Here is a 57,671-nt window from a genome sequence, read left to right on the forward strand (position 1 = left end):
ACAGACTATCGAAGGCGCCCTGGACGAAACCACCAACATGCTCCAGCGCATCCGTGTGCTGGCCGTACAGTCCGCCAACGGCACCAACTCCGAAGCTGACAGAAAGGCTCTTCAGGAAGAGGTTACCCAGCTGTCCCAGGAAATTACCCGTATCGCCCAGCAGACCACCTTTGCAGGTGCAACCGTCCTGAACGGCCCACGTGATCCAAACAATGGCAGCGACTGGCTGAAAAACCCTACAAGCTTAATCCCCAGCCAGGGCTCTCATAATGCCGGCGCCATCGTATTCCAGGTTGGCGCTAATGCCAATGACACCCTCACCATGAACTGGTCTGTTGCCTTTACCATGTCAGGTCTGGCAAAGATGGCAAATCTTGGTGCTGGAGATAAAACGGCTACAAATGGTATTTTTAAGGCCGACGGTGCAAATGGCAACACAGTAAGATGGTCTGTTTCTACTGCAGCTACATCAACCAATACTCTGGCCAATATCGACAAGGTAATTCAGGCTGTTGACTCCAAGCGTTCCGTGCTGGGCGCTTTACAGAACAGAATGGAGAGCGCTATTCGTAATCAGGCCGGTATTTCTGAAAACGAGGCAGATGCCCGCAGCAGAATCAGAGACACAGACTTTGCCGCAGAGACCGCAGCACTGACCCAGGGCAACATTATCCAGCAGGCTTGCCAGACCGTACTGGCTCAGGCTAACCAGCGTCCTACTATTGCGCTGAGCCTGCTGGGCCGCTAAGGCGATATTAACTTTATTGCTTTAACTTAAGCGGGCCAAAGATCCTGCTTTTGTATGAGCACAGCTGAAGATATAACAGCTGCATAAATCCCATAAGCAAGGGATTTATTACTGTAGCAAGGCATAGCCCATAACAGCCGTCTGACAATAAAGTCGCGGCTCCAGACTTCAAGAGTCTGGTTATGCCCTGCTAACAGATTGAGAGAGATGAGGAAAGAGATATGGCCCTTTACGTTAATACGAACGTCAGTTCCATTAATGCCCAAAGGAAACTGAGTAACGCCACTTTAAACCTGAACACCTCCTACCAGAGACTGGCCTCTGGTATGCGTATTAACTCCGCCAAGGACGACGCAGCAGGTCTGCAGATCTCAGACAGACTTACCTCCCAGATTAATGGCCTTAACCAGGGCAACCGCAACACCAACGACGGCATCGCTCTGGCACAGACTATCGAAGGTGCCCTGGACGAAACCACTAACATGCTCCAGCGCATTCGCGTGCTGGCCGTGCAGTCCGCCAACGGCACTAACTCCGAAGCTGACAGAAAGGCTCTTCAGGAAGAAGTTACCCAGCTCTCCGCTGAAATTACCCGTATCGCCCAGCAGACCACCTTTGCAGGTGCAACAGTCCTTAACGGCCCACGTGATCCAAACAATGGTAGCGACTGGCTGAAAAACCCTACAAGCTTAATCCCCAGTCAGGGCTCTCATAATGCCGGCGCCATCGTATTCCAGGTTGGCGCTAATGCTAATGACACCCTCACCATGAACTGGTCTGTTGCCTTTACCATGTCAGGTCTGGCAAAGATGGCAAATCTTGGTGCTGGAGATAAAACGGCTACAAATGGCATTTTTAAGGCGGATAACGCAAATGGCAACACAGTAAGATGGTCTGTTTCTACTGCAGCAACATCAACCAATACTCTGGCCAATATCGACAAGGTAATTCAGGCTGTTGACTCCAAGCGTTCCGTGCTGGGCGCTTTACAGAACAGAATGGAGAGCGCTATTCGCAATCAGGCCTGTATTTCTGAAAATGAGGCAGATGCCCGCAGCAGAATCAGGGACACTGACTTTGCCGCAGAGACCGCAGCACTGACCCAGGGCAATATTATCCAGCAGGCTTCCCAGACCGTTCTGGCACAGGCTAACCAGCGTCCAACCATTGCGCTGAGCCTGCTGGGACGATAATAATTTCACTTTTTCTTTTCTGTTATCTTAAGGCGGGTTTTCCCGCCTTTTTTGCATTCTGGCCCGAGCAGCCACGATGCACAATGGAAAAGGACCAGCCTTTTTAGAGCCCATCAACAATACCCGGCATAACCTGGCAATACAGCTTCCGGGGCATCCATTTTGAAAATGCGCCTTCACATTGGCTCTGTATCACTTCATCGAGCTGCCTTCATGGCTGCCATCTTCTGGGGGCTTTGCTGTGGATGGATGTGATGATGGCAGTGGTTATTTTGTTTGGCTGAGGGGGCGGTTACTGGTGGTGCAGCGGGTTATGCGACAGGCGTAGCGGGCGTGTGTTCGGGGATGATATTCTGGTGACGTCTTGAACGGTACGCTTATTTATCCGGTTTTCCTGGATGTTTTTTGTGGTGCAAAATTTTGCCTGCAGGCCGTATATATCTACAAAAATTCAGGCATCTTTGCTAAAATCTCAGCTTTAATTGCATGGGACAAGCCCACAGTGGCGTCCTTTTCCAGCTTTAAGGCGTTTTTGTTTTTTGATGCGAGGCAGACATGTCAGCTCGTTTTAAGCCAAATCTTACCGTGGCTCTGATTATTGAGCACGAGGGCCGTTTCTTAATGGTCGAAGAGTACCAGGAGACAGGTGATCTGTGCTTTGGTACTGTGGCAGGACATGTTGAAGCCCGTGAAAGCATTGTCGAAGCTGCCCTGCGTGAGGGTCTTGAGGAGTGCGGCTGCGAAGTCGAACTCGACCACCTCGTAGGTGTCTACGATTACGTCAAGGACAATGAAACCATTCTGCGTTTCACTTTCAAGGCTCACCTTAAGGACAATGATCCTTCCAGGGTCAAAATCAGCGACCCTGATGGCGATATCGTAGACATCAAGTGGCTTACCCGCGAAGAGATTTTTGGCGCCCGTGACATGTGGCGTACCCGTCTTATCGGACCAAACTTTGAAGACTACTTCAATGGTCAGTCCGTTCCTCTTTCCTTTATTACTACTGTACGCAGCTGATACGCGCGATGACTAACTGGCTGATGCCCTCCGATTACCGCTTTGCTGCGGATATTCCCTATGACCAGCTGCAGGGACGCCACGTTGTAGTAGGCGTATCCGGCGGTGTGGACTCATCACTGTCGGCCGCCCTGCTCAAGGAAGCCGGCATGAAGGTAACCGCCCTGTTCATGAAGAACTGGGAAGAAGACGATACCGATACCTACTGCTCGGCCGCTCAGGACCGTGCTGATGCTCAGCAGGTCTGTGACACTCTGGGAATTGAGCTCAAAACCATCAACTTTGCTGCCGAATACTGGGACAGCGTTTTTGAGAACTTTCTGAGCGAATACCGCGCCGGTCGTACCCCTAATCCTGACATCCTGTGCAATAAGGAAATCAAGTTCAAGGCTTTCCTTGAGTATGCCCTTGAGGATCTCAATGCCGACTTTATTGCTACAGGCCACTACTGTCTGCGCAGCTTTGATGGTGGCATTGATGCTCCGGCTCATCTGCTCAGAGGTCTGGACAGTAACAAAGATCAGTCCTACTTCCTCCATGCCATAGGCCCGGACAGACTGCACAAGGTGCTGTTCCCTGTAGGCCATCTGCCAAAACCTCAGGTAAGAGCCATGGCCGAAGAGCGCGGTCTTGCCACTGCCCGCAAGAAGGACAGTACAGGCATCTGCTTCATAGGCGAAAAACGTTTTGGCCAGTTCCTCAAACAGTATCTGCCTGACGCCTCCACTCCAGGTCCAATTATCTCTACTGCAGGTAAGGTTATGGGTGAACACCCTGGCCTTATGTACTGCACCATTGGTCAGAGAAAGGGGCTTCATATTGGCGGCAGTGCCGACGGTACCGGTGAAGCATGGTATGTAGTCGACAAGGACATGAAGAACAATGCCCTGATCGTAGCTCAGGGCCATGAGCACAAGGCTCTGTATGCCAACGGTCTGTATGCCGGCTCTGAGACATGGATTATCGATGCCCCGGAATTGCCGCTGCACTGCACATGTAAGGTACGCTACCGTCAGCCTGATGTGCCTTGTACTGTAGAGCGCGTCAGCGCCTCTCAGGCCGGTCTGTGCACCGAAGAGGCAGGTCAGTCTGAAGCTTCACAGTCAACTGAGCGCACCATGCTCAAAGTTACCTTTGACAATCCTGTAGCTGCCATTGCCCCTGGCCAGTCAGTTGTGTTCTACAACGGTCAGGACTGCCTTGGCGGTGCCGTAATCGAAGCACCGATTAAAGATTAAAAAGGCAGGCATCAGGTCTCTGCAGTGACTTGCAGGCTGCGCCTCCTGACGGAAACGCCGTCAGGCACTGCAGCTGAAGTCAGGCCGCAGGACTGCAGCTGAAATCAGACCGCAGGACTGCAGCAGAAGTCAGGCCACAGGACCGCAGCTGAAGTCAGGCCGCAGGACCACAACTTTGCCATGGCCTGGCAATGCCCTGATTATCCTGGCTGAGCTGATACAGGCCGGAATCGATACTGTGCCGAGAGGCCTGCAGGCATAAACCCTTTTACTACAGTTGTCATTTTTACTGGATTTCCCTGGATTTCTGTCATGGCTAACAACATTTATTCTGAAACCCTTGCACTGGCCGCTTTATTCCAGTCTGCTGCCCAAATCCAGCGTGTTGCCCGTACCGGCAGCGTAGATGAGCACACTATTGCACCTTTAATGCGTGCTCTGGTCATTACCGAGCCTGATGCCATTGAGGACATCTACGATCCCAAGCGTCTTGAGTCCGGTCTGAACCAGCTGCTTACCTCCCTGTACCCAAAGGAGGCTGCCCAGCCTAAAAATGCTGAACTTATCAAAATCGCTTTCAGCATCCTGGGCCTGGTGAGCAATCTTGAAAAGCAGGACATGATTTACAGTCAGCTTGACCGTGAAGTCGACAGCCTGCGCTCCAATGTGCTGCTGATGCACCCTGAATATGAGACTGAAGAAGACAATATCCTCATGGATTACGATGTCATCAAGCTCTACTCAGGCATTTACAGCAATTTAATCAGCCCTAATTTCCCTAAGCTCATCATCTATGGTGAGGAGCACTATCTGCGTCGTACCGAGCTGCAGGAGATGATTCGCGCCCTGCTGCTCTCCGGCATCCGCGCATCAATTCTCTGGCACCAAGTAGGCGGCAAGCGCTATTCCCTGATGTTCCGCTATAAGGACATCATCGAATGTGCCCGCAACGTGCTCAACAAAAACAGATAATTACCAGGGCCCCTGTATCAGGGGCTTTTGGCTTTTTCCGCCACCGACAGCAGCCGTAGCAGATACGCTGCTCACAGCCCCAGGCGCGATGACCGCCTGGGCCGCTGGCCCGGCTGCCGGTACGGCTGCCCGGGCACTGGCCCGGGGCCTGGCATCGCCGGGTTCCTTTGGATGAAAGCTCTGGCCGTGCTGGTCGGGGCAAGAACAGGTGGCGACGATTTTTCTTTTTTCGCCTGTAAGCTGCGAACCTGTGCAGAGCAGCTTATGGGCTGAGTCTGAAAACACTGTTTCTGGTCTGTGCAGGACAGCTGTTTAAAAGCACTCACTAACTCCAACTGGTCCTGCAGTCTGATACTTTCAGGCATCTGTATGTGTCATATGACACCTGGTGGCTGTGGTGACGGCTGAACTATGGACTGCGCCGGGACAGATTATGACCATGTGGTCATATGGCATTGCCGGTGCGGACAGGGCTGGAAAATGTGCTTGTCATTTTGAGGTTTAGTTATGCAATTATCGCCTTTAACAGCGATTTCACCGCTCGATGGTCGCTATGAGTCCAAGGTTCAGGAACTGCGTTCCATTTTCTCCGAATACGGTTTAATGCGCTTTAGAGTGCAGGTTGAGCTCACCTGGCTCAAAATGCTGGCCGCCTGTCCAGAGATTAAGGAAGTGCCAGAGTTCTCAGCTGAGGCCATTGCTTTCATCGATGGCATTATTGAGAACTTCTCCGTTGAGGATGCCGAGGACATCAAGCGCCGTGAAGCTGTAACCAATCACGACGTCAAGGCCGTTGAGTACTTCTTAAAGGACAAGACCGCCTCCAATCCTGAGCTGGCCCAGGTTAAGGAGTTCATCCACTTTGCCTGCACCTCTGAGGATATCAATAACAACTCCCACGCTCTGATGCTCAAGACTGCCCGTGACGAGGTCATTCTGCCATTATGTGACAAGCTCATTGGCGAAATTTCCCGTCTGGCTCATGAGTATGCCAGCCTGCCTCTGCTGGCCCGTACCCACGGTCAGCCAGCCTCTCCTACCACCTTAGGTAAGGAAATGGCCAACGTAGCCTACCGTCTGCGCCGTCAGCGCAACCAGATTGCTGCTGTTGAAATTCTGGGCAAGATGAATGGCGCTGTAGGTAACTACAATGCCCACTACTCTGCCTATCCTGAGGTTAACTGGCCAGAGCTGTCCCAGAAGTTTGAACAGTCCCTGGGCATTACCTTCAATCCTTTCACCACTCAGATTGAGCCTCACGACTACATTGCCGAGATGTTCAACGCCCTTGAGCGTTTCAATACCATTGTGCTCGACTTTGACCGCGATATCTGGGGCTATATCTCCTACGGTACTTTCACCCAGAAGACCATTGCCGGTGAAATCGGCTCATCCACCATGCCTCACAAGGTCAACCCTATCGACTTTGAGAACTCCGAGGGCAACCTTGGTCTTGCCAATGCAATCTTCGCTCACCTGGCTGCCAAGCTGCCAGTATCACGCTTCCAGCGCGATCTGACCGACTCAACCGTACTGCGTAACCTGGGCGTAGCCTGCGGTTACTCCGTACTTGCCTGGAAGAGCACTTTAAAGGGCATTTCCAAGTTACAGGCCAATGAGGCTCACGTACGTGCCGAGCTCGACAGCAACTGGGAAGTTCTGGCTGAGCCATACCAGACCGTAATGCGCCGCTACGGCATTGCCAATCCATACGAGAAGCTCAAGGAGCTGACCCGTGGCCGTGAGGTTAATGCTCAGACCATGCTGGCCTTTATCGAAACTCTGGAAATTCCTGAGGAGGCAAAGGAGCAGCTGCGCAAGCTCACTCCAGAGACCTATATCGGTATTGCCGACAAGATTACTGCCACTCTGTAATCCTGCACTGCCAGGACAGGCTGCAGGGCAGCAGCAAAGCTGCGGCTCTGGACCTGTCTTTGCGGGGTCAGTATCTGGCAATACTGTCATAAAGGCTGTGTTCTTCGGATACTGACTTAAAAGAGCAAGAGCCCTGTAAATGCAGGGCTCTGTGCTGCTGTGCCTTACTGAGAGCAGCTTTGTGCTCCAGTGGCATCATGGCTGACCAGCTCTGCCGTCTCCGTCTGTGCTTTACAGAGTGACGGGGTCGGTGGTGTGTCCACGCCAGGGATTTTATAAAGATTCCTGGCCTGGTCGCATCTTCAAGACAACAGCACCAGCAAAACTAAGACGGCTTTTAAGCCTTCTGTGCCTGTCTTAAGTACAGGCAAATTACCATGGCAGACACCGCCTTCTTTTCCGGGTAAAGATGCTTAACTCCCTGAAAATATGGCCGCGTTCTGATCCATCAGGCAACCGTATGAGCTTACAGCTCTTTAAGTACTTGCTCTAATTGGAGCGTATCACCTGCATTCTTTACATCAGGTACCTGGCCCCATGCTGCAGCTTTTGCAACCTGGCGGGACCTGGCTTAAGGCCGGGAGTATCAGGTTAGAGGCATTCGCTGGCCTGATCTGCAGGTTAACTGCTCCCTCTTTTTGAAATTATGTCCTGCCGGAATATGCACTTTAGTGCACCGGTAAAGCCCTGAGCCCAACACTGTTAACGCAGTATGCTGCAGACAGAATGCTCACAGGCCAGCCAAAAGGACTACTGTGGAGCAGGTACAGAGCAAAGAGCGCAGAAAGCAACGAGCTCAGCTGACGGCTGAGCAGCAGATACAGGCAAAGGCATAAGCTCCTTACAGTCACCATACAGCTGTTTAAGGCCGCCAGCAGACCTGTATCATGATCTGCTTTACGTACTGAGCTCATGCCAGAGACGTGACCTTTAAGGTCTGAACGTCTTACACAATGGTTGCCCTGAACTTTCCTGGCAAGGCCTGACAGCAACGCTTTTGAACCGGCGCTGCACCTGCAGGCCCGCTGCCAGATGAAGCCGCAACTGCCTTAGCATCACGCAACTGACTTTATCAGACAATGCTGCTGACAGCGGCATTTGCAGCAGCCCGCTGTGCCGCCGGATCAGCACAACCTGTCCACTTTGACAGCTCTGCTGAAGGCTCCGGCCTGAGCACTGCCAAAGCCCGTGCCCAGCTTCATCCCGGACTTGCTCCAAAGAGTAAGGCCCGAGTCCAGCTTCATCCCGGACTTGCTCCAAAGGGTAAGTCCAGAGTACAGCGTCAATCCGGAGCTGCTCCAAATGGGAAATCACATCCCTGGAGTCAGACCTCTGGCCATGGGCACAGCCGCTGCAGCTCGTTTGCAGCTGCACTGTGCTGCCCATAAGATCAGTCTTTGGGCCAGATAAAGTGACCGGCTGAGATGCAGGCCGCATCAGGCCAATGAGCGGGCATACTCTATTGCAAAAGGATAAATGCCTGTATTCAGGCAGATCTGTCAGTGACGGCCCCTTAGACTGCACTGCATGCTGTGGCGTGCCCGGCGACCTGTGCTGTGGCGTGCCCGGCGGCCTGTGCCGCTGCACTGCAGCATGGCACTGTGTGATCCTGGCACCAGACTGATCCTGCAGCATTTTGCTGCGCAGGACAGCACAGTGCCTGACAGATGCTGTGTATGCCAGATCAGTGCAACATGCGGACTTTAAGCCCGGTGGGCATGTGTTTGTGTGACACTGCAGACTTTTGAGTTCTGCAGACATATGTCCCAGCGCTCACGGCATTGCGCCAGCACCTGGCCCGACCAGGATCTGCACGGTATTGCCAGGCCGGGCCTGCAGGCAAGCACGCCAGCCCTGCAGGGCAAAGCCCTGCAAGCCTGCCATTACTGCGGTACACATACTGGCGAGCCTGCCAGCGCTGCAGGGCACAGGCTGGCAAGCCTGCTATTGCTGTAGGGCATGCCTGCGGGCAGCTTTATTTTGTCTTGAGATGCGTGTGTACATTGTTAAGTCTTTGAAGCTTTTCGAGGCCAGTTTTGAGCCATACACGCGAACGTTATTTTGAGTGGATCCTGGTAGGACTCATTCTTATTCTTGGTGGTCTGCTTTTCTATCAGGCCCTGCCATTTTTAAACGGTACCCTGGGTGCCATTACCCTCTATATTCTGCTGCGCCGCGTCAATCTGATGCTGGCCAACCGCTTCTCCCCCGGTGCCGCTCCATGGATTATCACCATAGGTGTAACCATCTTCGTCATGCTGCCACTGTCAGCTGGCATGTGGTATCTCATTGACCTTGTACAGAACGTCAATTTTGACGTCCAGGTAATTATCAAGCGCTTTACCGATACCATACGCTATCTGGAGCGCACTACCCATCTGCAGATTGTGTCTGAAAAATCCGTGGCTTTCATAACAGCCAAGGGTACGGCCTTCATGAACATGCTCATGGCCGGTATCAACAACGCAGCCATCAATCTGTTCACCACCATTCTCATCCTGTTCTTCCTGCTTTCAGGCGGTGTCAGGATGGAACGCTCCATTGCCCGCTGTCTGCCGTTTTCTGACGCCAACAAGCACACCATCATCTCCCGTATTTCTGTTCTGGTGCGCTCCAACGCTATCGGCATTCCAGTACTGGCCATGATTCAGGGCGGTGTAGCTGCAGTAGGTTACATGTTCTGTGGCCTGAACAATCCAATTGCTTTTGGTGTGCTGACCGGCTTTGCCTCCATGATTCCTATCGTGGGCTCCATGCTGGTCTGGATTCCTCTGGCCATTGCCCAGTATTTTGAACAGGGCCTTGGACCTGCTCTTTATATTGCCGGTTACGGAATGATTGTCATTTCCCAGTGTGACAATGTACTGCGCATGTTCATGCAAAAGCGCATGGCCGATACCCACCCTCTAATCACCATTTTCGGTGTTATTGCCGGTTTGCCTCTGTTTGGCTTCATGGGCCTGATTTTCGGTCCTCTGCTTGTTGCCATGTTCCTGCTCTTCCTTGAGATGTTCATCAAGCAGTACATCATTGGCACTGATATGCGTAATACAGACACCTTGAGCGTGATGAAAGGACGCAAGGATCGCAAGATACGTAATGGCAGTGCCAGCGCCGGCGACAGCCCGCTGCAGCTGACCACCTCAGATAAGCGCAGCGACTCTGGCAATGGCTCAGGATCACGTTCCGAGCTCTCAGGCAGCGGATCACGCAAGGGCGGTAAAGGCACCGATAACCAGGCAAAGAGCTCAGGAAAAGCCAGAGGCAAAAACTCAGGCGGCAGCTCAGCTACTGACAGCGCTCCGGGCGCATCCAGGGCTGGGTCATTCACTTCAGGCAGTGCCGGTGCTGGCAGTGCCCTCGCTGCACGCGACGGTGCTGCAGACGACAGCACTAATGCCCGGTACAAGAATGACAAATCAGGCTCCAGTGAGCCTGAAAACAGGGAAAGGAGCGAGAACAAAAGCTCCACAGGACGCAGCCGTGTTGACTTCAAGACAGCCAAGGCTGAAAGCAAACAGCAGAAACGTGAGGCTGCCCGTATGAGAGCACAAGAAGAGCGCAACGCCTATAACCGCCATCTGGCTAAACTGACCCTTGATCCGGACTCTACTCCGGCAAACCTTGCTGAAAGAGCCGCCATGATCAGTGGCGAAGGCATGCCGGTAAGACCAGGCAACCGCGCCGATGCCCTCTTTGATGAGAGCCGTGAGAACATGCCAGGCCGTAACCTTGTATCTCGTGCTGTAAGCCAGGCCATTCAGTCCTTTGATCGCTTTGACGATCTGGATAACCATGGCTCCTTTACTGACATGGATCTGTTCAAGGATGACTACCTTACCGACAGAACCCGAGAAGAGATTGGCAAGAAGCACCGCAACCGCGCCGAGCGCCGTGCCGGGCGTGCAGGAGATGACAGCGACAGCAGCTCAGGCAGCCGCCGTGAGCACAGTCGTGACCGCCGCGACAGTAAGGACCGTGAAGCCTCAGGACGCAAAGACCAGACTGCACTTTTTGACGGCGACTTAATCGATCGTCTGCTCAACGACGACGATGACGACGACAGCCGTGAGTCCAGCTCCACCACAGGTGCTATTAACCGCGCAGCCGCCAGTGACAGTGCGCACGCAGCCTCCAGCGACAGTGTACGCGCAGGCGTCGGCGCAAGTGCACGCAAGCGCGATGAGCGCAGCTCAGGCAGCTCAGCTGAAGAGTCATCAGGCCGAGCTGACAGCCAGTCACAGAGCCGCGCCAGTGATCATGATGAAGGCAACACCTCCGGCGAACGCCGTGATGGCGAGCGCGCCAGCCGCCGTGAGCGCAAGGAGCGCAGCGATCGCGCCGATCGTAAAGAGCGTGCTGCTCGCAGCGAGCGTAGCAGCGACAGCAAGTCTGACAGCAGATCCGATAGCAGCAGCGGTCTGGTGATCAACCCATGGGATCGCATCAGTGAAGTACACAGCGACAGCCCTGATGCCCTGACCGGCCTCTTTGGAGACAGCTTCTCTGAGCGCCGTAGCCGCAAGAATGAGCGCCGCGCTGAGCGTAACAGCGAGCGCAGCAGCGACGGCCACAAGGACCGCAGCGAGCGTTCAGATCGCATCTCCCGCAATGAGCGCAACGACCGCGCTGAGCGCGGCGGTCGTGGTGAACGCGGTGATCGCGGAGAGCGCAGCTCACGCAAGGCTGACAAAGGCGCATCACGTAAAAATGAGCGCAGCTCCAGCCGCACCGAGCGTGGCAGCCACAATGATCGCAAGAGCTCACGCGACAGCCGCAGCAGCTCACGTAATGAGCGCAGCCGCTCAGCCCGTCCAGAGCGTCGCAGCCGTAATGACAACCTGGGCTACCAGGTCATCAGAAATGAGCGCCGCCGTGAGGAGGAAGTGCCTATTCTGCGCACTGTAGTATCCCACCAGTTTGGCAACTTTGAACCGGCTCGCCCACGCTCAGCCCTGAAGACCCAGCTGGTCTCCATGCATACTGCAAGGGGCACCATGGTGGCTGATACACCGCGCCGCAAGCCAAGCCGCCGCCGTCCATATCACTAAAAACAGACCGTCCTTAACGGGCGGTCCCCCTCAAAAAGGGCCGCCCCGCAAGGAGCGGCCCTTTTTCATGCGCCAGTCTGAACCGGTCCACTCCGTCCGCCCCGTCACCAGACTGTGCCTGCCAGCAAGGCTTACCATGACAGCTTTTACGGACATGGTGGCGGTACCAGCCTTGCCGGCCCATATGGGTATAGCGGGGCGCATGCCCATTTTCAGCAGTGACTTAACCATTATGGGGCATGGTTTCTGTCAGGAAGTCATGATGAGGGCTCCAGGATTAATTTGCAGGGATAATATATTTGTGCAGCAAATACATATATATCTACCCATACATCCACCCATTTTTTGCAGGTAAAATGCGGCCTTGCTTCGGCATAAATTATGATTTACTTGCATAGATACCAGTCAAAACGGAATGTGATAAGGTGAAGCAAGGCCTGAAAAGCACAAATTGATCAGATTTTTTGTAACTGTTTCTGTATCTTTTGTGAGCCGGTCACAAAATAATCCTGCGTCTGTAGATATAATCACCAATACGCTGCCAGAAAATCACAGTCTGTTCGGACTGTTCTGACGGCTCTTACAGCATGTCATCAGGCTGCGCGTTCATTGCATGAATCTGCTGATGCGGAGAACTGAGACTTAAGGATCTGCTGCGTGGCTCTTAAAGGCCATGGTATAAAGCTCCACGTCATGCAGCATTGGTTATATGCCTGTACAGGAGCATCTTCCAGAGTCAAATTATGGAGCAGTGCGGTGAGAGTCCCCCAAAATACTTCAACGGCAAGGCTGTTGACCAGGGTAAACTTCCCAGCCCGGACATGTCGCCAGCACGGCCACAGAGCTGAAATTCCGTAACTGCTGTGAACAGTATGCTTAATTGTGAGCTCTTACTTTAAGAGCCCCCTCTGCCCCATAGCAGCCATTACAGGCATACTGTACAGGACCACCAGGTTAAGTCATGACCGGGCACTGGCCCTTTGCCAGACATGAGGCAGGATATCGAATAACATCAGGAGGTCTGCTCCATATACATGATGAGGATGCAGCCCCACCCAGTTAACATTGCCAACTCCTTTAAGGCTCCAGCCATATTACCCGCGCACTGTGCGCCACTGCGTCAGGCTGCTGCCTGCAAATTATAAGGAGCATAAAGCCGTCGGGCCCCAAATGCCCCGACAGGCACAGGCCTGCATGGGCATCAGGTCCCATCAAGGGCACCAGGTCCCATCACGGACTTCAGGTCCCTTCAGGGGCACCAGGTCCCATAATGGACTGCAGTTTTATTCTTCATAGCCGCTGCCGCATCAGCAATGCCAGCCGGTCATGTTCTTTTGTCCCTGGCATGAGCCCCAGTTAATGCCGCTGTACACAAGCTGTAAGGCTGATACTATGTCCAGCTGCCAGGGGACCGCCTTATGCCAGATGCTGTAAGAAAACTGGCCCGAGGGACAGATATTCAAGCTTTCAGTACTTCAGGTACACTGAATGTACCTGCTGTAGAACGTCAGGAGATATTGCACCCTCTGTGCAATAAGGAACATTAAATGGTCAGTTACATAAGTGAAATCAAGCTCAAACAGGGACTGCGCAAAGTATCGGCCATTTCGGTTATCAGCCTTTTGCTGCTGTCACTCTTTGCCTTTGCTACCTTCAAGGTAGTTTCCTACGTCTACAACTCCTCCAACAGCTCGGAGCTGGAGGCCGCCATTTCCGAATATGCCATTACCATCAAGCGTAAGGCTCAGGGTGAAATGCGTGCCCTGCGTACTCTGGCCATGTTCACCACCAAGAGTGATGACATTACCAAGACCTACAGCGCTGTTGGTACCGACAACATTCCTTTTGAGGTGGTAGGTTTCTGGAATCTGGACGGCTCATGCGAGCAGGTCTCCATATCAGGTGCCCGTACTGACTCCCACTATATGAATCTCCCATCACAGGTAAAGGTAGCCATTTCCGCCGCATGGCTGGGACGCTCGGCCGTTTCGGCTCCTTACTATTCCCCTACCATTGGTTCAGATATCCTGACCTATGTCGCCCCTGTTCATGCCACCTCAGGCAATGTTATGGGCGCCCTGTCAGGCGTGGTCAGCCAGAGCTCCTTTGATAATACTCTTGAGCAGCTGTCCATGGTAAATCAGGGTCTTGATACCTTCCTGTGTACAGCCTCAGGCTATATCTTCTCCCGTGGCGTTAATGGCATCCTGCCAAGTGACACCAAGTATATTGCCGACTTCAAGGCCTTTGAGGGCCGCACCCAGGATCAGATTAAGGCAGGTCTTGCCTCCAAGAATCCTGTTCATATCGAGACCACTATCAATGACAAGAGCTTTTTAATAACTCTTACTCCTCTTGGCTTCTCAGACTGGTATATCGGCACCATCAGTTCCAATGAGTTCACTCAGAGCCCTTACTTCAAGTCCATCATGATTCTGATCGTATCTCTGGTGGTGATCTTTACTCTGTGTGCCTTTATTGCCATTTACCTTTTTATCAGCATGAAGAGCAGCTACAAGACCCAGCTGCTGATTGCTCACTACGATCCTGTAACCAGCGCCTACAACTATCAGAAGTTTCTGCTGGAGTTCAGCAATATAGACTACCGCACTAACACTAATTCCAGCTACTCGGTAGTTTCTCTGAATATCCACGACTTCAGCTATATCCAGGATGTGCTTGGAGAGACTCAGACTGACGAGCTGCTGCGCATTATTGCCCGTGAGCTGCGTGAGCGGGACAGCGTTATGATGTTCTGTCACCATGAGCTTGACCAGTTCATTCTCATGCTGCGTCTGCGTGACCAGGCTGAGGTTGATGCCGAAGTACGCCGCATCATGGAACTGTGCTGTCGTCATATCAATATTGAAGTTTCAACTATTCCTATTGTTATGTATGCAGGCGTGGCCTTTACCTATCCTGATCTCACCCCTGAGAAGATTGTTTCCCGTGCAGACTTTGCCAAGAAACAGGTCTCCAAGAGCTACACCCATGCCGTGCGCTTCTATGATGAAAATGCCTATAAGAAAGAGGCCTTCCTGCACAGCATTGAAAAGAGCATGCGCAATGCCCTCAAGAATGAGGAGTTCAAGCTCTTCTTGCAACCTAAGATCGATCTGGCCACCGGCAAGGTCTACGCAGCTGAAGCTCTGGTGCGCTGGATTTCAGACAGCGATGTAATCGTCTATCCAAACGACTTTATTCCGCTTTTTGAGCAGAACGGCTTCTGTACCGAGCTTGACCTGTACATGTTTGACAAGGCCTGTGCCCGCATCCGCTACTATCTGGACAATGGTGTAGAGCCTATCTACTACTCCATCAACCAGACCAAGCTGCTCATCTTCCAGAAGGGCTATACCGACAAGCTGCGCGCCATCATCAACAAGTACAATATTCCGCCAAAGTATCTGGTTATCGAGGTACTTGAGGATCTGGCCACCCACAACGTAAACGAGCTCAACAACCGCATCAATGAACTCAAGTCTCTGGGTCTGTCCATTGCACTTGATGACTTCGGTTCAGGCTATTCATCCCTGAACATTGTGGCCGGTCTGGACATTGATGAAATCAAGTTCGACCGTGAGTTCCTGCTGGCTGAAGATCCTGAGCAGATCAAGAAGAATCACATGATTCTGCGTGTACTGTCCAAGCTGGCCAAGGAGCTTGGTATCCGTACTGTAGTTGAGGGTGTGGAGCGTAACGAAGATGTCGAGTTCTTAAAGAGCATCGACTGCGACCTGGCTCAGGGCTACTACTACGACCGCCCAATCCCGGTTGAGGCCTTCGACAAGAAGTACATCTTCACCGACCGCGACGAAATCCCACCGGTAAAGCCTCTGCAAGCTCCTGCGGATGCCCCGGACGCCGCTGCCGGCGCATCCACCGACGCCGATGCTGAGGCACCGGCTGCCGCCGCAGCTGATGCAGCTGTAACAGCTGCTCAGCCTGAAGCTCAGGATCAGCCTCAGGAGCAAAGCTCAGGCAAGTAATATGGCACCATGCGCCTGATAAGACAAAGGCATCACCCTGTCAAGGGCGATGCCTTTGATCTTTATGGCACAGACAACTGATCCCCGTCCCAGGCTGCCAACCGAAACTAAGCCATCCTTTAGCCCCGAGCACATCAACATGCATATATGCATGCATGCATGCATATATGCTGATATTTCCCTGTTGATGAAGGTGCGGACATAAGGAGCTATTGCGACAGGCCGAATATAAGGATGAATGATGGCCTGTTGGATGAAGGTCATCAGGCTCACTCAATGGCGGGATTTAGTGATGTGTGGTTAGCTGACTGGTATACGACTTCATTGAGGTCATAACTGTCTGATGGACTATCCCTGGCCGCATACTTTGGCTCTCCCTGGGCGCATACTTTGGCTCTCCCAGGGCGCATGCTTTGGCTCTAAAGAGCACGAGCTCTGTCCCCGGAATCTGTGCGCCAAAACTGCAACTCAGTCCCCTGGGTCTGCATAGCCAGAAGCTGCTTACTCTGTAATATCAGGCTATGCAGACCTGCAGCTGAGCTTGACTGGCTTGAAGTTCTCTGTAAGTGTCTTCCAGAAATTGCCGTCCTATGGCCAGGCATTAAGGCAGAGTATTGCCATGCTTTTGCCATCCTGATGGCAGATCGCTGCCCCTGCCTCCGGCCGGCTTTTGCCCATACCGTTGGCCTGACTTTGCCCCTGCCGCAGGCAAGCTTTTGCCATCATCCAGGGCACTTATTTGCCTCCCTGCCATATGGCAAACAATGCCATTTGCCATGGCAAAATCATGCCCCAACAATTTAGCAGATCAGTTCATCCCCATATCCATGCAAACTGCCATGCAGCGGCAGATGTATTCCTCCTGGCAAAAGCTGTCCTTTGCCATGACAATACTTGCCCCTCCGCACCATGGCCATGATTTGCCGCTTTATAAAACCGGCAAAAAACTGCCTGCACCAACAGTAAAACATTGCCGCTTTACAAAAGACACATTGCCGCATAAATTGCCGCCTTTTGCCCCATTTGCCCCCAATACTTTGCCACATTGCCACCCCATACTTGCCACAATTTTGCCGCTATTTTGCCGCCTTGAGCCAACGCCTCTGACGGCACGTGAGGATGCTTTTACTAAGAAATAAGCGGCTCTGGCTGTACGCCGCCTGCTACGTACAGACGTACAACAGGACATCAGACATATGCCTGTTACCATGTGGAAGTCCCTTTAAAATAAACACTCTACTATATGTTTTATAAAGTTCTATTGTCACATTGCTTCTAATAACCATGCTGAAATTAATCATGTACCATAGCTGCCCATCATGCCTGACCAGACAGCAAAGGTGGTGATTACCAAGGAAGCGGCCATGATGATGTGACTTCAGGGTAAAGGTACTGGAGCGGACGTTTTGTCTTAACTTGCTGATGTATGGTGCGGACGTTTTGAACTAATTTTCTGATGTAGGGTGCAGCCTTTTGAAAGTCAGGCAGCAAGGGCAGACAGGGGGATGGTGCAGGCTGAAAGCCAGGGACAAGTATCAGGATGTAAAAAGGCGGGGTCCGAAGAGCCCGCCCTGGATACAAAAAGAGGAAAGGTATAAGGACAAAACTCTGCGGCCCTCTGACGCTCTGTCAAAGCTGGCCTTATGTATTGTTCCTTAAATTCTGTAGTGGTAAAGCATGCCCCTCTGCAAGCCAGTCCCAATGTAAAAAGGTGTAGAACCATGGCTTTGTGATATGGCCGCCAGCACTTACATTGCTGGTAAGGCGCCATAGCAACTGTCAGCCCCGTACTGATAATGACTGTAAGTAGAGTGGTCTGGCTGCAGGTCATTGGACTTCGATTAAGACCAGGTCATGAGCTTTACTGTAGATATGAGGCAGAATGAGCTTAGGTACTCATGCCAAGCCAGGTGTACTTATTCATGAGGATACCAGGCTTTTCTGTACAGATAAATCAAGATACTGAGGATGCTGGCTATCTGAATATGCTGTCTACATGACAGCCCTGCTCTGCGTTTGCGGTCTGCAGGACAGCTCTGCTCTGCGTTGGCGGTCTGCAGGACAGCTCTGCTCTGCGTTGGCGGTCTGCAGGACAGGCCTGGCTGCCTCTTTATGACAGAGGCCCGCAACGACATCTTCAGCTTAAGCATGCTTTAGCAGGCTGAGGCCTGCTCTTTATGAGTACTTTGAGTGCTTTGAGATCCTGACGGAACTGCATCTGGGCAATGATCAGCGCAGCATATCAATAATAAACTGCATGGGAAAATATTACTGAGGCCGGAGCCGGAGCGCAATAGCACTGCAGCGGTCATGAGGTCAGGCAAAATCCCCCTGCAGGTCCGTTCCCTGCTGTGACTCCCATATAAAAGGACTTTTTAAAATGTCCCTGCCTGGATGGATAATTTACATCTGCAAAACTGTGTCATCAATGCCGAACAGCTGCATCAAAAAAGACCAGAACTACCTGTTAACCACCTGAAATTACTGTTTTTCTGCCAGGCTTTCCCCCGAGCCTTCAGCAGCCAGGTCCCCATAAACATCATGGCATTGCGCTGCGATGCCATGGCATGGCATCGCATGACATGGCATGGCATAACATGGGCTGTCTGCAAGTCTTGATGGTAAGACTTGTTGAGCGCGAGATGCTCCTGCCTCGTCCGGTCTGACTCTTTGCAGGCGCCAGAATTATGGTTGGCAGCGACAGCAGCGGCAGCTGCAGCTGCATAACAGCGCAGCATGCCGGTTCTGATATGGTGTTATCGGGTGAGCTGGCTACACAAAAGAAAAACGGCCGCCAGTTGGTGACGACCGTATCTAACAACCAAAATGATAATCGTTATTCTGATTGCCCGGGGCGGCACCGGACCCAGCGCATCGCATCGCACTGTGGCATGGCGGTTTCAGGGCGGGCAAGAGACCGGCCCATCAGGGCATGGGCACCATGGGCACGGCCTTTATGGGGACAGCCACCATGGGATAAACCGTCATGTGCATGACCTTTACAGGCATGGCCATCATGAGCACAGCCATCATGAGCATATGGCCCATGGGCGCTGCCTTGCGGCATTTTGCTGGCCGCTGTGTCAGGCTGCCGTGTGTGCCTGATAATTACAGGTCCAGAACCAGCTTGCCGGACTTACCGGAGCAGCAGCAGGCCAGGAGGCGCTTGTTATCGCGCTCGTCATCCTCGTAGTACTGGTCGTTGTAGGCAACCTCGCCCTCAAGCACATTAACCTCACAGGTACCGCAGGCACCGGCACGGCACAGGCACTGAATCTTAGGGCCCTTGATACGCTCGATGGCCATCAGTACGGTCTCACCTTCTTTGGCTTCGACAGTGATGCCGGACTTCTCAAGTACCAGAGTAAAGGCACCGTTGGAGGACGGCTCAACCTCGAAGTACTCAATATGCAGTCTCTTCTCATCGATATTGTGCTTCTTGCACAGACTCTTTAAGGCATCGGAGATCTTTGAGTTACCGCAGGCGTAAATGGCGGTGCCTTCAGGCAGAGCGGCAAATACGGCATCGAGATCAGCACGGGTGCCACGGGCGGTTACGTGAACCTTGACTGAATCCTTGAACTGGCCGGTGGTCAGTTCCTTTTCAATGACATCATCCTCATCATCGTGCTTTAAGTACATGAGTTCGTACTTGCGGCCATCTTTGGCCAGCTCATGAATCTGGGACATGAATGGGGTAATGCCAATACCACCGCCGATGAGCAGGAAGGCGGAGGAGCCATCGAGGGCAAAGAGATTGTTTGGCGTGCTGGACTTGATAACGTCGCCGACCTTGAGCTCATCGTGCATGAAGATGGAGCCACCACGGCCTTTTACTTCCTTCTTTACGGCAACCTGCCAGGCAGAGCGATCAAAAGGAGAGGAGCACAGGGAGTAGGCATTGGAGAACTGCCTGTCACCGGAACCAAACTGCAGATAGATGTGGGCACCACCGGTGAACTCAGGGAGATCTGAACCGTCAGCAGACTTGAGGGTAAAGCGCTTTACCAGAGGGGAGAGCTGCTCAATCTCAGTAATCTTTACGTCAATGAAGTTGTTTTCCATATTTTTTGTATCCTGATTTAGACGGTTTGGTCTGTTCCTGAAACCATGCAGCCTCACCGCACCTGACTTTCAGCAATGGGCTGCCTTGTCTTGAATGCTGTCGCTCTGACAAGGCTCATCAGAGTATGGTTCTTAGAGCCACCTTCTGGCTTTGTGTATTACAACATGGTCTGCTGGCTGTACTTCCGTGCAGCTGTGCATATTTGGGCTTGCTGCGTCCCTCGGGGCAAAACACCATCAAATGAGGGTCAGTAACAGTCTTGCTTTCAATGACCGACTGGCCGGACCTTAATCATGGCCCTATTTCCCTGCCAACCGTAATAGCGGTGACAAAGCCGGAGCTGCCTGAGCTTTGAGCCGGGCAGCCTCCCTGCTGTTGTATTGCAACTTGGCAGGCTTGAGCCTGCAAATCCTGACAGTTTGCCACTGCCATGTGCCTCAGTTAAAGAGCTGGCATATGGCTTTGTGAGCGCCAGCCTTTTCCGGCAGTGATATTGATGTCTGTTTTTCTCTGACAGTGATGACGGCCATGCAGCCTGGTTATCGACTTTCTGCTGACTTGCTTATGATTTACAGTCTTACTTACTGACAGAAAATATCGTTACCTGCTGGCCCATTAATCTTTGTCATGGCTTGCCATGGGGCTGGCACACTGTTGCGTCCAGCATGGGGGCTCAATGCATTGTTAATGAGCCCTTGAGCTCCGGCATGCAGCGGCTAATGCTGCACGTTAGGAAATAAAATTTCTGCCCGCAAAGCCTGAACTTTGAGGTCTTGTTAATGCCCTTATGAGGCCGAATGAAAGTGAGCAGCTTTGTGCTCAGATGTAATTGTGCCTTTGAGGCTGTGATGGCGCAGCCTGAGTTAACTGCTCAGATCTGCAAAATGAGGAGCACAGTCTTGCAGCTGCGCCATGCTGGCAGGTCCGGTTGCGGGATGGACCTGCCTGCCTGACTGAGACTGACCGGTCAGTACCGCTGCCCGGACCGGGGAAGCCCGGTCAGCGGCCTGATGGAGCATGGCAGAAAGCCGGTATGGCGGTCATTCTGGTTTAACCGCCATAAGGAGCTGCATGAGGATTGACATGCAGCTGCCCTGTAAACAGCTGCAGACAGAGTCCACAGGCATGCCCGGCAAAACCTGCACCAGATATGTTCTCCTGACAGATGCGAGCGTGTCAGACCAGGCGCATCCGTTCTGTAACAGACACTGAGGCATGACTTCAGCTCCACTAAATTGCGTCGCTGTATGGACCTGAAAATCGCAACCTGGCTGCAGGCCCTGATGACAGTCAAGGAGCACAGCTGTCACTTCAGGCACTGCCGCCATGAGAGCCGCAGTGACTGCGTTACGATCGTATCTGACAGGAAGAACATTGCTGATGCCGGTGACAGCGCCATAAGACGCTGCCATCTGCAGGCCGGAACACAAGGTATCGGCCTCAGGCCTGTAAAGGCCTGTGCTGGCTTACATCCCTGTCCTTTTGCGGGGTGGACCATGGCTGTAAGACGGTCAGTTTGCAACTGCAGACTGAGTTCCGGAGCTCCCGGACAAGTTCCCGGTAGCCCCAGGGGCCGGCTGCGCAGGCTGCCTGCCCCGGTGCCATAAGCCGCTGCTGCTCCTGCCCTGGGCGCTGAAATCTCAAATCAGAGTCAGAATGATTCATGATATCAGCGCCCAGGACAGGGGCAACAGCATTCAGCACAGCTGAATTTTACTTACGGGCCCTTTCAGAGGATGGTCCATATTTCAGGACTGTACCTTGAGGTCGATGACGGAGCTGACTGTTCGCCCGCACTTGACTGAGCCTGCGCTCAGCTGCTGCCGGACGGCCGCGCCACCGCGACTTAAGGCCGCTCTGAGAAGTTTTTTGTCCTGCCCTGCTCGAAAGTACAACAGGGCTGGAACTCACCTGTGAGCCCCGGGACTTAGCCCGGGTCCCGGACCTTCGTGAGCAGTCCGGGACACTGCCTTATTAGGACGGCAGCGGCCATTTAGTGAGAGCTTAAGCTGCAGAGCGCTTACTTGTCGCACTTGCCCAGCTTGTCTTCAGTGTAGTACTGAGCAACGAGGGAGTGGAAGTAAGCGATACCGTGCTCGGAAACACCTGAACCGGTGCTGTCAGCCATGATACGGCCCTGGCCACGGTAGCCACGGGAATGCAGGCCCTTCTGTACGGACTCAACCAGACTCAGATCCTCTGGACGGAATACGTCGCGGTACCATACGATGAGGTCCTTCTGGTACTGAGTGAGCTCTTCGTTGGTGAAGAAGATGTCATAGTGCTGCAGAGTGGTCTCGGCATCCAGTGGGTACTCGAAGATTGCTGTCAGCATGCCTGGAACTGGAGTGGCGTTCCACATGGTGCATGGCCACAGCCAGAAGCCGGAGAAGGAAGAGCTGTCACCCTCGAAAGCGAAGGAGGAGTCAGAGGAGATAGCACGGCCCCACTGTAAGGACCAGTTTTTGTACATCTTGTGCCAGTAGTCACTTACCTGTACGGAGGAAGCGAAGTCTGGGTGGGATGGACCGCAGTGGTAGCACTCCATGTAGTTGTCAACGATGTTCTTCCAGTTGGCTGGGGTCCTGGTTACAAAACGGGCGGCCAGCTTGAGGTCATACATCTCTGGACGTGCCTTTAAAGCGGCATCCTTGAGGCCTGGAAGCTGGTCTTCAACAGTGGTCTTGCACTCAGGATCCATGTTGATGAATACGAAACCGGCGTACTCTTCGACCTTCATTGGGGTCAGGCAGGACTCATCGAGGTTGAAGTCGTATATGTTCTCGCTGTTAGGAGCGGAAGCCATGGTGCCGTCGAGCTTGAAGGTCCAGGCGTGGTAAGGACAGGCGATAACGTTCTTACAGGTGCCGGAGCCCTCGATGAGGCGGTGACCACGGTGCGGACAGACGTTGTAGAAAGCACGCAGCTGATTGTCACGACCACGGACAATTAAGATGGACTCATTTAATACTTCGCGGGTTACATACTGATTTGGCTTGGCTACCTCGCTGACATGACACATGCACAGCCAGGACTTGGCGAAGATCTCGTCAGCCTCATAGTTAAAGGCATCCTGGGAGGTGTAGAACCTGGCTGGCAGGGTATAGGCCTTCCTTGCGTCCTTGCAGAAGTCATGTGGTAAGGTGAAGCTGCAGGCTTTCATAGTTATCTCCTGATGTGTGTATAAAAGGCCGGCTGTTAACGCAAAGTGGATACCGGCCAGGGTTTTTTACATGGAGCACTTACAGGGCAGTTCCCATAATCATCCTCACGGACCGGCAGCACAAGCTGTTATGCCACTCCCTGCTGCGTCCCTGCAGCCAGGAGTATCTGCCTTTGCAGATCATTAATGACCTTAAGGCAGCGCCGTCCGGAGTCAGACCTCAACAACATTGCTGTCCTGGGTGTGCTCCTGAAAATCCCCTGTATGTTGGATCAAAGCTTCGGGGTATAAATCCTGCCGGGGCCCCTGGGGACCGCTGTCAAAGACTTCATATACAGTCTTTTAAGACTGCAGGCCTCAAAGGCGCTGACAGTCCCGGATTGATTTATTTTCTGTGATGCTCAACAGTAAGCATCGAACTGTTGTCCCGGGCATACGGTACATATCTGCAGTACCCGGGGAAACTGAGGCTGTAAGCCCGACCAGTACTGCCCGTCTCATTTAAGAGCCTCACGGCACAGTAAAGGTCGCTGTAATTCTGCTGGTGTTTTGTTCAGCTGTTAAGTCATGGACTTAATTCAGACTGTCTATGACTTCCTTCAGACTGTATATGTCTTACTTCAGGCCCTCCAGGCCTTTGCAGGGGCAGTGATTATTTGACAGTACCGGCATCCCAGGCACTATTTACTGTGCGGCGTGCCTGCCGCTGCGTCGTTCTGGCTCTTGCCCTGACAGGTTTTGACCTGTACTGCTGCTCACCTGAGCGACTTAGCTTTATCAGACCGGGCTTTATCAGACCGGGCTTTATCAGTCTGAGCTTTAAGGTGAGACTGTAAATTCCGGGCACTGAGCACCTGATGGTGCTCAGGCCGGGGCGGTCTTTGTCAGACCTCGTTACCCTTATCAGGGAGGTAGTGACAGCATTTAGTCTGTCTGCAGCTTCCTGCTGCTTTCCCTGAGCCCGGGGCTCAGGGATGTGCCTTTTGGGCTGGCAGCATCCTGCTGCCGTAGTCAGTTTTTAGATTATGGGCGTTTTATCGTCCTTAACCTCTTCCTTGCGGGCCTCTTCTCGGGCCTTTTCCAGTGCTTTGGCCTGTGCTGCCTCAGCGCGGGCATCTACCCTGGATCCTACTGCGAAGTTCTGCTCTTCGTCGTGAGCCTCAACCTTGAGCACGTAAGTGTCGATGGTGTGGGCTGGAACATGACCGTAGTCATTGAAAAGCCACTTTAAGAATCCTACAAAGGTAATGAGCAAAATTGCCAGGAAAGGAATACCAGTCATTACCGCTGAGGTCTTAACAGTCGACAGTGGAGCGTCGGTGTAGAGAATGGCCAGCGGAATCAGGGTCAGAATCACACACCAGAACAGCTTCATGGCACGGGAAGGATCCTCACCTTCACCAAGGTTACGGGTTGCAGTAGCCGCCATTGCGTATGCTACAGCGTCCATGTGAGAGGCCAGCATGATAACCATGAGGAACAGGAATACAGCAAGTAACAGAGTTCCTAATGGCAGCTTGTCGAGCAGCTGGGCGATTGCTGCGTCACCTCCAAGGCTGTTAACAATTTCAACTGTGTTAACACCGCCGGAGATGAACTCGTGGATTGAGTAGCTCTCCAGTACACCAAAGTAGAACCAGCAACCTGAGGTGGAGCCGATAATCAGGGCCCAGATGAGCTCCTTAATCTTGCGTCCGGCAGATACGCGGGTTACGAACATGGCCATACCTGGGGTGTAGGAAATCCACCACAGCCAGTAGAACACTGTCCAGGACCTGGTAAAGTCGCCTGTGCCAAATGGCTCAGTGTATAAGGACATCTGGAAGTAGTTCTGTAAAGTAAGACCAATACTGCTGGTGATATTGTTAACGATGAACTGGGTAGGACCAAGAACAAGGACTACGAAAGCCAGAATCAGAGAGCCGTAACCCACGATGGAGCTTAACAGCTGCATGCCCTTGCCGATACCGATGTAGGCTGACAGAGCGAAGATTGTGGCTGCACCTATGGTTACAATGGCCTGAACGGTAAAGTTGTTAGGAGTACCGATCAGGAATGACAGACCGTTGGTTAAGGTAGCTACAGAAATGACCAGAGATAAAGTCAGAGCACCTACTGAGGCGTTGAGGAAGATCAGATCCACAATTCTGCCTACAGCGCCATCGGTACGAACCTTGAAGATGGCGGAGATGATGCTTGACAGTGCCAGACCCTTGTTCTTACGAACATGGAAGTGGTAAGCCATGATTACCGAAGCTACAGCATATGTACCCCATGCACCAACACCCCAGTGGAAGAAGGAGAAAGGAACGGACATTTCCATAGCTTTAGTAGAGTTTGGCTCAAGGCTCAGACCTGGTCCCTGATAGTAGTAGCTCCACTCAATGATGCCCCAGTAAAGAGCTGATGCTCCCATGCCGGCACAGATAAACATGAAGATCCATGGCAGGGTCTTGTATTCAGGCTCCTGGTCACCCAGTCTGATATTGCCGTACTTGCTGATAGCTATGTAGACAATGAAGACAAATCCTGCCAGCACAATTGCCTGGATGATAGCGCCAAGATAAGAGGTAATACCGTTAAATATGGTACTGGCCCACTGATTGGTCACATCCGGCATGGTACTGATGGCTATTGCAATAAGCAAAATAGACAGCATGGAAATAACAATAAGCGGCTTGTCGCTTCGGGTATTGCTGCTCTTTACAGTGCTGCTCTGCCCCGACGGTGAGGTCATGATAATGCTCCTATACCTGTTTTATGTTCTCTCAACTAACTGGTATTGCTTTTTGTGCTCAGGCAAGAAAGACTGTGGGGGTACACAATTTCCTGTCAGCTGAGTGTTTGATCAGACTGCACTGCAACTGCCGGCAGTCCTTACAACGCTCTGCCTGGGCAGACCGTCATCGGGCTGTAATAGCCACAAGTGCTCATGTATTACTCGTTAAAAAGTAGTACTGAAACAAATCTGTATCTGCCGCAGATCCTGAACGTGCTATTGAGCAGCACCACAACAGTCAGATTCAGATTGCCCTCCGGATTTCTCAGGACCTCACGGCCCGAATGCACCCGGTATGTCTGTTTGATTGATGGGCACATTATTGGCGATCCGATACACGATTAATGTGACTGGGATCCTGAAAAAACCTTACCTGGCTGATACCGTTTTTCATTTGAAAATCCTGTTTTTACAGTAAATCGGTATTTTCGGTTTTTTCAAAGGTACGATTTGTTACATTTTCCCTGAAATAAAGATCCCATATATAAGCTGTTTTTAGAGATTTAAGGTAATTTAAGCTCTGGAAACAGGATTTTTAGCCACAAATACTACTTGGGAGCAGTTTTTCACTGAAAATCACCCGCCAGCTGAAAATTTCATCTCAAAAAGCCACTCGATCGCAATACAAGCCATTTCACAAACAGCCATCAGCACGTCACCTGCCGGGTTTCATCCCCCACCAAAGTGATAAACATGCTATTTTCATCACTAAAAGTGCTTGTATACAAGCTGAAAGTACCAGCTCAACCCCCATCCCCTAAATCACAGAGCCCTAAAATCGGCAAAAATCTATCTTCCACCACAATCAAAAATGCCACTGCCCGGTCCCTGTCCGGCTCCTGCCAGGACAAAAAGCCGAAAAAACAGGACAAAAAAGCGTCCCGGCCCCGGCTGCATGCCCACGCCACTTGCCTGTGCCTGCACAACCATAACAGCCAGAAAACCAGGTCTGCTGAGCAATAAGAGCAACCTTATTAATGGGGCTGAATATCCCTTGTTCTGGGGACGGCTCATAAGGAGTGAGATCTTTTGGCGGAAGTGCCGCTGCCAATCAGAAACTAAACAGGGTGCCCCATGCTTCACGCATAAGGCACCCTGTTTGTGCAACTCTTTCATATGGCAGCTTACGCACTTTCAAACGGGGGCCGGTAAACCCTTCAGTATTTTTTGCTCAATACCACTTGAGAGCCATAAGTTGTTTCACTAGACAATCTCTAAAACATATTATGAAACATACAAAGCACAGAAATTGTTTTCGACTATGATTTATAAAACCAAAAAGCCCTCACATCCATAAGGATATGGGGGCTTTGAATAACCCCGTATTTCCGGGTGAAATACGAGGACTGTGTAAATACTGTATCCCTGATCCTGTAATATGCTGCCAATAAACACCGGTGAAACCGAATAACCCCCAGCTTATAAGGCCACTTACTGTGTCAAGTGCCTGCTGGCAAAGACAGGGATGGGCTGGTGATGGTGATGGTGATGATGTTGCTGTGGCTATATGCTGGAGGAGCATCAGCCACGGGTGGTGGCGGCGATTTTGTAGATAGCCTCGCAGTCCTCAGGGGTAAGATGGACAAAGCGGCCTACGTTCTTCTTGGCACGGGAGAGCATGCGCAGCAGCTGAGGAATATCTTCGGCACGGGCACCAATCTGCTCAAAGTTAAGTGGCATGCCCATGGACTTGAAGAAAGCACGAAGGGCGCTTATTCCGGCACGGGCAGTACGACGAGGATCCTCAAAGTCCATGGCTACACCGAACACACGGGAGGCAAACTGGGCAAAGCGCATAGGGTTGTGCGCCATGGTGTACTCCATCCATGCAGGGAACATTACAGCCAGTCCTGCACCATGAGCTACGTCATACAGGGCGCTGAGCTGATGCTCAAGGGCATGAGTAGCCCAGTCCTGCTCACGGCCTACACCGCAGGTGTCATTATGGGCAAGGGTGCCTGCCCACATGAGATTGGCTCGGGCCTCATAGTTATTGGGGTCACGCAGCACACGAGGAGCTGTCTCTACAATGGAGCACATAACGGCCTCACACAGACGGTCAGTAATGGATACCTCGGGTGTATTAGTAAAGTAACGCTCCATGACATGAGCCATCATGTCCACGGCGCCACAGGCCGTCTGATATGGAGGCAGAGTGCGGGTAAGCTCAGGATTTAAGATAGCAAAGACAGGAATATTAAGTGGAGAGGTCAGACCACACTTGATAAAGGAACCGTCCTCTTCTTTCTGAATGACAGCACTGGAGGAACCTTCAGAACCTGCAGCCGGAATGGTAAGAATAACTCCGGTACCAAGAGTGGCTTTCGGCTCACGCTTTGATGTCCAGAAGTCAAAGAAGTCACCGTCATCGACAGCACCAAGAGCTACAGCTTTGGCGGTATCGATTACGGAACCGCCACCTACGGCCAGCACAAAGTCAGCCTTGAAGCGACGGCACTCATCAATAAGATGATAGACGAGATCTGCTCGTGGATTTGGACGCACACCACCAAGAGACATGCAGGTAAGACCTGCATCTTTCAGGGACTGTTCTACGCGACCAAGCAGTCCTGAGCGTACGCAGGATCCGCCGCCGTAAATCACCAGAATGCGGCTGCGTCCCAGGTTTGCGACTATCTTGCCTGTTTCATTCTCTCTGCCGGTACCAAAGTAATAGGCTGTAGGACGGTAAAACTCAAAATTGTCCATGGATCATTCCCTGTGCTTATATGCTTGTGTCCAGCTCCGGAAAAGTTTTCCGGCTGTTACAGATCTAACGTCAAAAAAGGCCGCAACGCGGCCTTTATCAGATAAAAAGCAGATATAACTCACTCTTAATCTGCCCTGCTCAGCTCGCAGCGCAAATGGCTGCTCTGCAGCAGCTGCTGTTAAAGCAGCCGTGCCAGCCATAATGACAGGTACTGCTGATGGCATGCTTCTGGATGAGGGCTGTTGTGGAGTGGCTATTTCTGAGCCGGGCTTACGTCAGGATGAGTCGTGACCTTGAGGTTACACTCGCTGTTGTCATAACGGCCGCTGAAGAACTTAAAGTCCTTGTTAATACCTGAGACCGGATAGTCGCAGCTGCGGGCAATAGACTCTACGCCAAGGAAGTGAGCGATAATTTTGTTGGTCCAGTAGTTCTTGTCAGCACGTACATCAGCTACATAAAGGAATTTGTAGGTATAGGCATGCATTGGACTTACTACCAGGTGGGTGCGGCCCTCTTCAAGCTGAGTCAGAATTTCTGCCTCACGTACTTTCTGGTCAGTATTGATAATGATGGTGCAGTAAATGGCATTGATGATACCGGCTGTCATAAGCAGGGTAGCAGCCATCATCATGATGCGGGTAACATTCTCGGAGAAGATTGAGCCACAGCGCTCTATCACTACGTTACCAAGGCCAATAATACCGATAATGGTAAAGATGGTATATGGAGTAGCAGAACGTGCCGGGAAATTAGGAGCAAAGATCATCAGGAATAAGGTGAACATGCCGGTGTAGATAAACCACATGCTGCCATGATATTCAGATGGTAACAGAGCACCTGGACCACTCAGAGGAGAGGAGCGTGACAGTAAGGCCGGAGACTGTCCGGCATTGTCATCATCAGATGATAAGGCGGAGGCTTCAGATGCATTTTCAGAAGCAGCGGCACTTACATACTTATCGCCGATGAGCACACTGCGACGGGCACGCCAGCGCAGGTAGACCGATGCTGCCAGAAGCAGAATGCAGGCAAGCAGACTTTCAAAGAAAATGTCTATGGAGCTGATGGTGTGCTCAAGAGCATCAAAGCCATTATCTTCCATGGTGGACAGACGGGCCTGATTGCCAGGAGCAAAGATTAACAGGGCAAAACCAATGAGGAAAGATATATAGCCCTGAACCTGCCAGATGCTCAGATTATGAGTTCTAAAGCAGTAAATCAGGTACAGTCCAAGGCCAGTCGCTACAGCAGCTGAGGTGTTTTCATTGGACCATCCGGCCAGAATACCCAGCACAAACATCATAGGACAGAGCAGCAGCGGGTGGAGCTCAATTTCGCGCTTCATGGAAATGCGGTAAGGCAGCAGGAACATGAGCACAATAGTTGTAGTCCACAAATAGTTGGCAGAGCTTACGATGTTAAAAACTACCTCACCCCATGCACGCATCTGTGCAAAGAGGAGGAAGGTGATGATAAAGACAGGGATAAAGCGCAGTCTTAAGGTTGGCTTGATGCCATAGGCGTTGTAGTAGATAAACAGGATGAGTACGGCATAGGCAAAGGCTTGAGCGACAGCTGAAGCAGGCTTGCCCCACCACAGCAGTGTCTGGGCAATTACATGCGCAGGAGTGCGTCCACCCCACTCAAAGTAATGGCGGTACTGGGAGACAATGATGTCACTGAAAGAGGAAACAAGTTCATCTGTACCCTGCACCAGCAAATAGCGGTAGTCGTTGGCAAAATAAGGGGTCAGACTCGATCCCACCACAATCAGACCAAACCAGAGCAGCAAATAACTGTAGCTGCGCAGATTGATTCTCATGACATGTACCTTCTAACATTTCTGATTTGCCAGTTTTGCGGGGTGTTCCGCCTCCGGCCATTACACATACATACTTAATCATATTGCTGTCCCCAGGGAGTGTGCCAGGACAGCACTGACAGACTTCATTGAGGCAATACAGTATTGTCTGTCTTTCTGATAACTCAAAAGACGGGTATTACTCTCCCCTGCCATCAGATCGCCATTTCGGGTCTGTTACCTCAGTATTATCAGGCCTGGTATGTTCACGCCCCGGGGAATTTAATTTCAAAAGCTTTAAAACTAACCATCATGACGGACTTGCCGGTCATGCAAAAATAACTGCCTGAAAATCAATCTATGATGAGAACAGAGCATCCTGGTTAATGGCATAAATCGCAGTATTCTTTGATAGACACCATTGGAGCTCACTATTTCAGAGCAAAACTTCTACTCAGTCAGGCGTCTATTATAAAACCTGCACAACCTGAGCGCACCGGGCATGCCATTAATGCACCATATGACAGGCACGCAGCGATATATTCAGTTTACGTAATCTGTCAGCTGTTTCCTGATATAAATCAGATTCAGTGCTGTTTGGGCTGATTTTAACAGCACATACTTAGCGCTGTATAAGCTCACTTCAAAAATAAAGCTCATTGCCCCTTTCTGGACTTAAACGCTGCCAAAAGGAGCAAATACGGGCAGCGCCCGCGCAAAAAACAATTCCCCGCCACAGGTCATACTGCTCCTGCGTAAGGGCTTACGGGCTCGATTTTTGAGCTTAAAGACATAATCACAAGAGTACTGCAGCATGCCTGCCTTCCTGCCCCTATTTCAGAAACCGCTGCAGGCTCTGGCTGTTATTCCCATTGCCTGGGACTCAAGCATGGTATTCAGGTGAGGTATTCAGGTAAGGTATTCAGGTAAGGTACTAAGGTAAGGAGGCCAGCTTAGTGCCGGGGACGGAAAACCGTAGCGTGCAAAACATCTGATAATCATAGCCATGTGTGCACTCCCGGTACGCTGTGCGTTATATGCAAACAGCCGCTATAATTAAGTCCGAAAGTAATGATGCTTAATCAGAGGCGTACTGTCAGCCTGTACTAATATTCTTATTCAGGGATCAAGGCCGGAACAGTACGATTCATTATGAGCACCGGGCAAAAGACAGGTAATGACATGCGATGAAATTACATGCGATGTAATGACAGGCAATGCAAGTTCTGGCCTTTTTAATGCCATGGTTGCAGCCCCTGCTCAAAAGTGACTGTCGCATGCGAACAGGCTAAACATGCAATGTATGACCACATGGCAATGCTTACAGCCTGCCTGGCATAGTTTCAGTACTCAGGTAGCGCTCTGCCCTGTGCTGTTCCAGCAGCCTCGTGGTTACTACCCCGCATCTGGCCATACTGAGACTGTGGCTCCGTCATGGGCTTTGAGCCTGCACGATTAATTAAATCCACGCAGCCAACATGACTTGCCTGTGGAGCATAATGCCCATTGCATGTATTGTTACTACGCTGTGAATTATTACGTAAGACACATGTCCATGATACGGGCTGTGCCGCCTTATCAAGCTCAGGTACAGGGATATCTGGGCTCTTAAACTATTCCGGCCGGGCAGCAATGTCAGCGGCCCTGTTTGCATTGGTTAAAGCCAGAGCAAAGTACAGCATGACGCTGACTGCTCACCAGCAGCTTAAGTACAGCATGACGCTGACTGCTCGCCAGCAGCTTAAGTACAGCATGACGCTGACTGCTTGCCAGCAGCTTAAGTGCAGTATGCAGCTCAGTCTGCTGTTGCTGACGAGCAGCCTGCAGCTTGCAGCCGTCATACTGCATATTTCAGCCGTCATACTGCAGCACAATATGTTTAGTAGCATCTGTTGCAGCAATGGCTGACACAGCACGGAAAGATCCGGCACGAACTGATGCAGCATGTAGTGACACAGCACTGACTGACACAGCATGTACCGACACAGCACGAACTGACACAGTAAGGCATGCGCACAGGCACCTGTTGCAGCTTATACTCAGCCGGATATCTGCCTGCCGGGCCTTTAGCCCGAATATGTCGAGACCCGGTGATACAAATTTGAATACAGAGCAGCCTCAAAGTCGTCAGGGCACTTAGAGCCGCCTCTTTTGCCGCGAGCGCAAAGGGAAAGATTTATTAAGAACAAGGTTATATACATGGTGAACTCTCAACTTCTCATGAGCTCCTTTGATAACAGGGACCATGTCCTTGGTAATCTCGAGGGCTGTGCTCTTGCTGTGGAAATTGCTGCTCTTAAGGCTTCAGACCCGCGTCCTGTTATGGTGATCTGCTCTGATCCACTGGTAGCTGCCCGTCTTGACCAGGAGCTGCGCTGGCTTTGCCCTCATGAGAACATCATGAACTTCAGGGACTATGAGACCCTGCCATATGACATGATCTCCCCTCACCAGGACATTATCTCCTCACGTATTGAGTTTCTGGCCCGCGCCCCGGAAATCAGAGGAGGTATAGTCATTACCTCTATCAATGCAGTAATGCAGCGTCTCTGCCCTGTTGAGTACATCCGCTCCAACTCCTTTATTATTGCCAGAGGTGATGAGCGCGATCCGCTGGAGGTACGCGAGACTATTATCAGTAATGGCTATAACAAAGTTGAGCAGGTCTTACACCATGGAGACTTCGCTCATCACAGCGATCATATTGATATCTTCCCTATGGGCTATGACAGCCCTCTGCGCATCGACTTTTTTGATAATGAAGTAGAAAGCATTAAGACCTTTGATATTTCCAGTCAGCGCAGCACTGATGGTCAGAAAATAAAGGAAATTCGTATTCTCCCGGCTAACGAATTCCCTCTTGATGAAAAAGGCGTGATTCACTTCCGCTCTCAGTACCGTGATGCCTTCTCTCATACCCATTTCAGCTCACAGACTGTGTACAAGGCCATTTCCCGTGGCTCTATCCCTGCAGGTATTGAATACTATCTGCCTCTGTTCTTTGGTGGAACAGCCACCATTTTCGACTACCTCACTGACCGCTTCAATTTCATTCTGACCGGTGATTTTGACCGTGCCCTTCATGAGTACGACCTCTATCTCCACCAGCGTGCCGAAATGTTCAGAGGTAATATCGACCACCCTGTTCTTCCTGTCTATGACATTTTCCTCAGCCGTGAAGAGCTTTACGAAAATCTCAAGGACAGGCCACGTATTACCTTAAAGCAGTCAGCCCTGAGCTGTGCTGAGATGGGGCTTCCTGAGCCGGCCAATGACAGCAAAGCTCAGACTGAATCCACCTCAAAGGACAAGGCAAAGACCAGAGTCAGCAAGGCCAAAAGCGCCCCTCCAGCCAGCGATGAAAGCGCTGACGGGCTCATTTCAGCCATTGATACTGCGCAGCTGGCCGCCCCACAAATCGATGCATCCGATACACCATATGCCGCCGAGTTAACTGATGCAGCCGATGCACCATATGCCGCCGAGATATCCGAATCCGCCGCCTCAGCAGACGCTGACAGCGCAGTATCAGCCAGCACATCAAAGCGCAAAGCCCCGGCAAAAGGCAAGGGCAAACAGGCAGCGTCCGCTGCTGACGTGGAATCTCTGGCCGCTCAGGCAGCTGCAGCGGAGCCAGCTGCCGACACAGCCGAAGCAGACGGCGCAGTGACTGATACTGACAGCGCAAAGGAAATCATTAAGCCTTTATTTGTCAGCAAGGCAAAAGACAACTTTAATGCCCCATGCGCCGGTGTGCCTGAGATTTCCTTGAATCACAGAGACCGCAACAGCTCTGCCGGTCTTGCTGCGTTTTTAAAGGACTTCTGTGGCAAAAAGGGTGGCCGTGTACTGATTTCAGCCATTTCCGAGGGCCGTCGTCAGAGTCTGCGCGATCTTATTCCTGCATCCGTTGTTCAGGAATTTGGCATGCGTGGAGCTTCAAATATCAAGGAATTCCTTGAGTCGCCGGACGCTCTGATGATTACTGTGTCCCCATTTGATCAGGGCGTGCTTTATGACAAGGCTGCAGCCCTTGCAGCCCTCAAGAGCAATAACAGCTCCATAACCACAGAGAAAAAGGCCCGCATAAGCGCACCTCATGACGGCTCTGATCTCCGTCCGGTTGCTTTCCTGACCGAAACTGAGCTGCTGGGCTTCAAGGTAGTTCGTCAGCGCCGTCGTAACCGCCGTGCCGAACAGATAGACCAGGATACCATTATCAAAAATCTGTCCCAGCTTACTGAGGGTCAGATTGTGGTTCATATTGATCATGGTATTGGACGCTACCGTGGCCTTAAGACCGAGGTCATCAACGGTATTGCCGGTGAGTATCTGACCATTGAATACCGCAATGGTGACATGCTCTCCATTCCTATTACCTCACTTAACAAGGTCGCCCGCTACTCAGGTGAGGAAAACCCTGAACTGTCCAGGCTTGGTACCGATGCCTGGGCCAAAAAGAAGAACAAGGCTGCCCAGCGTGTACGCGATGTGGCCGCCGAGCTGCTCGATGTTTATGCTCAGCGTGAGCTGCGCCGTGGCTTTGCCTTTAAGGTCGATGAGCATGCTCTGGAGGAATTTACCGCCTCATTCCCTTATGAGGAGACAGACGACCAGATTCAGGCTATTGAGCAGACTATTGCTGATATGAAGAAGCCTGTAGCCATGGACCGCCTTATTTGTGGTGACGTAGGCTTTGGCAAGACCGAGGTTGCTCTGCGTGCCGCTTTCATCGCTGCCATGAATGGCAAGCAGGTGGCTGTACTTGCCCCTACTACCATTCTGGCTGAACAGCACTATGAAAACTTCAAGGAGCGCTTTGCCACTACAGCCATTACTGTAGATACCTTAAGCCGCTTCCGCTCAGCCAAACAGCAGCAGGCTACTATTAATGCCCTCAAGGAAGGCAGCCTCGATATTGTCATTGGCACCCATACCCTGCTCTCACAGCGAGTCCAGTTTAAGGATCTGGGCCTGCTCATCATTGATGAGGAACACCGCTTTGGTGTCCGCCAGAAAGAAAGACTTAAGGCCCTTCGTGCTGAGGTTGATCTGCTCACCCTTACCGCAACCCCTATTCCACGTACCCTGAACATGGCCATGGAGGGTATGCGTGAGCTCTCCATTATTGCCACCCCACCGGCTCACCGTCTGGCAGTAAAGACATTTATCAGCCCGGGCTCTGATACCCTGTGCCGTGAAGCCATTATGCGTGAGCTGCGCCGCGGTGGTCAGGTCTACTATCTGCACAATGATGTTTCTACCATTGAGCTCAAGCTTGAGGAGCTCAACAAACTGGTGCCTGAGGCTCAGATTGAGATAGCTCATGGCCAGATGGAAGAACGCCGTCTGCAGAAGGTAATGCAGGACTTTTACAATCAGCGCTTTAATGTGCTGCTGTGCTCCACTATTGTGGAAAACGGTCTTGACGTACCTACGGCCAATACCATTATTATCAACCGTGCGGACCGCCTCGGTCTGGCACAGCTGCACCAGATTCGCGGACGTGTAGGACGTTCCCACCACCAGGCTTATGCCTACTTCTTTACTCCGCCAACAGAGTATCTGGCAGCCGACGCCAAGCGCCGCCTGGAGGCCATTGCCTCTATCGACGAGCTGGGCGCAGGTTTTGTGCTGGCCTCTCACGATCTTGAAATACGTGGTGCCGGTGAGCTTCTTGGTGAGGAGCAGTCAGGTCAGATCCTTTCCATTGGCTTTTCCCTGTACATGGACATGCTCAATGCTGCTGTTACCGCCCTTAAGGAGGGCCGTGAGCCAAGTCTTAGCGAGCTTAACCTCAATGAGTGCGATATTGACCTCAATATCTCAGCTCTGCTCCCAGAGAGCTATATCAGAGACGTCAATACCCGTCTGTCTCTGTACAAGCGCATGGCAGCATGTCAAAACGATCTTGATTTTGATGATCTCAAAATTGAGCTCATTGACCGCTTTGGCAATCTGCCACCAGAGGCCGTCAACCTGCTGCGCATCTCTCGTCTCAGACGCATGGCCACCATTCTGGGCATTACCAAGATTGGCGGCGATGCCTCAGGTGCTCTGATTACTTTCTCTGAACACCACAAAGTCGACCCGGCTTATATGGTCTCCCTGGTAGTTAAATCAAAGCACAACGAGTACCGCATCCCGCGCCCTGACTGTCTGCGCTACAACCTGCCCGAGACTCAGACCCGCAGCCGCATCCAGACCCTGGAAATGGTACTGCGCGCCCTGTACTCTCACTCAAGCGCCGCCTCCATAGGCGCCGCCCTGGCCTCCCCGGACAAGACCACAGTCAACACCTAAGCCACAAATAGCTGACAGCCACTCAGGTCAGCCGCCCCGCACCTGCAGCAAAAGCTTCAGGTGCACGGTCCCAGACCTCATCCCGTCAGCCTTGAGTCCAGCCGGCCGTCTGACCTGAGCTCAGCAGGCCCATCAGCCCCTGGCTCAGCCAGTACATGTCTGTGCACCTGATGGTTCAAGACTGACTGCATGTCTACAGCCAAACAGTCCCGTCAGCAGGAAAGGCAAATCCAGACGGCATCACATCAGGCAATGGTGCAGCTAAAACCACAGCCCTGACATTGAGCAGAGGTCTTGGGGAATTTAAACCGCATATTTATCATGTTTTATGAGTGTTGGCATTCCATTGACTTGTATTGATATAGGGCAACCACGCCGCTTGCTTGATGAAGGAATCCTTTATTTATCAGGATGCTTTTGGCTGGGGCATCTACAAGAAGCAACTCATACGCCCCTTGGTGAGATCTGATAAAAGCTGATATATATGCAGTTTTTTATTCCTGAAACTCTCTGATCAATGTCAGCAGCCGGTGGTGACACTTTGTAAAACAAAATATAAAGGCAGTCTTTTAGAACAAAGAGAGGCTGCCTTTTCTCTTATGACGATCCCATCATTATCATTATCATCATCCCCATCCCATCCCACCACTCCGCCAAAATCACGAACGATTTAGCATCTGTGAACAGCAGTGCGGAACCTGTACCTGTATGAAACGTCAACAAGCATCGATATTTTTCAATAATATTAGATGTTAAAAAGGCGGGAAACCCCGCCTCGATGATAATAGAGAAAAGTAATTCGAAAAACTGTTAACCGCCTAACAGGCTCAGAGCGATAGTTGGACGCTGGTTAGCCTGGGCCAGCACACTCTGGGATGCCTGCTGGATGATGTTGTTCTGGGTCAGAGCTGCGGTCTCAGAGGCGAAGTCTGTGTCACGAATTCTGCTGCGGGCATCAGACTGGTTTTCAGAGATGTTAGCCTGATTACGAATGGTGCTCTCCATTCTGTTTTGTAAAGCACCAAGTCCGGCACGCTTGGAATCTACAGCCTGGATGAGAGCGTCGATGTTCTCAAGCACATGTGTAGCACGAGATGCAGTAGAAATGGTAAAACGAATTGAGCCAGCGTTACCATTTTTCATTAAGCCATATTTAGCGTTTTGCTCTGTTTGCTTTGCTGCAGCCAGTCCTGCCTGATCTGCAATTCCGCTTAACGTGAAACCTACTGACCAGTTCAGGTTGAGAGTATTGCCGGCGTTAGCGCCAACCTGGAAAGTGAGCTTGCCATTTGCTGGGATAAGTCCCTGGCCAGCGCCCTCGAGAATAGTCTGACCGGCAAAGGTGGTCTGCTTGGCGATACGGGAGATTTCCTCAGACAGCTGGGTTACTTCCTCCTGCAGAGCCTTACGGTCGGAAGCTGAGTTGGTGCCGTTAGCGGACTGTACTGCCAGCACACGGATACGCTGGAGCATGTTGGTGGTTTCGTCCAGGGCTCCTTCGATGGTCTGGGCAAGGGCGATACCATCGTTGGTGTTACGGTTACCCTGATTGAGACCGTTAATCTGAGAGGTCAGTCGGTCACTGATCTGCAGGCCTGCGGCATCATCCTTGGCAGAGTTGATGCGAAGACCTGAGGAAAGGCGCTGGTAGGAGACATTCAGGTTCAGGGTGGCATTGCTGAGCTTGCGCTGAGCATTGATGCTGCTTACGTTCGTATTTACATACAGGGCCATTACATATTCTCCGTCTCAAATGGACAGTATCGACCCTGACGGGCCTGAAAATCATTAAGTCCTTCTGCCAGTCACATCCATAGTTTCAGGCAGATCATTCTTATAAACAGGCGTTAGCAAGCCCCTTGCCAACCTCAAACCAGGTACTGACGAGAACTGCAACAAAAATCTACATGTAATGTCTTATTTATCGCATACCTGAATGTTGCGCATAACATTGCTATTTGGACATACTTTTTCTGGAACCAATGGCATGGCATTACTTTTACAGACACAATATCTTCATACGTAAGTTTAGACCAATACATCATTGTCAATCACTTACCTCAGTACGGCAAAAGTAACTCTGCAATTATCAAAAGAAAGAGCCATCTCAAACATCATGGTCAGAGATGGCTCTCATGGCAGCGCGTAATGCTGCAATTGGGATAGTATCCAATCGGTCTGGGCAGCTGGGCCAATGACATCGCACTGGCAGAAGCAGCGTGGTCATGCCCTGTCCTTCGTCAGGGTGAGCAGTAAGTGCCCTGGTTAACAGTAAGTGCCCGGGTAAACCGTAAGTTACTGGTGATCTGTCAGAGTATGAGGGCCAGCAGCGGGATGGTGAATACTGACATCAGCGTGCTCATAAAGGTGCCCTGAGACATAACCTTTGGGTCAATGCCCTCCTTGAGGCAGATCATGGTGCCGTAAGAGGCTACAGGCATGGCGCTTAATATTACAAGGACATCGGTATAGCGGTGATCAAATGGAGACTGGGAGTACAATCCGAAAATCAGACAAGGTACACCCAGAAGTTTGAGCACACTCATCACATAAATACGCCAGTTGCCGAACATCTCAAGTACTTTGATATTGGCAAGGGTCGAACCTATGACCAGCAGTGAGGCAGGGATGGTCATGTAGCCTACCAGATGAAAGGCCTCGCCGATGATCTTTGGGGTCTTAATCTGAAAGAACACAAGTGCTATGACAATGTACGTAGAGCAAAGAGCCGGGGAAAGAATCATGCGCCAGTTGAATCTGACCTTACGCTGAGCCCTGTTTGGATTGCAGCTTGAGATTAAGATCTGTCCGAGAAGAAAGATGAGCAGATTAAACGGTATGGTCAGTACCGAAATATAGAAAATGGCATAGCTGCCAAAGAGTGAGAGTACCACTGGCAGGCCAATGAAGTTGATGTTGCCAAAGGCAAACATGAAGCTGTATATGCCCTCAATATCAGAGCGCAGCAGCTTTGCCAGCACAGTACCACAAATCAGCATGATAATCAGAGTTGCCGTACCAAGTAACAGTACAGGCAGAATCTCAGAGCGCTCAGGCAGTGTATCTCCCATTACCGATGAGAGAATAATGCATGGGGCTGTGACATTGATGATAAGAACAGAAAGAGAACGGTTGAATTCGTCATTCATCAGCTTGAGCTTCTGACAGACAAAGCCAATTATGACCAGCAGGAATAACACTCCCATCTGGCCCAGAGTATCGAGAAAAGACATCTTATTTCCATAGGGGCTATAGCCTGCCCACTGCAGCATTGATGAGAACAGGCTGGCTAAAAAGCTCACAGCTTAGCCCCATCCTGTTAACAGATGTATTGTTTTAAGACTGGCGCTTGCCTCTGTCACGGCCACTAATACCGCTGACCCTTTTGAGCAAGTTCCTGTTACTTCGGGACGCCATACCTGATCCTGCCAATCCAGTAAGTGCCACTGCATGGAATACCGGATTATGCAGCCTTGTCCTGCCAATTACCATCGACAACTGTTAATCCAGGCTGTCTGGCATGTGGCTTTGCAATATACCCATTGCTCAATCTTTGACAAGGTCGTCTAATGGAGCCTGGACATATGGAGGTTCATTTTCAGGTACAGACTTAAAGCATTTGCATTGCGTAAAAACACTAACAGTCGTTCCTTATATGGTTATATACCTGGGCTCAGCAGCCAGTTGCGCTGGCAAATCGGCAGCGATGGAGCCAGCTACAAGGGTGCCGGCCGGGCTGTCTTCGTTCAGGGTAAACCATAATAGAGGCCGCGCCATTGGCCAGAGCGGCACAATGACGCAACACTTCCTTCCAGAGGCAGTCGATGTTCAACAGCCTTGTTAATGTCCTTACAGAAAGTATTTGCAGTCTAACAAAAGCAAGATCCAGATCACAAAAGCCCCAATGGAACATGCCCCAAATTGCAGCCACATGACTTTTCGTGCACACAAAAATGCAACTGTGCCTGCCTTAGCAGGCTCATAAAGTCGCCTTTCCTCCCTGTGGACTTTTTTTAAGACATTTTCAGACCATAGCATAGTTATAGTTCTATGCATCAGGATAAATTTTGCCCCAGATTTCCCCAATGCTGTACAGTGATGTCTTTTCCTAAGGTTTAGCTATATGTTTTCCGCTACTTTTAAGTGATATGGATCACGCCGTAATGTATGTACAGGACAACACCGGCAGGTCAACACTGTCAGGTCACCCATGCCCGTCAGCACTGCAGGTCAGCCTGCTGCTCATGACCTTGCCGCATGCCGCTCCCTGCTTCGGCCGGGCTCAACCGTCATAACAGCCATCATGCCAGTGACAGCTGTTGCAATGGTGTTTCAGGCCATGGCAGCATGGCACTGGCATACCTCAAGTACCGTAAAAGCCTCAAGGTACTGAAATCTTCTCAGTGTCACACACATGGATGATGGTATCGACATGGCCAAAGGTATGGACGCTGGTATTTGTCTTTACATGATCATTGGTTCTGGCCTGGCTCAGACCAGCTCAGCAATACAGCTGTACCCAATCTTCGTCCTTACTGTCAGAGACAGGCCTGATGCTGCGACAGCAACCGCAGTAACAGACTGCTCAGGGAGGATGCATAAGACCTCATTTAACCGCCTTGACTGTCATGGCTGCGTGACTGTATGGGACAGAGTGCTGACTGAAGGAAAAATACTCAGTCTGTAGAAAAAGGACGCTCAGCTGCAAAGCAGCCTGCCAGTTATTCAGGAAACAAAGTACTTACGGCGCTGTTCATATTCAGCCCAATGCATGAGTTTTTATCATTCAGAGGATCAGAGGCGCAAATGTGGCAAAGCCAGCGAATATCAGCCTGCATTGCTGTGCTTTGCATGGTATGTCCAGGCTATGCCCTTAGTATGGCCTCGAGCCAGGTCAGTATAGCCTTAAGCAAGGTCAGTAAGTCCTGAGGGTGATAAAGCATCCATTGTTCTGTTATGGTGACGTGCTCAAATCATCTCTGATCCCAGGTTATTGCCTGAGTCCCAGGCCCCGGTGTATTCAGAGTGCTCCATGGAGCACGGCTGTGCACCAGGCCTTTTGTCATGACGCATGTCTTCATGCCTGTATGCCGGACTGAGCATGCAGTTATGAAGATATGGCTGATTTTTTTGCCATTTTTTCAGGATACTGAGCATTTCTGACTTATAATGCTCAGTTTGCATATCCGGGCCATGTGGCCGGGAAATGGCCTATACATGCTTAACATCTACAGATGAGGTCCTGTCCTCAGAAGTCAATATGAGGTGCTGTACCTGAGCTTTATCTTTGAAAGCTGCGCTGTGCAAAAGAGATACTCTTAGTCCCACTTGTTAACACCACAGGTTTGAGCAAATACGAGCCCGATGTGACTGTTTGCCCTGACCGCTCCGACCTGGATATATCAACTGCCCGCTTTATCTGCGCTCACTGCAATGAGCTTATGCAGATATCCAGCCCTGATTAACACAATGATGTCGCCAAAGACTTGCACGTTAACCGACATGAGACCTTTTCGTACTGCCCATAACTTTCAGATTTAAGGAATGCAAGTCAGCACTGCAGACTACAGTGATGCAGGATTGCAAAAGACACTGAAGCCTGCAATTGCACTTATCCATAACATCAGGCCCTGCCACTACAGGCGCTGATGCCCTGATGCAAATGACGCAGATCAGAGCTCAACGTTACTGTGTACACAAGGCAGGCGGCGCAAAGTGCCGCGTGACGGACGTCCTTAATCAGGCTCTAAAGGTGCTGCCTGCTGTCCTTACTCACACGTTACACAGCCAGCCTGTGCAGGCTCGACTGGAGATAGCTGGTGAAAGTAAAGCCCGCCACAGAGATCTGTCATGTCAGGGGCAGCTGAGCTGACATAATTCATGAGGTCTTTGTGTGCTGTACTGATTAACTGCCATCAAAGTGTATCTCATCCATTATTCCTGTACCCTGCAGCTTATGCCATGTATACCTCCCGCTTATGTCCTGATAACCATGCAATCTGATTCAGTTTCCGAATAATCCAAGCCGCAAGGCTTTTACTTACAGCTGGCAATACCGACCTCGGTTCACTCCAGTAAGCCGGCGCCCATACAAAGCCCTGCTTTGCACTGCACAGCACAGCTCAAATCTGGCCATCAGGCATCACGTGATGGCCCCTGAGCAGGCTGAGCAGCTGCAGTCTTTGACCAGTCCTGCTGCTCCAGATGCAGCAGTACCAGCTGCATAATCTGCGGCTGCAGCATCCCGGCTGAACTTTGCTGCACCTGATGCAGCCCCAGTTTCAAACAGACAGTGCCTGCCGGCCCCAGTGGCGGAGGCGCTTTATCGTGTCTGGAAACCATTAAATGCCCGGCAGCTGCTATGACAGCAAGGCGGGCAAAAGAATTAACTGCATCAGTCCCTGAGCATGTATGCTGAGGACTTTTGCAGGCAGCACCAGCAGTCCTGGGCTGGCAGATAAGGCTTCTGGCCGCTTCATCCTGGCCGGACTGAGTAGCAGCCAGCTATGGCCTGCCTGGCCATCTCTGGCATTGCCTGCTATGGCATTGCCTGGCCGCCTCTGACCTTGCAAGGTATTGTCCTGCCATGTCATCAGAGACAGTCTCCAGCTGTGCCCGCTTGTCCTGACTGCACAGGCCGGTGCTGCGGATATTTTTTTGTTGTTATTTTTGATTGTTACAGGTTCTTTTGACCATGATCGAATTTAAGGAAAGCAAACTTAAACTCAAGGCGCTTCCAGCAGCCTTCATTACAGCCGTAGCCCTTATGGCTGCCGGCAGTCCTGCCCATGCAGCTCCTGATGACAATCAAGAGCCATCAACCTCGGCTCGTCTTACCGAGATGAAGGGTCAGATCCAGAGCATCAACGAGGAGCTCTCCGGTCAGCGCGCCACCCTTGGTGCTCTCAAGACCGAAATCTATGCCCAGCGTGAAGAAACCGATGATTACCGTCGTTCCCTGCTGAGCGAAATGAAAGCCCTGCGCCGTCAGAACCAGTCTCTGGTTGATTCCATTTATGACAACAGAGTACTGGCCAGCAAGAATGAAATGACTGAGGTAAAGCCTTTGCGCAATTACGACCTGCAGACTCCTGATGGCAAGATGTACTTCGGTGAGGACGAGTACGTCTACGTCAAGGAAGCTGATGCCACTTTCGATGCCCGTATCGATACCGGTGCCGCCGTATCCTCAATCTCCGCTCAGGACATTACCGAGTTTGAGCGTAACGGCAAGCGCTGGTACCGCTTCACCGTTGAAGCCAATGATCACAAGATTCAGGTTGAGGCTCCATATGTACGTACCTCAACTATCCGTCAGGTATCCAAGCACACCACTACCGAGCGTATTGTAGTTGCCCTGAACGTCAAGGTAGGTGACTACTCCACCACCTCAGAGTTCACCCTTTCTGACCGTACCCGTCTGCAGTACCCTTTGCTTATCGGTCGTACCCTGATGCAGGATATCGCTGTAGTTGATGTTGCCCGTGACCACATCCAGGGCCGCAATAAGGATACTTTCCTCATCCTCTCCCGTGAGGATTATGAAAAGGCCATGAAGGCTGGCAAGGATCCAAATGCCGCCTACAAGCAGAAGCAGGAAGCTGCTGCCGCTGTAGGTCAGATTGCCCGCCCATCAGGAGAGTATGGCTCCAATCTCGGTTCCAACTCTGAAAACGCCCTGCCAGCTGTACGCAATAAGAGCGTTTCAGATGACAAGGATAAGGCCGCCTCCGGCCCGGTAAAGGCAACCCCTAAGAGCGCTGCCGGCCAGATCACTGAGCCTGTTAAGGACGATAAGGCTGCCAAGGACGATAAGGCAGCCAAGCCTGCCAAGGACGAAAAGGCTGCCAAGCCTGCCAAGGATGAAAAGGCTGCCAAGGACGAGAAGTCCACAAAGCCAGCTAAGGACGAAAAGGCAGACAAGCCTGCCAAGGACGAGAAGTCCGCCAAGGATGACAAGCCTGCCAAGGACGAAAAGGCTGATAAGAGCAAGGCCGACGATAAGGATGGCAAGGACAAGGCCGAAAAGTCTGAAAAGACCGACAAGTCCGAGAAGTCTGCCATGGCTGACAGCAAGGATGACAAGGCTGAGTCCGACAAGGAAGCCAAATAATTTATCTTTCACCACCACAACCTGTGCCATGGCAGCATAAGACGCAGCCCCGGGTGCAGTCTCATAGACTTTGACAGAGCCCCTCTGGCGCCTGTGATTATCTGGTACTGGACGCAGCGCTGAGCTCTTTTATCGAGGCAGGTCACATGGCAATGAGCACTGTCTCATGGCACCGGTCAGCTGACTTATGGGCCAGCCTGTATGGCCGGCTCCATGGAGTGATCCTGTTGTGGCCGCTGTGCAGCATGCTGCACAGCAGCCACAGGCAGCGTATGGGCCACAGCTCATGTCAGGCAGTGTCTGTCTGCCTTGCTGCGGCCTGGTGTGACGTTTTTGTGGTGGTGGTGGAAAACAGAATTTTTTTCGTGCCTGACCTCAAGGGGCAGGTATCTCAGATGTATGCCGCTGCGGGGCTGCACGGGCCTGTACCTGTGCAGAACTGCGGCTATGTCAGGTTGCGGGCGGCCTTGCCGTCCTGGCTGTGACAGGGGCTGCATCGAGGTGCTGCCATGGCGGGTCAGGCTGACAGGAACCTACCAGGAAATATTTGAGATGGTTTCACGTGGTGTATTTTATGTGGTAACTGCCATCCTGTTTATAACAGGTATTCTTCTGATGGCTTACCAGCATGTTACTTTTGAAGTACCTTTCCTGCCAGGCGAGCAGCGTACGGTATGGCAGGTTGAGGCCAAGGTCGAGTTTGAGCCTACCGGTGCCGGTGCCGCTACAGTCGATCTGGTTATCCCTGACGTTCAGCCAGGCTTTTTCCAGTTATCCCAGACTACAGCCTCTCTTGGCTATGGCGCTACCTATATCCAGCGTCAGAACAGCTCCTATGTAGAGTGGACCAAGCGTAACCCTGTAGGTCTGCAGACTCTGTACTATCGTGGTGAGTTCTTAAGCGACGTCAATGCCGCCGACTCCTCCATGATCGTACCGTCAATTCCTGAAGTGGTTATTCCTGAGCCTTATGCCACTGCCGTAGGTGAAATTGCCTCCAAGGCCCGTGAGCGCTCTTCCGATCCTTTCTCCTTTACCGTTCAGGTAATCAACGAAATTGACCGTCAGGAAGAAATCCGCACCCTGCTGCTCCAGCACTTCACCCGTCCAGAGCTCATTATCAACATCCTGCACTATGCCCAGGTTCCAGCCCGTATTGTGCACGTTCTTGATCTGGAAGACGGCCGTCGTAACCGTGGCCTGATTCAGCGCCTTGCCGTATTCCAGGGCACTCACTATGAGATCTTTGACCCTGTATCAGGTGCCAGCGGTATCCGTGAGAACCAGCTTATCTGGAACAACAATGGCGGTTCCCTCATGGATGTTCAGGGTGGTAAGAATGCCCGTCTGTCCTTCTCCATCATCAAAAGCTCAGTACCTGTAGCCAAGGCTGGCCTGCTCAAGGTCATGACCGAAAAGGCTCAGGGCAATGATGTGGTCAATCTCTCCATTGAGTCCCTGCCACTTGAAGAGCAGTCCCTGTTCAAAGGCATTTTAATTCTGCCTATTGGCGTGCTCATCGTAGTATTCCTGCGTACCCTGGTTGGTATCAAGACCTCCGGTACCTTCATGCCTGTGCTGATTGCCATGGCCTTCCTGCAGACCTCTCTGGTCGTAGGTCTGATTGGCTTCGTATCCATCGTCTGTATCGGTCTGGTGGTACGCTCCTGGCTGTCGCACCTCAACCTCCTTCTGGTAGCACGTATCTCGGCCGTTATTATCGTGGTTATCGGCATTATCGGTGCCATTTCCCTCTTTACCTACAAGATCGGCCTTACCGAGGGTATTAAGGTAACCTTCTTCCCTATGATTATTCTTTCCTGGACCATTGAGCGTATGTCCATTCTCTGGGAAGAAGACGGTTATAAGGAAGTATTAAAGCAGGGCGGCGGCTCTCTGTTCGTAGCCGTATGTGCCTTCCTTGCCATGGACAGCCTTATTATTCAGCACCTGACCTTCAACTTCCTTGGTCTGCAGCTCGTTATCCTGGCCATCGTTCTGATGATGGGTAACTACACCGGCTTCCGCTTAAGCGAACTCAAGCGCTTCAAGCCACTGGTAGTTCAGATGGACGGCAACCTCAACGGCGACGAAAAGGAGCCAGAGCATATCCGTCTGCGCCGTGAGATCAAGGAATTAAAGTCCAACCCACGCGCCTTTGACAACGAAATTGCCATGAGCACAGCCTCCAGCAGCGACAGCTCTGCTGCACAGGCCGCCGCACCGGCAGCTGCTGATGCTGCAGCTGATGCCGCAGACGCTCAGAGCAAGACCCAGGACAGTTCCGAGGCCAGAGGCAGGGAGTAGACTATGTCCTTTGTTTCTGATTTTTTAAACCGTTACACCAGTCCCATGGCGCTGATGCGCCTGGGCATCATGGGCATGAACCAGCGCAATGTCAATTACATTGGCCGTTATAACAAGCGCCGTCTCTACCCTCTGGTGGACAACAAGCTCAAGACCAAGAGAATTGCTCTTGAGCACAAGGTCAACGTCCCTGATCTGGTAGGCTCAGTGAGCAATCAGGTTGAGGCTCAGAATATTCTTTCCATTCTCGGTGACAAGAAGTCTTTCTGCATCAAGCCTGCACAGGGCTCAGGCGGCAAGGGCATTCTGGTTATCATCAACCGAGAGGGCAAGAGCTTTATCAAGGCCTCAGGCCAGGCCATCAATATCCACGATCTGCGCCGTCATGTGTCCAACATTCTGGCCGGTCTGTTCTCTCTTGGTGGCAAGCCTGACATTGCTCTTATCGAGGATCTCATTCACTTTGATCCTTGCTTTGAGGGCTATTCCTACGAGGGTGTTCCTGATACCCGTGTCATCGTATTCCAGGGATTCCCTGTAATGTGCATGATGCGTCTGTCCACAGCCGCCTCCGACGGCAAGGCCAACCTCCACCAGGGAGCCGTAGGCGTGGGCATCGACATCAGAACCGGACGCGCTGTACGTGCCGTACAGCACAATGACACCATTGAGTTCCACCCGGACACCAACAAGGACCTCTATCAGCTGCAGGTCCCTCACTGGGATGAGGTGCTGCACCTTGCCGCCTCATGCTATGAGATGTCCGGCCTTGGTTACATTGGTACTGACATTGTGCTCGACAAGTTCCGTGGCCCAATGCTCCTTGAGCTCAATGCCCGTCCGGGCATGGCCATTCAGACTGCCAACAACGCAGGTCTGCTGCCACGTCTGCGACTGATTGAGTCCCTCAACCGTCGCTCCAACATGTCAATAGAAGCCCGTGTTGCTTTCTCCAAGCAGCACTTTGGCGTCTACAACGTCTAAACAGACCAGAAAAGCATGAGCCAGGCCCGCCTGGCTCCCACATGGAGCTGCCCTGGCACCGCCCAGGGCACTCTCAAGGCTAAGGCATACGCCGCCGCCATTTTTATCAGCCCGACCGCATCTGAGCACGCTCAGAGGCGGCCGGGCTTCGTATTTAATAAAACAGAATTTTCTCCACACCCGCCCAGGCATGCACGAACGCCTGCCCCAGACACGCGGGCACGCAGACACGCAGACACGCGGGCACGCAGGCACGCCAGTTCGCGCCGCTAACCATTGGCTGACGGCCCAGCCATGACTGGCGCACCGCACTGCACAAGCTGCGTAGCAAAAGCGATAATGATGCTGCAGCGCCATCGCGATGCGGCAGCTCCTGCAGCGCCAGCATGAACCACTGCCGCTTCATACACAGATACACCTGGCCGCATAATTCAGGTGTTGCGAGCATGTCAGCAGCAAAACTGCGGCCGCCACCAGGGCCGGCCCATCAGACTTTACACAGCAGGGCCATTACTGCCTCAGGCTTGCCAGTACGCGGGATCATCACAGATAAGAGACAGTCGAGAGCTCTCACAAAAATGAATCAAAATGACTGTAGCTGTGCTGATGCTAATTCAATCAATGACATACTGTTAAGGCATGGAATTAACAGCGCGGCAACAGCCCCCTGATGGCATGTTGAAAGCGCTGTCGGCATGCTCAAAATTAACCTGCTGGATTGCATGAAGCGCCATACAAGGTGCACAAAGGCCATCAAGGCAAGTAAGACCTGCAAAACCCGCCTTGCATATCCCGACACCGCCCAGCCGGTAATTGCCAGGACTGGAGCCATGGCAAAGACGGCGGCAGCGCGTCTGCACAGTACGGTCACATGACAGCTATCCATAAGCCACCAGGCCTCAGGACCTGCGCTTACAGCTTCAAGACTGGCGCTTACGGCTTCATAAGTGTGCTTACAGCTTTAAGACTGGCACTTACGGCCCAGAAGTGTGCTTATGGCTTCAGGGCTGGGCTTGCTCTCCAACCCACAGAGCCACGGCTGCCATGCTGCAGCTGTGAGCCTGGGCATGCTGATTTATGCTGCACAGGCAGATTTATGATGCGCCAGCAGCCGCAGTATGGCTGGCCGTCTGTACCATGATGCCCGCGCCTGTGCCTGTATGTCTGTTTGCAGTGGCAGCTCAGGCATTGAGCGACAGCTCATGCCAGCCCTAAGGTTCCGGGAGTGCGATCCCTAAAAAGGCCCTGCTGGTAAACAAGTATGTCTGCATATTTATGCACCTTTGGACATTTTCTTCAGACCATGCTTATCATGCGTAGCAGCCGCTTTTTTAGCCAGCGACAACAGATTTTATAAATATAAATCTATAGTTGCGTAAACTTTTGTCAGTGGCTGATATAGTCAGCTTCCTGGATTTAATAATTGCGGCCCCGGTCAAACTTTCAGCCTTTGGTTTAATAAAAGCCGTTCGACGGGGCATATGGCTTTGCAAATATCACTTATAATTAGCAGGCTATAGATGCGTATTTTGCATCTATATTTTGTCCTGGATTAAGTGCTGGCAAGAGCTGGATTTCTTATTTTCAGGCCATTCACAAGCCGCCCTTACCGGTGGCAAAAAGTCAGCAGCAGCTGCATATGAATGAATGCTGCCGTACCCGTACAGGCAGATGCAGCAGACGCTCTAAATGACTTGACGCAAGCGCAGCCACACTGTGGCAGTCATTCTTATCATTGCTGTTTACCGCTCCTGTTAAGGCGCTCTTTCCTGCAAGGCAGTCTGAATCTGTAATCAGTGGGAAAGTTGCTGCAAGGCCATCATAAGCTGACCTGATGAATATGACCTCATGCCATAGAGGCAGGACAAAAAAACACAGTGCAACAATGAGTATTAGAGCCAGACATGGCGCAGCACTTAGCTGTAATGACGCAAAATGCGGCCAGCGGCCATGTCCGGAAAGACCATGCCGACAAGACGACAATACGGTGACAAATAATGAATATCACAGGACAGTCCGGCATGGAGCAGCACTTTGAAGTTTAGCTGCAAGGCCGCACAAAACGGCCAACTGTCATGCCCATAAAGGTCATGCCGACAGGAAAACAATACATTACAAAAACAATGAATATCACAAGCCAGGCATGGCACTGCATTTAAGCTCTACGGCTGAAAAATGCAGCCTGCTGCCATGCCCGGAAAGTCCATGCCGACAAGACGACAATACAGTGACCAATAATGACTGTCACAGCCCGGCATGGCGCAGCACTTTAGCTTTCAGGCCGCAAAATGTGGCCGGCTGTACTGCCAGGGATTGCCATACTGCAGTCCCGACGCTAAGGACCTGTTACTGCCAGCAGAGCCAGCATTAGTCTGCAGCTCACAGACAGCCCATGAGGCCATCAGGACTTTTCCTGCAAACCTCTGGTCAGTCAGAGCCGATTGACTTCCCGGCCCTGTTAACAGCGGTCCATGCAAGGCCACAGGCAAGTGCAGCTCTCAACCTTTTGCGGGGATTTGAGAGCGCCCCTCCTACGGGAGGTTATCTGACAACAATAACCAGTGCACCGCCATGCAGGCAAATGCCCATGGCAGCTACAGTGACCACAGTCATGTACGGTGCATGTAAGCGCTGCAGCCACTGGCTGCAGTATTTTTAACAGCATGCTCAATCCAGCGCTGCCACTGACAAGTGCATGGACTGGATATCAGCTCTTAACAGTATTAGCCAGTGTTGCTCGCCTACGGGACTTACAGCCACATGCGACCAGTATGCAGCGCATGTCCGGTGTCGGGCACTGTCTGCAAGGTGCAGTATGCGGCGCATGTCCGGTGTCAGGCACTGTCTGCCAGGTGCAGGGTGACAGTTTCATGGTGACAGGTGCACGGTGCAAGGTGGCATCAGCAATATGCAATGCCCCTTAAAGCACAGATCCCTGGTACCATACAGTAATGCAAATGCAGCCCGGCAAGATGCACAGCAGCAGCTGCCTGTGAGCCTCCCGGCCACACCGGTGAGTACATAGTGCAGCCGGCGCGAAGAGCCGTCCTGCCAGGGACCAGACTGGGCGCATGCCTGCCACGCATATGCGGGTGCAGCCATATGAGCTGAAAAGCTCATAAAGCATATGGGGCAGGTGAGTAACACTGAAACTTTTGAAACTTTCTGACTGTACCGCCAGACACCATGCCAGGCTGTGCAGCAGCGTTAACATTGATTTGATCTTTGACCGGAGGACATTGCTCCGGCAGAGATGACTTCCTTACTGCAGGTGGTTTTTTCCTTTCTGACAGGAAAGACCATTTGGCGAATTTGAAAGCGAGGGAGGCGCCATGCTCTGGTCATATGACCCTGGCAGCGCCGATTTTGTATGAAGACAGAAGTAAAACAGGGCATGAGAGCTCAATACAGCTTTGAGCGCAAAGTCAGCATTCCTGGCTTTGGTCTGTATGTTGTAGACCGCAAGGCTATCTTCATTGATGCCAATGCTGCCTCCATGCTCAGCATCGGCCCTGAGTTTGCCGGTCGCTGGATGTCGCCGCGTGCCCTGCTGCGCCCTTTTGGCCTTAAAGTTATCCATAAAGCCTTTGCCTATGTCCGTACCCTCAAGGACGCCAAGAATGATCCAGAGGCTGCGCTTGAGCTGTGCATGGCACGCCGCCTGCGCCGTGGTGTGCACAACAGCGGTCTTGAGGCCCCGGATGAAGAAGAGCTGCGTATTGAGCGTGAGCTTCAGGAAAAGCATGCCCATCAGCTGGCCAGGATAAAGTCAGCCCCGGCTGAACATGCCCCTAACGGCTGGATTGATACCTTAAGCTCAAATGGCCTGTCCGTTAATTCCCCTGCTCCTAAGACAGCCCCTACCAACTCAGGCACTCTGTCTGGTGCACCAGTAGTAGCATTTGGTACTGATCCTTTCAGCGGTAAGACCAGTACCCCAGCCATGTCCATGCACAGTGCCAATGCTGCCATTGACGCATATGATGTTCAGCGCCGTAATCAGCGATCCACAAAGCGCAGCGGCAAAAGCAGTGGTGATGACTCATTCGTTCCAAGCCTGTCAGGCCGTCACTCCTGTGACAGCGCCTCTTTTGCCATTGTGCTCAGCCATGGAGAGCTGGCCGGAACCAAGCTTTACATCAAGCTCAATGCCCTTTTTGCCAACGGCAGGCTCAGCCATATCAATGTCACAACTACCCGTGTGGCATCGTACCTCTTTGAGCTTATCCCTCATGCCGTAACTGACAGTGCCTCATTTGACTGGTTTGTCCCTACAGGTGAATGCATCTTTGGTTCAAACTACTATGAGCTGCTGGGATATCATCCAAATGATGCCAAGGTTCCTTTTATAAAGCGTCAATGGCAGCAGAATGTAGTTCATCCTGACGATGTTGAGACCCTGCGCAAGGAAAATATCCTGATCAAGTCTGAGGAAGTGGGCAACAGCTTTGAATTTCTGTACCGCTCACGCTGCCGCGACGGCTCCTACATCTGGACCAAATCCATAGGCATGGCAGTAGCACGTGATAACCGCAAACATGCCTCCCGTATTCTGGGCATCAATATCGACATCAACCGCGTTATTCAGGGCTATGAACAACTGCAGAGCAAGGTGTTTACCGACATTCTCACCGGACTGCGCAACCGTACTTACCTGATTGCCCACATGGAGGAATTTATCCATGAGGCAACCCGCCCTCTGACCATTCTTTTTGCTGACGTCACTGCCCTTAAGGCCTATAACGACTACCTTGGTCATGCTGTAGGCGACCGTCTGCTGTGCTCTGCCACCATCATGCTGCAAAACTGCATGGAGCGTGAGCATGAATGCATTCGCATCAGTGGTGATGAGGTTGTGTGTATTCTGCAGGGCTGTGATGAAGAAGAGGCCGCTGTTATTGAAAAGCGTGTTGAAGCTGCAGTAACTGAATATAACGCTCTGGCTCCGGTACGTATGCCGGTATTCTTCAGCGTAGGCACCCGCACCATCGACCTTACAGCCTTTGCCGGTCGTAAGCTTGATGAGGGTGACCGCAATGAAGCCATGGGCATGTTCTATCAGGCCATTCAGGAGGCAGACAGCCTCATGCAGGTCAACAAGAAGCGTAATCACGACGAACACTACAAAATGGTCCGTGCCTATATCGAAAACTCACTCAAGCAGAAGATAGACATGACCGATAAGCGCCTCTTTGCGTAAAATTACCTATGGCAGCGCCCGCCCGCCAGCAAAGCCCCTGCCTGACGGCAGGCTCTGCTGATACACTGCGCCGCCACGGCGCTCAGCCCGCAGCGCTACACCGCGCCGCCACGGGCTCTGCCCGCAGCGCTGCACCGCGCCGCCACATGCCAGCCCGCGCTGCGCATGGCAGTGCATGTCCATGAATGCAGTGCCAGGCTGTGCCTGACGTCTACGGACAGCACCGCAGCCGTCCATGCGCCCGCCCACGATTTGCTATACATATTGAGCCCCTCAGGGGCTCAATTGTTAACTGCCCTGTCATCGCCCAGATTTCAGGGCCGGTTTTTACCTCTGGATAGACTATCCCTATGACCGACAATGTAGATACCTCAGATCACAGCGCTGAACAAAACTCTGCAGCCTCGTCAGGACAGCAGGACAATACTGCAGCTGCAGTGGAGCAGACAAAGAGCGAAAGCCGCAGCCTTTCGCGCAAGAATGTCTCCTATGCTGTCGCCCATAACACCTTCCCATATGCCCGACTTCAGGGCCACTGGGTCTATGACGGCAATTCTGACAGCTTCCTTATGGACGAGATCTGCGCGGCCTGTATGGGCAAGACCGAGTATCACAAATGGTATCCAGTACCAGAGGTTATCTGCCACGTTTCGGCATTTGATACCGCACGTTTTGCCATGAACATGCGTCAGAACGTGCTCGGTGACGTGATTTTTGAAAGAATCACCATGATCTCTGGCCCTTATGAGGGTGAGACCTTTATCATTCAGGGATCTGTGCTTGAGCGTGATGAAACCGGTCAGGCTATATGGGCTACAGGTTACATGTCCCACGAGTCCAGCCCGCACTCTGAATTTATCCCGCGTGAGATGTCAGGTGACGGCATGTACATGTGGGAAGGTCTTGAGGGCAATATCGTATGCTCTGCCTCCATGCACGCCATGCTGGGTCTTACTGAAGAAGAGTTCCCAAAGACTCTGGCTGATCTGGTCGAAACTCTGGTCCATCCAGACGATAACGACTTCTTTCTGGTGCTCCGTCAGATCAAGCTTTCTCCTCAGTATGGTGACTACTTTGAAAGCTGCATGCGTCTGCGCCACAAAAATGGCGAATATATCTGGGCTATCTGCCGTGGCCTGGTGCAGGAGCGTAATGAGGATGGTATTGCCATTCGTGGCATTGGCTCGGTAACCAATATCAATCTGGTACAGAGCAGCTTTGATAACATCAAGCTCATGATGTTTACCGACTCACTGACAGGTCTGCACAACCGAAACTTCTTCCAGCAAAATGCCATGCGCTACGAAGAAGAGGAGTATCAGCCTGTATCCATCATCTTCATTGATGTCTCCGGCCTCAAGCTGACCAATGATATTCTTGGTCACAGCCATGGCGACTATCTGCTAATCAAGACCCGTGACATCATCCACGATGCTGTAAAGCGCGTTAACTCAGCTGATTACATACGCTTTAAGAAGGCTCATGAAGCCGTTGCCTCAGTCAACGATCAGCTCTCCTCTAAAGACAGATCAGTACCGGTACCACCAGACTATGGCGATCGTGACTTCTATGAGCCTCTGTGCTCCAGCCCTCTGTGCAGCTATCACCGCAGTCTTCTGGAAAAGGTAAGGCAGGAAGCAGAGCAGCGGGTACGCGAGGAGCTTTCCCGCAGTGGCACCAGCACCTCAGCTCTTGCTCCATCCGTTACCAGCCGTGCAGCTCTGACTCCAGAGGAGGGCACTACTGTAGTATCTGCTGATAAGGCCATCACTGCGGCAGACAATGCTGCAGCAGTAACAGCCGGTGTCACTGTGGACAGCGAGGGCAGTTTTATCGTCAACGATACTGCCACTGCCATCAAAGAAGGCGCCATGCAGATTGCAGCTGGCAAGACCGGCACCACTGAGGAAGAGCGCAGTGGCAATATCAACACCGCCACAGCAAACAGTGCCGAAGAAGAAACCGATATTGAGATCCTGCGTCTTGCCGGTGACGAGTTCCTGGTCATCATTCCAAACTGCCCATCGGGCCGTGCCGAGGATATTGCCCTCGAGATTCTGCGCATTCGTGAGCAGACCAATTTCTACAATGAGACCGCCGTACCTCTTGAGGAAAGACCGGTACCAATCTGCTTTGGTATTGGCTGCGCCACCTGGGGTGAGAACGGCGAAGAGGACAGCCTCAAGCAGGTAATTGACCGTGCTGACGAGCGTATGCAGGTATGCAAGGACGAGCGCCGTGTCCACGACTACGAGGTACTGCGCCGTCACTTTGAGGCCAAGAAAGGCCGTCCAGTCTCCATGCGTGACGATCGCCGCGTCAAAATCATGAAGAGCCACGACGAAGCCCGCCGCGCCCGCGTCAGCAACATAATCTTCTAACCAGACCAGACCACACCAGAGATGCAGGCTAACCCCCGTCCACAGCTTGGTCTGTCCCTGCTCGGATAATCATTATTAAGCTCTCAAAGAGCGCTTAAACTGCAGCTGTATGCAGTTACATACAAAGAGGCCCGCTGCCATATGGCAACGGGCCTCTTTTGTTTTGGATGATATGAACAGGAATTTTAGCCTGCTCTTTATCAACTTGCAGACATTACTTTTTGTTTTATAAAGTATTTCTTAGATAAAGGAGACTGCCCTGATTTTGACTCCGGACTGAGGGGGTTATGGTTCCAAAGCCAGGTTTTGCCAGGCTTTACCTTGCATGCCCTGGGCAAGGTGTGTTTTCATGCTGACTTGACTGGTGGCTGGTCAGATGATTCAGGGGCAGATGTATTTGAGGATATCGGTTGCTTTTGGCAGGATAAACTCTGTGTCCAGGTCATCAAAAGCATAGTAGTCGCAGGCTCCAGTCAGGACAGCCAGCTCGTGGGCACCGGCATTGCGCAGCATCTGGATGTCCAGGACGGCATCTCCCACACCAATAATCCTGTCGACCGGGGTGCCTGACCTGGCTGAAATCAGATTAATCATGGCCGGGCTTGGCTTGGACTCACAGTCGTCACCGGTGCAGATTACACTGAAATACTGTTTGAGCTCAGGTACGTCAACAAAGAGTCTGTCTACACCTACTTTTGATTTACCTGAGGCAATAGCCAGCTCATAGCCGTGGTCCTTGAGTGCAGCGAGCATGTCCAGAGTGCCATCAAAGAGTCTGGTTACGTTGATATCCTTGCTTACAGCAAAAGTATCACGGTACAGCTGAGTCACCTCGGCTGCCAGGCGCTCGTCAGTCGGATCTGGCAACAGGCTTTTGATGCCCAGGTACAGGGACATGCCAATAGTGCCTTTGACAGCCTCAGCTGAAGGCACAGGCAGGCCGCAATGGCTGAAAGTGCGGGTAAAGCACAAAATGATCTGATCGATGCTGTCAGTTAAAGTGCCATCTACATCAAAGGCAATCAGCCTGACATTGCTCATCTGCTCTTTCAGGCCATCATCAAATTTCAGTGTCACGGAATTTTTCCTGTAATTGGGTTACATCAGGAAGCCAGATGCCGGTGAAGCCGGTATCACATGTGCTGGTATTGCCCCCTGCTCAGCTCAATGGGCTTGCCATACTTCTGAGCGTTTTTCATACCGTCCTGAGACCGTAATGACTCAGGCTGTCATAGAGTGGCAAAGCAAGGCAGGCTCTGAGCTATCCATAATGGCTGTACCATCTGGACTTAATGCAGCTGCCATAACCATGCATGTACAGCTGAGCTCTATGATAACAGGCTGACTGAGCTTTGCTCCATATTGAAATACGCTGGCCATACAGTGGACAGCTCACGCACTTGCCATACCTTACTGCATCTGATTGGCAAATGGGCATTCCTGCCTTTGCCTGACTGCATGTGACCGGCTGCCTGTGCATGACAGCATGTGACTGACTATGCCTTCCTGACTGTACACGACTACCTGTGACTGACTATGCCCTCCTGACCGTACATGACTGCCTGTGCCTTCCTGACTGTGCATGACTGCCTGTGCATGACAGGCAAGGCTCATTGCCCGAGCGTTGCAGTAAAACTCAGAAGGCCTGAGCTCATGTGGTAATGGGATGTGGTCATGGCTATAGCCATATACTGACAGAGCCCCTGCTGTTATCAAAATAAGGGCTTGAGATACTTTTCTGTACTCTACTTACAACACGGGCCAGTGCGGATTAT

Annotated in this window: 25 protein-coding genes (1 of these 25 only partly in view); 16 read left to right on the forward strand and 9 right to left on the reverse strand. The window is 51.8% G+C overall.

From position 1 onward, the window contains the following. From MXE39_RS03835 to MXE39_RS03875, 9 genes are all read left to right on the forward strand, one after another. On the forward strand, positions 1-748 hold the 3' portion of the coding sequence (locus MXE39_RS03835; RefSeq protein ID WP_246977416.1) for a flagellin. The gene continues 224 nt to the left of window position 1, outside the view; 748 of the gene's 972 nt are visible here — the last part of the coding sequence; its start codon lies off the left edge, out of view; its stop codon occupies positions 746-748. A 221-nt stretch (positions 749-969) separates the two neighbouring features. After that, positions 970-1,941: a flagellin gene (locus tag MXE39_RS03840; RefSeq protein WP_246977418.1), complete on the forward strand. Its 972-nt coding sequence runs from the start codon at positions 970-972 to the stop codon at positions 1,939-1,941. 555 nt (positions 1,942-2,496) lie between these two features. Next, positions 2,497-2,961 carry an NUDIX domain-containing protein gene (locus MXE39_RS03845; RefSeq protein WP_246977420.1) on the forward strand — a complete coding sequence of 155 codons (465 nt, stop codon included), beginning with the start codon at positions 2,497-2,499 and terminating at the stop codon, positions 2,959-2,961. A gap of 23 nt (positions 2,962-2,984) precedes the next feature. After that, a complete protein-coding gene (gene mnmA / locus MXE39_RS03850; protein ID WP_246977449.1) occupies positions 2,985-4,199 on the forward strand; it encodes a tRNA 2-thiouridine(34) synthase MnmA in 1,215 nt (404 codons plus the stop codon). Between the two features lie 312 nt (positions 4,200-4,511). Continuing rightward, on the forward strand, positions 4,512-5,171 hold the full coding sequence (locus MXE39_RS03855) for a DUF489 family protein (RefSeq protein ID WP_246977421.1): 660 nt from the start codon (positions 4,512-4,514) through the stop codon (positions 5,169-5,171). Positions 5,172-5,678: 507 nt separating this feature from the next. Continuing rightward, the gene (purB, locus tag MXE39_RS03860; RefSeq protein WP_246977422.1) at positions 5,679-7,046 is read left to right on the forward strand and encodes an adenylosuccinate lyase; all 1,368 of its coding nucleotides are present in this window, start codon (positions 5,679-5,681) and stop codon (positions 7,044-7,046) included. A 2,036-nt stretch (positions 7,047-9,082) separates the two neighbouring features. Next, positions 9,083-12,097 carry an AI-2E family transporter gene (locus MXE39_RS03865; RefSeq protein ID WP_246977423.1) on the forward strand — a complete coding sequence of 1,005 codons (3,015 nt, stop codon included), beginning with the start codon at positions 9,083-9,085 and terminating at the stop codon, positions 12,095-12,097. Between the two features lie 1,547 nt (positions 12,098-13,644). Next, positions 13,645-16,086, forward strand: a complete 2,442-nt coding sequence (locus MXE39_RS03870) for an EAL domain-containing protein (RefSeq protein WP_246977425.1) — start codon at positions 13,645-13,647, stop codon at positions 16,084-16,086. A gap of 764 nt (positions 16,087-16,850) precedes the next feature. Then, the gene (locus tag MXE39_RS03875) at positions 16,851-17,225 is read left to right on the forward strand and encodes a hypothetical protein (RefSeq protein ID WP_247073798.1); all 375 of its coding nucleotides are present in this window, start codon (positions 16,851-16,853) and stop codon (positions 17,223-17,225) included. Positions 17,226-19,194: 1,969 nt separating this feature from the next. On the opposite strand, the gene MXE39_RS03880 is transcribed toward MXE39_RS03875, so the two are convergent. From MXE39_RS03880 to MXE39_RS03900, 5 genes are all read right to left on the reverse strand, one after another. Continuing rightward, on the reverse strand, positions 19,195-20,151 hold the full coding sequence (locus MXE39_RS03880) for a PDR/VanB family oxidoreductase (protein WP_246977427.1): 957 nt from the start codon (positions 20,149-20,151) through the stop codon (positions 19,195-19,197). Between the two features lie 2,021 nt (positions 20,152-22,172). Next, positions 22,173-23,315, reverse strand: coding sequence for a ring-hydroxylating oxygenase subunit alpha (locus MXE39_RS03885; RefSeq protein WP_246977428.1), 1,143 nt, complete (start codon positions 23,313-23,315; stop codon positions 22,173-22,175). Between the two features lie 1,018 nt (positions 23,316-24,333). Beyond that, on the reverse strand, positions 24,334-26,052 hold the full coding sequence (locus tag MXE39_RS03890) for a BCCT family transporter (protein ID WP_281503389.1): 1,719 nt from the start codon (positions 26,050-26,052) through the stop codon (positions 24,334-24,336). A gap of 1,563 nt (positions 26,053-27,615) precedes the next feature. Continuing rightward, positions 27,616-28,803 (reverse strand): iron-containing alcohol dehydrogenase, encoded by a 1,188-nt coding sequence (locus MXE39_RS03895; RefSeq protein WP_246977429.1) that lies wholly within the window; start codon positions 28,801-28,803, stop codon positions 27,616-27,618. Between the two features lie 254 nt (positions 28,804-29,057). Beyond that, a complete protein-coding gene (locus MXE39_RS03900; RefSeq protein ID WP_246977430.1) occupies positions 29,058-30,629 on the reverse strand; it encodes a DUF6056 family protein in 1,572 nt (523 codons plus the stop codon). 1,485 nt (positions 30,630-32,114) lie between these two features. On the opposite strand from MXE39_RS03900, the gene MXE39_RS03905 reads away from it, so the two are divergent. Then, a complete protein-coding gene (locus MXE39_RS03905; protein ID WP_247073800.1) occupies positions 32,115-32,516 on the forward strand; it encodes a hypothetical protein in 402 nt (133 codons plus the stop codon). A gap of 291 nt (positions 32,517-32,807) precedes the next feature. Next, on the forward strand, positions 32,808-36,911 hold the full coding sequence (gene mfd / locus MXE39_RS03910) for a transcription-repair coupling factor (protein WP_246977431.1): 4,104 nt from the start codon (positions 32,808-32,810) through the stop codon (positions 36,909-36,911). 810 nt (positions 36,912-37,721) lie between these two features. Here mfd and MXE39_RS03915 read toward each other — a convergent pair. Both MXE39_RS03915 and MXE39_RS03920 read right to left on the reverse strand, forming a co-directional pair. After that, positions 37,722-38,645 (reverse strand): flagellin, encoded by a 924-nt coding sequence (locus tag MXE39_RS03915; RefSeq protein ID WP_246977432.1) that lies wholly within the window; start codon positions 38,643-38,645, stop codon positions 37,722-37,724. A 575-nt stretch (positions 38,646-39,220) separates the two neighbouring features. Next, the gene (locus tag MXE39_RS03920) at positions 39,221-40,144 is read right to left on the reverse strand and encodes an AEC family transporter (RefSeq protein ID WP_246977433.1); all 924 of its coding nucleotides are present in this window, start codon (positions 40,142-40,144) and stop codon (positions 39,221-39,223) included. 3,461 nt (positions 40,145-43,605) lie between these two features. On the opposite strand from MXE39_RS03920, the gene MXE39_RS03925 reads away from it, so the two are divergent. The 3 genes from MXE39_RS03925 to MXE39_RS03935 all read left to right on the forward strand — a co-directional run bounded on the left by MXE39_RS03925 (position 43,606) and on the right by MXE39_RS03935 (position 48,315). Next, complete coding sequence (locus MXE39_RS03925; protein ID WP_246977434.1) at positions 43,606-45,024, forward strand: RimK/LysX family protein; 1,419 nt, start codon at positions 43,606-43,608, stop codon at positions 45,022-45,024. Between the two features lie 615 nt (positions 45,025-45,639). Beyond that, positions 45,640-47,331 (forward strand): inactive transglutaminase family protein, encoded by a 1,692-nt coding sequence (locus MXE39_RS03930; RefSeq protein ID WP_246977435.1) that lies wholly within the window; start codon positions 45,640-45,642, stop codon positions 47,329-47,331. Between the two features lie 3 nt (positions 47,332-47,334). Next, the gene (locus MXE39_RS03935; RefSeq protein ID WP_246977436.1) at positions 47,335-48,315 is read left to right on the forward strand and encodes an alpha-L-glutamate ligase-like protein; all 981 of its coding nucleotides are present in this window, start codon (positions 47,335-47,337) and stop codon (positions 48,313-48,315) included. A gap of 154 nt (positions 48,316-48,469) precedes the next feature. On the opposite strand, the gene MXE39_RS03940 is transcribed toward MXE39_RS03935, so the two are convergent. Then, positions 48,470-48,721: a hypothetical protein gene (locus MXE39_RS03940; protein WP_246977437.1), complete on the reverse strand. Its 252-nt coding sequence runs from the start codon at positions 48,719-48,721 to the stop codon at positions 48,470-48,472. Positions 48,722-51,685: 2,964 nt separating this feature from the next. Here MXE39_RS03940 and MXE39_RS03945 point away from each other — a divergent pair. Then, complete coding sequence (locus MXE39_RS03945; RefSeq protein WP_246977438.1) at positions 51,686-53,515, forward strand: diguanylate cyclase; 1,830 nt, start codon at positions 51,686-51,688, stop codon at positions 53,513-53,515. A 350-nt stretch (positions 53,516-53,865) separates the two neighbouring features. Beyond that, positions 53,866-55,896 (forward strand): diguanylate cyclase, encoded by a 2,031-nt coding sequence (locus MXE39_RS03950; RefSeq protein WP_246977439.1) that lies wholly within the window; start codon positions 53,866-53,868, stop codon positions 55,894-55,896. Positions 55,897-56,277: 381 nt separating this feature from the next. Here MXE39_RS03950 and MXE39_RS03955 read toward each other — a convergent pair whose 3' ends face one another. Continuing rightward, entirely contained in the window at positions 56,278-56,973 is a 696-nt protein-coding gene (locus MXE39_RS03955) for an HAD-IA family hydrolase (protein ID WP_246977440.1), read from the reverse strand. Between the last annotated feature and the right edge of the window lie 698 nt (positions 56,974-57,671).

The sequence above is a fragment of the Anaerobiospirillum sp. NML120511 genome, assembly GCF_023050955.1.
In the GTDB taxonomy this organism is placed as follows: Bacteria; Pseudomonadota; Gammaproteobacteria; order Enterobacterales; family Succinivibrionaceae; genus Anaerobiospirillum.

Bases quoted from the DNA above. Each gene is read 5' to 3' on its own strand.
- MXE39_RS03840 (WP_246977418.1), top strand. From the start codon at position 970: ATGGCCCTTTACGTTAATACGAACGTCAGTTCCATTAATGCCCAAAGG.
- MXE39_RS03845 (WP_246977420.1), top strand. From the start codon at position 2,497: ATGTCAGCTCGTTTTAAGCCAAATCTTACCGTGGCTCTGATTATTGAG.
- mnmA (WP_246977449.1), top strand. From the start codon at position 2,985: ATGCCCTCCGATTACCGCTTTGCTGCGGATATTCCCTATGACCAGCTG.
- MXE39_RS03855 (WP_246977421.1), top strand. From the start codon at position 4,512: ATGGCTAACAACATTTATTCTGAAACCCTTGCACTGGCCGCTTTATTC.
- purB (WP_246977422.1), top strand. From the start codon at position 5,679: ATGCAATTATCGCCTTTAACAGCGATTTCACCGCTCGATGGTCGCTAT.
- MXE39_RS03870 (WP_246977425.1), top strand. From the start codon at position 13,645: ATGGTCAGTTACATAAGTGAAATCAAGCTCAAACAGGGACTGCGCAAA.
- MXE39_RS03875 (WP_247073798.1), top strand. From the start codon at position 16,851: ATGCCATTTGCCATGGCAAAATCATGCCCCAACAATTTAGCAGATCAG.
- MXE39_RS03880 (WP_246977427.1), bottom strand. From the start codon at position 20,151: ATGGAAAACAACTTCATTGACGTAAAGATTACTGAGATTGAGCAGCTC.
- MXE39_RS03885 (WP_246977428.1), bottom strand. From the start codon at position 23,315: ATGAAAGCCTGCAGCTTCACCTTACCACATGACTTCTGCAAGGACGCA.
- MXE39_RS03890 (WP_281503389.1), bottom strand. From the start codon at position 26,052: ATGACCTCACCGTCGGGGCAGAGCAGCACTGTAAAGAGCAGCAATACC.
- MXE39_RS03895 (WP_246977429.1), bottom strand. From the start codon at position 28,803: ATGGACAATTTTGAGTTTTACCGTCCTACAGCCTATTACTTTGGTACC.
- MXE39_RS03900 (WP_246977430.1), bottom strand. From the start codon at position 30,629: ATGAGAATCAATCTGCGCAGCTACAGTTATTTGCTGCTCTGGTTTGGT.
- mfd (WP_246977431.1), top strand. From the start codon at position 32,808: ATGGTGAACTCTCAACTTCTCATGAGCTCCTTTGATAACAGGGACCAT.
- MXE39_RS03915 (WP_246977432.1), bottom strand. From the start codon at position 38,645: ATGGCCCTGTATGTAAATACGAACGTAAGCAGCATCAATGCTCAGCGC.
- MXE39_RS03920 (WP_246977433.1), bottom strand. From the start codon at position 40,144: ATGTCTTTTCTCGATACTCTGGGCCAGATGGGAGTGTTATTCCTGCTG.
- MXE39_RS03925 (WP_246977434.1), top strand. From the start codon at position 43,606: ATGATCGAATTTAAGGAAAGCAAACTTAAACTCAAGGCGCTTCCAGCA.
- MXE39_RS03930 (WP_246977435.1), top strand. From the start codon at position 45,640: ATGGCTTACCAGCATGTTACTTTTGAAGTACCTTTCCTGCCAGGCGAG.
- MXE39_RS03935 (WP_246977436.1), top strand. From the start codon at position 47,335: ATGTCCTTTGTTTCTGATTTTTTAAACCGTTACACCAGTCCCATGGCG.
- MXE39_RS03940 (WP_246977437.1), bottom strand. From the start codon at position 48,721: ATGAAGCGGCAGTGGTTCATGCTGGCGCTGCAGGAGCTGCCGCATCGC.
- MXE39_RS03945 (WP_246977438.1), top strand. From the start codon at position 51,686: ATGAAGACAGAAGTAAAACAGGGCATGAGAGCTCAATACAGCTTTGAG.
- MXE39_RS03950 (WP_246977439.1), top strand. From the start codon at position 53,866: ATGACCGACAATGTAGATACCTCAGATCACAGCGCTGAACAAAACTCT.